We start from the raw sequence: 57,671 nt of genomic DNA, 5'->3' as shown, positions 1-57,671 counted from the left end.
TCTGATCGTAATGTACCCCATACCAGATCCCCGCTATCCCACTTTCTATCCATTCGGCTGCCTCAGCGCTCTCTAGCAATTCAATCTTAATATGACCAGTCCCTAGAAAATCACGAATTTCTTGTCGTTCCTCCAATACAAAAGACATTTTATTAATGAAGATACTCCAAGTTTCACCAGTATCAATAAAACGCTGCAACGCGCCACAAATTTCCAACAAGATCGCTCTGACCTTTGGCGATTGATTCATTTCCTTACTCATCAATTTTCACTACCTCTATTTGCCATTCATGAAGTATTAGTAATATCTGTTTTACTATTTCATCTACTTTTTCAGCTACAGTAGGCGTCATTTCTAATCCGATATCAACCGTCAATGGCTGCACTCCCAGTATCATAATTTCTTGTAGAGGTTTTTCCATTACATCCATTATCGCTAAAACATCTTGAATGCCAAGCTCATGCATGGATACTTTTTCCTTAAAATATGCTTTAACCTCATTGTCTTTAAAATGATAAAGAGATCCTGGCGGTAAGCTTCCAGCCACCGCATCTACCAAAATCAATTTGTCTGTTTCAATCAAAAACCTTAGTAACTCCATGCCAAGTGTGCCACCATCTAAGATCTGAACGTTCCGAGGAAAGGAGTATTGCTTTAAAAGTTGTTCTACAACTCTAACACCAAACCCCTCATCCTGCATTAAAATATTACCAACCCCTAAAACGGTGATCTGTTTCATTCTTTAAGATCTCCCACATCATCAGGTTCTTTATCATAAAACTTAACACCGGAGAACATGGCCGATATCTCACCATATTTTTCGCTCATGTCAGCTCTTGTTGCCATATACACATGTATAATTACAAATAAAATGATCATCCATGCTACATAATGATGAATTATATGAACAACGTATTCATCTAGAAGCAAGTGGTTAATAGGTCCAAACAACTTGGATAACCAGCTATTAGGATTAATCTGACCATACATAGCAAAGCCAGTAAAAGCTTCTAGAAATATCATACCATACACTCCACCATATCCTGCACGTGCCATTGAATTTCTAAGATAAGGGCGATGCTCAGAGCGCAAAAAGCTGTAATGTAGCCCCATATCCAACATACCAGTCCAGAATAATTTCGTCCAAGGCTTCGGAAGCATACGATCTCCTCTATGAAGAATAAAACCATAAATTCGAAATATAAACGATGCCATCAATATGTAAGCTGCAGCAAAATGAATAAAACGAATGGTTGACATTGACGCCCAGTTATTAACTGCAAAAGTTGGCTCTACCCCTTGGCTACCAATGTAAAAAGGATTCCCAATGTACAAGCCCGTGCAAAATAGAACTGCAATCGCACCTACCATTAACCAATGAAATATTCTCGTCCAAATGGTAAAAACGTAATAAACTGCTACAGTACGAACTTTCATTATACTCCCCCCTTACCTACCAATTCCTAAAGTCTCAAATAAGGATCACTATGCACAACTGTTAATTTCCGCCCAGAAGCATCATATAAATGAGTAGCACAAGCCAGACAAGGATCAAATGAGTGAATTACTTTTAAGATTTCTAATGGTTTATCGGCAATTTTCACCTTAGTATCCATCATACTTGTTTCATAGGCACCATAACCAGATTTACTATCCCTTGGGCACGCATTCCACGTAGATGGTACAACCGCTTGATAATTATCAATTTTTCCATCCTTAATAGTCACCCAATGGCTTAATGCGCCACGGGGCGCTTCTACAAGACCTACACCTTTAGCGGCTTTCGGCCAGGTGCTAGGCTCCCATTTCTCGGTATTAGTAACGGAAGTATCACCAGCTTTAATATTGTTTATTAATTTATCTAGGTAATATTTACTGATATATCCCATTACCTGTGATTCCAAACCTCTTGTTGCTGTACGTCCAACCGTGGATAACAGCCATTTTTCTGGCGATAGATTTAACATTTTCGATACTGCATCTACCTGATCAACCATCATTTTCTCCACCCAGGTAGGCTCTGTAAGAATACCTTGTTTCACTTTTGTATATACAATAATATAACGAGATAGCGGGCCGACTTCGGCCATCTTCCCTCTCCACTTAGGCGTCTTTATCCAAGAATATTTACCATTTTCATCAAGGTACTTCCAATCGGTTTTACTCCCTTCTTTAGGGGCAGTAAACTTAGGATTGGTCACACCATCCCATGGATGCAAATCCTTATTTTTATCTTTTTCAGGGTAATCATACCAAGAATGTTCAACCCCTTCTGTCAATACATCGGGATCGGAAAGATCTTTGGCTTCAAAAGGATAAAAGATCGCTTTATCTACACCTTGAGCAAAATTCTCTACCACTCCATCCGAGCGCAGCAGTAAATTTTTATGAAAATCGCCATTGGAGGTTCCTGAATATTTTTCATCAGGATAATCCCCAAAGCCAATCACTCTTTCTTTCGCCAAACCACCACCATCAACATAGCCCTGTTTAACATAGATTTCACCAATAGCAAGTACATCAGGTATGTAGAAATAATTATTTAAAGCAATGGTCATATTAATAGATGCATCAACCACTGCTAAACGTTCTGTATTAATCGGCGCATTCATATCATTCATAGAAATGGAACAAGGCATACCGCCAACTACATAGTGAGGATGAGGATTCTTACCACCAAAAACAACATGAGAAGTAACGATATCTCTTTGTCTATCGAGCATATTTAAGTAATGCGACACTGCCATCAAATGAACTTCTGGTGGCAAAACATCATAATCGGGATGGTCCCACCACTGTGCAGAAAAAATACCTAATTGGCCGCTATCCACAATTTTTTTAATTTTCTCTTGAACGCTTCGAAAATACACAGTCGTAGCCTTAGGAAATTCCTTAGGATATGCTTCTGTATCAAATTCAATAGGACCTTTCACATTTAGATTATACTTCTCTAATACTGCATTTTGCAGCGCTGCAGTTGCAGCTGGATCTGCTTTTAAAGCTGCTACCGGACTAACCCAGTCCAATGCATGCAAATGGTAAAAATGTACAATATGATCATGCACCATTTGCGTCGCTTCAATAATATTGCGAATGTAGTTGGCATTTTTAGGAATTTCGATCCCCAAAGCATCTTCCACGGCTCGCAAGCAGCTTAATGAATGGATAGTAGTGCATACACCACAAATTCGTTGAGCAAAGGCCCATGCATCTCTAGGATCTCGATCTTTAAGAATTAATTCAATACCGCGCCATGCAGTACCACTGGATAATGCTTCTTGCACTTTACCTGTAGCTTCATCAACGACTACTTCTAAGCGCAAATGCCCCTCTATTCGATTTACTGGATCAACAACAACACGTTTCATAAGGCATCCTCCTCACACATATAAACTTTATTCATTATCTTTTTCTGTATCATGGGTTTCTTTATGATGCTTTTTATGTTGAATCGTTGAAAGTGCGCCATGAATAATAACTCCAGCCGTCAGTGCTCCCGCTGCTACGATTCCCACTTGATCAGCATTCACAATTGTATTAGGAACCGGTATGTTAGGCATACGGTTATAAAAAGGATCATTATCCCAAAAATTATTAGCAGAACAACCTATACAAGGTGCACCTGATTGGATCGGATAAGAAAGCCCATTCCACCAACGCAAGTTTCCGCATGAATTGTAAGTTTCTGGTCCACGGCACCCTACCTTGTATAAGCACCAACCAGCTTTACTTGCCGCATCATCAAACTTTTCCACAAACATACCCGAATCAAAGAAAGGACGACGATAGCAAGTGTCATGAATTCGATTACCAAAAAACTGTTTAGGTCTACCTTTGCTATCAAGAGGTGGAATCTGTCCATATAATGTGTAATGCATAATCACACCCGTAATCACTTCTGGAATCGGCGGGCATCCCGGAACTTTTATAATGGTTTTCCCACTAACAACATCACTAACAGATACAGATTTAGTAGGATTTGGCTTAGCAGCCTGAATCCCTCCCCAAGCCGCACATGAACCAACTTCAATAATTGCAGCAGCTCCTTTAGCTACCTCTTTAAGATTATGTACAAAGGTTTTACCCCCAACCATACAATGGATGCCATCGTCGTTTAAAGGCACTGCGCCTTCCACTGCCAACAAATACTTACCATTATATTTCTTCATAACCTCTTGCAAATGATGCTCTAACGGCTCGCCAGCAGCAGCAGCCAAAACATCCATGTATTCCATAGAAATCATATTTAAAAGAACATCTGAAGCAAATGGACTTTGAGAGCGAATAAAGGCTTCATCACAACCCGTACACTCATGTCCATGCAACCAAATAACGGGGACTAGCGGCTGCTTCTCTGCAGCAGACACCACGTCCGAAATCAGACTTGGTGATAACCCTAAAATCCCAGTTATCGTAACACAAGTTTTTAAGAAGTTTCGTCGGCTTACATTTCTTTTTTGAAATAAATCCCATAAAGATTCCACATCTTTCACAATTATCCCCCTCTCATTTTACAAGAAGACTTGGCATCTATGCGCCAAGTCTAAATAAACGCAGATAAAAGTTTTATTTCTTCTCTTCGCGAACGCCACGATTACACCATGGCTCTTCTGCCATATAGTCGCCATCATAGTAATAATATGCTCGAGCCCTACAGCCACCGCATATACCATCATAACCACAGGTTCCACAACCACCTTTTAGCGGCTCATGTCTCAATCGATTGAACATCTCACTATCACGCCATATTACATCAAAATCAGTTTCTTTAACATTACCAATTTTGATCGGTAAATAAGGGCAAGCTTGTACATCACCATTCGGCAAGATCACACAATAAGCCGTGCCTGCCAAACAACCTCTAGTAAAACGCATTGGGATATTTCGTTCTTTTGCAATACGCATAAACTGAGGAGCACAGGTAGGTTTAAGTTCAATCGGTACCTCTTTTTGCTTTTCCAAAATCCGTGTTAATACAGCCTCATATTGCTCGGTCTTTAGTGTTGTATCTTCAATATCTTTTCCTCTACCAGTAGGAACTAAAAAGAAAATATGATGAGCCATTGCCCCTATTTCAACAGCTAAATCTGTAATATCGGTCACTTCTTTTTCATTCCAAGTTGTGATAGTTGTATGAATCTGAAAAGGAAGTCCTACTTCACGACAAGCTTTCATCGCTGCAATCGTTTTATCCCAAGCTCCTTCGGATTGGCGAAATTTATCATGCACATTTTTATCGCGGCTATCAAGGCTGATTCCAGCTGCTCCAAGTCCAGCTTCTTTTAGTTTTACAGCTACTTCCTTAGTAATTAAGATTCCATTTGTACCAAGAACTGGTCTTAATCCAATACTTTTAGCATAAGAAATTAACTCATAAATATCAGGACGCATCAAAGGCTCGCCACCACTTAAAATAATAATTTTAAAGCCAGCACGTTTCATTTCATCTAATAATTTTTTACCTGCTTCTGTACTTAATTCATCAGGTCTTTTCTTTCCTGCATCACGATAGCAGTGAAGACAGCTAATATTACAGACCTGAGTAGTATTCCATGAGATAATCATATATAACTCCTTTCGGGATAACGAATTTATAATACAGTATACTCGTTAATAATAAATTACGCACGCAATATCAATAAGAATTAGGCATACTATAAATAGGATGTTCCTATTCCTCTTCATATTATCGCAAATTAATAAGATTTAGACAATATAAATTTCTACAATATATGATATGATTGCAAAAAAAAGAGACTTCGACATTTGAAGCCTCTTTTAAAGTTTAGATAACCTTATCAATCGCATCCATTAAATCTTTACGTGGCCGATATCCTACAATGCGATTAACTTCTATACCATCTTTAAAGAGAAGCAAAGTAGGAATTCCCATAACATTGTATTCACTAGCTAGTTGCTGCTGTTCATCCACATTGACCTTGACAACAACAGCTTTGCCTTCATACTCTGATCCAACAGCTTCAAGTTCCGGAGCAACCATTTTACATGGCCCGCACCAAGACGCCCAGAAATCTACAAGTACAGGTTTACCTGGTTGAGATAATTTTTCTTTAAAATCACTTTCACTTGTAATATTTAGAACACTCATTATGTAACCTCCAATATATTTTATTTTATTATTTCACCATTATTGAATTTTCATTACTATCTTACTTATATAATAGAAAATATCGAATTAAAAGTCAATACTCATTAAATACTTTTTATTATATCGATTAAATTTTTATTTAATAATTATTATTTGTTTTTTTAATAAAAAACCTTTTCTATATTGAACATAGAAAAGGTTTCATTTTCATAAAGTTGTGAGTAATCAATAAGCCGAGTTCTGTACCGCTTACACGGTGATGATCATCTATCTAGTCTGGCAGTTACCCGACAGCTCTAGCGACGCAACCCGGAAGGTTCAGCGGGCAGCTTCATCCCTTCCCTATTTGGTCTTGCTCCAGGTGGGGTTTACCTAGCCAGTCAGTCACCTGACTGCTGGTGCGCTCTTACCGCACCGTTCCATCCTTACCAGCATAGCTGGCGGTTTACATTTCTATGGCACTTTCCCTAAGGTCACCCTCGCTGGACGTTATCCAGCACCCTGCCCTATGGAGCTCGGACTTTCCTCGTATGCTTTATGGGCATCCGCGATCATCTTTCCTACTCACAATATTATATTTAACTAACAAGAAATTTATTATATCATATATAAACAATTTCGTCAACTATCTTATACCTTCTTCAATAATTCCAAAAGACGTCTTGATTGATGTCGTCAACTTTAATCTCCACAGACCACTTTGCTTTATCAGCACATTTGCTAAGATATTCTGCTACATAAGACAACACAGGCTGCTCGGTAGCAAAATGACCAGCGTCAATCATTGCAACTCCAAGGGCAGCAGCATCTTGTCCCTCGTGATATTTTACATCTCCCGTTACTAAGACATCCGCTCCAGCAAATGCAGCTTTATGCAATAAGCCAGCGCCAGCGCCACCACATACCGCTACTTTTTTTATCAACTTATTTTGTTCTCCCACTACACTTACAGCAGATACTCCCAGCACCTGTTTGACCTGCTTAACAAACTCTGCAAGCACGATAGGACTCGCAAGCTTTCCAACACGCCCAAGTCCTAATTTTTCTCCAGAATTCATCAACGGATATACATCATAAGCAACCTCTTCATAAGGATGTACTTTTAGCATTGCTTTAACAACCACTTTGCAAATTTTCTCTGACATAATCGTTTCTAAGCGACTTTCTTGTACACGCTCCAACTTGCCAACATCTCCAAGAAATGGTTTCGAACCATTTAAAGGCAAAAATGTACCGATGCCATTAGTTGCAAAACTGCAATGACTATAATTACCAGTATGCCCTGCTCCAGCAGTCATTATCGCATCTGCAACAATTTCTCGATGAGTTTCCGGAACAAATACGACTAATTTATAAAGTTTTCCCCTAGAATTATCTGTGAGGGGGCGTACATCACACAACTGAAATAGATCTGCCAATACATCATTCACACCTCCAGAGGCAATATCAAGATTCGTATGAGCAACATATACTCCAATATTTGCTTTTATTAAAGCAGATAAAACTTGCCCTTGTGGTAAATCTGTCCTTATGGCAGAAATACTCTTAAATATAACAGGATGATGAGCAATGATTAAGTCAATATCGTCTTTTATAGCTTGCTCCACTACTTCCTTTGTTACATCTAAAGTAATTAGTATCTTATGAATTGTCTGGGCCGAACTGCCAACTAGCAGCCCTACATTATCCCAATCCTCTGCTAAACTCCTAGGGGCCATTTTATCCATTGCCTCTATAATTACCTGACACTTTACAGACATCGCCGCTTATCCTCCAATTGTTTTAATCGCGTGACATATTCATGGTATTTAAGGCTTCTTTTCGCATTGCTGCTGCATTCCATTTCGCTTACGATACGCTTAGCCTGAGAAATCAATTGGTCAATATGCAATAGTAACAGCGGGGACTTTTCATCCCATAGCTTTTGCCCAATTTCATACATGACAGGCTCATAAGAAGGAGAATCTCCTTGCTCTGCCACAATGATTTCATATAGTCTTCCCTCTTCTTGGACTAATTGCTCCTCTAGTACATACCAATCATTTGCACATAACCAACGCCGTACAGTTGCCGCTCCCACCATAGGCTGTAATATTAGGCGTTTAAGAGATCTAACAATTTCGCACTGGTTCTTTAATATCTCGATAATTGTTTGCCCCCCCATACCAGCAATAACAACCGTATCTACTTCTAATGGAGAAAGTACTGCTAATCCATCGCCTAACCGTACAGAAATTTTTCCTTCCAGCGATAAATCTTCCACATGCTCTTTAGCAGCTTTATAAGGGCCATTATGAACATCACCAGCTACAGCGAAAGCAACGATATCTTTTTTTACTAATTCAATGGGCAAATATGCGTGATCCGTACCAATATCAGCTATACGAGCTCCTTGAGGCACACATGCCGCTAAGGCCGCCAACCTTCCTACAAGTTTCAAATTGCAGTCACCTCATCATTGCTATTATAATTCTTCTTATTATACTAAAATTCCATCTTTGCAATCAAATCAAAAATAATTTAAACAACATTTTCTCTATAGTAAAAAAATGCAAAGCATATGCTTTGCATTTTATTCTTAAATGGTGGGCGATGACAGGATCGAACTGCCGACATCCTGCTTGTAAGGCAGGCGCTCTCCCAGCTGAGCTAATCGCCCATTATGGTGACCCGTGGGGGAATCGAACCCCCGTTATCGCCGTGAAAGGGCGGTGTCTTGACCGCTTGACCAACGGGCCAAAAATATTTACTATAAAGTGGTGGGCCCACCTGGGATCGAACCAGGGACCAGCCGGTTATGAGCCGGCTGCTCTACCGCTGAGCTATAGGCCCTAGAGATATTAAAACAGGTTTTCTATAGAAAGCCTGTTTGTAATCTGTATAAGATGGCTCCTCGAGTAGGACTCGAACCTACGACCGATCGGTTAACAGCCGATTGCTCTACCAACTGAGCTATCGAGGAATGTCGTCAACATTAACTATTATAATACAATACCAATGTTACGTCAACAACTTTTTTAAAGAAATAATATTAAACTTACTATTACTCTAAGAAATCTTTTAATTTCTTACTACGACTAGGGTGACGTAACTTTCTAAGAGCTTTTGCTTCAATTTGGCGAATACGTTCACGAGTAACACCGAAATGCTGCCCCACCTCTTCTAGTGTACGCGCTCGCCCATCATCAAGACCAAACCGCAATCTGAGAACTTTTTCTTCTCGCGGAGTAAGAGTTTCTAGCACTTCTTCTAATTGTTCTTTTAAGAGCATAAAGGAAGCAGCCTCAGCAGGAGCTGGTGCATCCTGATCTTCAATAAAATCGCCTAAATGAGAATCCTCTTCCTCGCCAATCGGTGTTTCTAAAGATACTGGCTCTTGAGCAATTTTCATAATTTCTCTTACACGCTCAACGCTGATATCCATCTCTTTTGCAATTTCTTCTGGCTGAGGCTCGCGTCCTAATTCTTGTAATAATTGTCTAGACACTCGTATCAATTTATTAATTGTCTCCACCATATGCACTGGAATACGGATCGTCCGAGCTTGGTCCGCAATTGCTCTTGTGATTGCTTGGCGAATCCACCACGTAGCATAGGTACTAAACTTATAACCTTTATTATAGTCAAATTTTTCAACGGCTTTAATTAAACCCAAATTGCCTTCTTGAATTAAATCCAAGAATAGCATTCCACGCCCAACATAACGTTTTGCAATACTTACAACTAAGCGCAGATTAGCTTCTGCCAATCGCCGTTTTGCTTCCTCGTCGCCTTCTTCCATACGCTGCGCTAGTTTAATTTCTTCATCAGCTGTCAATAAAGGTACTCTACCAATTTCCTTAAGATACATCCGAACCGGATCATCAATACTAATACCTTCTGGAATTGTTAAATCAATATCTACTTCTTCTGGAGTCACTTCTTCTACTTCTGCTACATCAGGTTCATCATGTCTTTCAGTATCATCAGGAAGCTCATCAACTATCTCAATCCCCTTACTAGAAAAGACTTCATAAATCTCTTCAATTTCATCAGGAGATAAATCTTCACTTTGGAGAGTATCCATGATTTCACTATAAGTTAACACGCCACCCTGCTTTTTACCTTTATTTACCAATTTAGTTACAAATTCATTTGATATCATCTTTTTCTCTGTCATTTTACTCCCCTCCTCCATTGGCCACTCCAATCAAGGCGTAGTTTCTTTTGGAATTATAAGTTGCGCAATTTATTAATTTCATCGTTTATTCGCTGACTTTCTGCTAATGCTTGCAGAAAACCACTATCCCCCAGACGTTCTAATTCATCAGCCCTTAATCGGTGCTGTTCATATAAAAACTTTAAATTTGTTAGGCGCATATTTTTTATACAATCATCAACCATTTTGATATTATCAGTATCACTATATTGTATATCAATTAGCATAATATGAGATAATTCTGCATTTGCTGCTTCACTTAGCATCATTGTCCAAGCAGTATCTGTAATATCTTTTCCCATATTATACTCTTTAAATATTAAATTAATTATTTCGCGTCTATTTTCTCCTTGTATTTCTTCAATAGACAGTTTTTCTTTAATATATGGTATAAGAGAGCTATTCCCACACATTAATCGAATAATATGGCTTTCAGCTTGTTCTAATGCGATTGAAGGTTGCTTTACAACCAACATATTAGATATATTCTTCCCTTTATTTACATTTTTATCCTTTTGTTGTTGAAACAAAAATTTACGAACTTCGCTGCGTATGGCACTTTCATCAATTGCCAGCGTCTGTGAAATAGAAGCAATATGTGCATTTACTTCTACTGCGTTATCCGCTTCTGCCAAAATAGGTACTATTTTTGATACAACAGCAACTTTACCTTCTAGACCGCTATAATCTATGCTTTGAAAAGCTTGCTTAATTTGATACTCTAAAATATCAGATGCTTCTGCGATGAGCGATTGAAAAGCCTCAGCTCCATGTTTGCGAATAAATTCGTCTGGGTCTTTCCCATCAGGGATCAAAATAACTCTCACATTTGCACCTAAATTTCGTAGAATTGCTAAAGCTCGCATTGTAGCATTTTGCCCGGCAGCATCACTATCATAAGCAAAAAATATATCTTTAGCATTACGAAGCAATAATTTAGCCTGTTCAGGAGAAAAGGCTGTTCCTAATGATGCCACAACATTTCGAATACCAAAGGCATAGGCGGTAATAGCATCCATGTAACCTTCTACTACAATAGCTTGCCCTGATTCCTTAATAAACTTTTGCGCAGCATCGAAACCAAACAAAATATATCTTTTATTAAAAACAGAGGTTTCTGGTGAATTTAAATATTTAGGTTGGCTATCATCAATCACCCTTCCCCCAAAACCAACTACCCGGCCCCGAGCATCAGCAATAGGAAATATTACACGACTGCGAAACCGGTCATAAACACCATCACCAGAATTTCTCTCTACAATTAGACCAGATCTTAGCAAAGTCTCTTGATCTATACCACGTTCTAAAAAAGCATTTACCAATTTACCCCAAGCAGGAGGAGCAAAGCCAATTTTAAAATGTTCAATGACATCATCTGTAACGCCACGGGAATTCAAATATTCTCTTGCTTTTTTGCCATAAACAGTTTTTGTCAAACAAGCATAAAAAAACTCCCTAGCCATTTCATTGACACGGTATAATTTGCTATTCTCGCGCTCCCTTGCCAGTTCTCTCGAACTTTTCTCTTTTTCGGGCAAAGGAATATTCATTTTTTGCGCCAATATTTTTACTGCATCAAAAAAACTTATGTTTTCAATTTTCATTAAAAAATTAAATACATTTCCCCCACTTTGACAACCAAAACAATAAAAAAAACCTTTGTCAGGTGTTACTGAAAATGAAGGAGTGTTCTCATGATGAAATGGACAACAGCCCCAATAATTTTTCCCTTTCTTTTTTAAAGGGACATAATCTGATAAGATGCTTACAATATCACTCTCCGAACGCAACCTATCAATAAATTCATCATAAATCCCGTCTTTCATAAACTCACCTTTTAACTTACTTATAACCATATAGCCCGTTATTTTTCAAGAATAAATATTCCTACTAAAATAACTTTCGAGCTAAGATATAAGAATATCCTGTTTTCCTGTTTTCGCGATTTTTTCCCATATTCCTGCTAATACTAGCATATCCAATATGATTAAAAGAAAAACTACTTTTGATTTGTGATTTATTTCTACACAAATTCCCATAATCCTGCTATAAGATTCATGCACCATAGTACTTATTATTTCATACTATTGAAGATATTAGAATGAGCTTCAAATTAGGATATAACTTTATCTATTTTTCTTTCATAAACAATAGTATTCAATATAACTTATAAATATCCTCTTTTCCCTCTTGACAACTAATATTTTTTTTGATAACAATTTTAAAAATCATCGGGCAATCCACTTTGCCGGAATAAATAACTCTTCAAAGAGATGAATCGCATAACTATCTGTCAGACCTGCGATGTAATCAACAATAGTTGCATCCAAACCCCAGAGACTCTCACGTTCTAAAAATTCCCGTGGTAAACTTTCAGGATGCACGGTAAAGTACTCATATAGTTTTTGAATGATATATTTTGCTTTTTTTCGATCAGGCTCCAAATCTGCTGAATGATATACTTTTCGAAACATAAACTCACGAAATTCTTCCATAGCATTTTTTACTATAGCCGAGATACATATTTCATTATGTCCCTCAGAAGACCGAATCATATCAGAAACCATTACAGTAATCATATTTGACGGGTTTGTTCCTAATGTCTTTGCAACTTGCTCTGGCAAATCAATAGTTCTGATCATGCCTGCCCGAATACCATCATCATAATCATGGCATAAATAAGCAATACGATCGCCAATTCGTACAACGTTTCCTTCTAGAGTGAAAGGCTTGTTTACACCCGTATGGTTTAATATGCCATCTTTTACTTCCAATGTTAAGTTTAATCCTCGACCACTCCGTTCGAGATGTTCTACAACTCTTAAACTTTGTTCATTATGATGATAACGGCCAATAATTTCACGCAAAGCATACTCACCAACATGACCAAAAGGAGTGTGTCCAACATCATGTCCCAAAGCAATGGCTTCAATTAAATCTTCATTTAACATTAATCCTCGTGCAATGGTCCGAGATATTTGCGAGACCTCTAGACTATGAGTCATTCTCATGCGATAATGATCGCCAGGCGAAATATAAACCTGGGTTTTATGCTTTAATCGGCGAAAAGCCTTACTATGGATAAGACGGTCACGATCGCGCTGAAAAGCTGTTCGAAACTCACATGCCTCTTCTTCTTTGTCCCGTATTGCTTCTCTACTTTTACTGGCAAAGGATGATAACATCTTATATTCTTGTTCCTCAATACGTTCACGTATATTCATAATATCCCCTCCGCATATTACTCCATTATCTTAGTCTTTTTAAGATGAAATATGTTTTACCTCATTATTAGGTTTAATAAGGAATAAATCTCATATACTCTTTCAGCATACCAAGCATTTACACCTCCATTTTCTTTCAAAATCTGATATAATATTAATAAGGATTGGTGTATGGTTTACTTACACGAGAGGAGATTATTATGAAAACTAAAACTTTCATACTTACTTTATTGTTAATGCTGTTATTTACAGCAACTACTCTTGCTGCGAAACCCACTATTACTGCTGATCAGCAATACTTTGATATTAATACCGGTTTATATGTATTAAATGGAAATGTATACATAGAAGTTAAAAACCGTGTGATTACTGCAGATCAAGCAAAAGTTAATATGGGATCATTAGAAGTATGGGGAAATGGCAATATTACAGTAAAGCAGGATGATATTTTTTTCACCGCCGATAGTGTCTATGTATATGGCGCTCAAGACCGAGCCATCGTCGAAGGAAACGTACATTTCACTCGAACAAATCTAAATGTTATAGCTAATCGCGTTGACTACAACTGGCGAGATAAAAATGCCCAATTTACTGACAATGTACAAATTCAACAAAATGGAAACTCTTGGTCTGCAGATACAGTAAAATATAACATAATAACTGACACATTCTTGTAAGAAAAGAAACCTCCGGATTTTCACCGGAGGCTTTTTTATATTTGCGAGCAATAATCCACACCAAAGATATTAGTTTGTTTTTTGCTACAGATCAATTCCATAATTTTATTGGCGGTTTCTTCAATTGCCTTATTCGATACATCAATAATAGGGCAGTTTAATTTATGCATAATACTTTTAGCATATTCTACTTCCACTTTGATTCGTGTAGAATCAGCATAACAGGATTCCGGGTCTAATCCCATAGAACGCAATCGTTCCGCTCGAATATTATTTAATTTGGCAGGATCAATAATTAAGCCGACAATTCTTTCTGTAGGAATTTCGAATAATTCTTTTGGTGGAGCCACTTCAGGTACCATCGGCACATTTGCAACCCGCAGTTCTTTATGAGCCAGATACATGCTCAAGGGTGTTTTTGAGGTACGCGATACTCCAACTAGTACAACATCGGCTTTTAGTATCCCGTCAGGGTTTTTTCCATCATCATATTTTACCGCAAATTCAATTGCTGCAACTCGCTTAAAGTAAGCTTGATCCAAGGTATGAACCAACCCTGGCTTTAATTGCGGCACAAATCCCGATACATGCTGCACAGCATCTATCATTGGCCCCATAATATCAATCGTAGGAATATTATAACGCTGTGCCTGTTCTAATAACGCTTCTCTTAATTCGCGTCCTACAATAGTATGACAAATTACACTCGTATAATTTGCTGCATCTTCTAAAATTCTTGCAATTTGGACGGTACTATTAATATAAGGAATACGAATAATTTCAAACGCACCAGCTTTAAATTGACTTGCTGTGGCTCTAGCGATCATTTCCGCTGTTTCACCAATAGAATCCGATAAAGCATAAATGACTGATGTTTTACCTATGACGCTCCCTCCTATACATAATTGTATTGCATATTTTACTTAATAAAAAAGATAATTCCAAATTACATATATAATACGTTAAAATCCTACAAAATCCTCTTCTTAAACACTCTCTTTATAACATTTTGCCAACAAACAACGATAATTATTACTTGCTAAAAGTAAAAGAGCCTGCATCCATTGTACAGGCTCTTTTACATATATTTATAAAGCTACGATTTTACTTAAGTCTGCTATATTAGCAGTAAGATCTGTAATTCCTTTGAGCAATGCCAAACGATTGTTTTTAACGGCTACATCTTCAACCATAACCATAACTGCACCAAAAAACGCATCAATTGGCCCAGTCATCCTGATCATTACATTGAGTATACCATAATAGTCTTTTCTTTTTGCCATACTTTGAATGTCTTCATATGCATCTTTATAAGCAAAATAAAGAACACGTTCCTCATCTGCTGTAAATAAGCTTGCATTAATTGCTGGAACATCTATAACATTTTTGATTAAATTGCCAACCCGAGTGAATGCTTGCACAGCTTTCTGCATTTCACTGCTGCCGCTATGATTTGACATAGCCTTAGCTCTCAGCCAAGTATCATATACATCATCTATGCTAGTGCTCATTACAGCATCAACAATATCATAACGTATATTTTCATCCGTCAAAACATTTTTAATTCGCAAGCGGAAAAACTCTTGAATTTCCATGAGCAACTTCTCTCGATTTTCAGGAACAATCTCTAGCAAATCCATAGTTTGAACCAGTATCGCATCCATAGAAACATGATAGCTGCTATCAATTAAGATGTTAACAATTCCTAATGCCTGGCGTCTTAATGCATAAGGATCTTGAGAACCAGTTGGTATTAGACCACGACTGAAAGTCGCTACGATATTGTCCAATTTGTCAGCAATACTAATCACTTTTCCTGCTACACTTTCCGGCAAGATATCACCTGCAAAGCGGGGTAAATAGTGTTCGAATATTGCTTGAGCTACCTCAGGTTGTTCTCCATTTAACAATGCATATTCTTTACCCATAGTCCCTTGCAATTCGGTAAATTCGCAAACCATCCCTGTTACCAAATCGGCTTTTGCTAGTTTGGCACTTCGTTCAATAATTCCATTTACATGTTCAGTACCTATAAATTTTGCAATTGCTAAGGCAAGCTGTTCAATACGTATGGTTTTATCATAAACAGTGCCTAATCCCTCTTGAAAAACAATCGTCTTAAGCTTATCTAATCGATCAATTAATTTTATCTTCTTATCTTCCTCAAAAAAGAACTGAGCATCGGCTAATCTTGCCTTGAGTACCCTTTCATTACCATGACGAACAATCTCAATATGGTCGGCATTGCCATTACGTATCGTAATAAATACAGGTAAAAGCTTTCCGTCTTTTGAGACCACAGGAAAATACCTCTGATGCTCGCGCATAGGCGTAATAATAGCCTCTGGAGGTAATGATAAATATTTCTCTTCAAATCTTCCACAAAGAGCTGTCGGATATTCTACAAGATATACTACTTCTTCTAATAAATCTTCATCAATTGCCGCAGTACCACCTTGGCTTAGGGCAATTTCCTGAACTTGTGCACGAATAACGCTGCGTCGCTCTTCTTGATTCACCATAACGTAATTTTCCTGCAATACAGCAAAATAATCATCCACAGAATTTACAATTAATTCACCTTTACTTAAAAAACGATGACCACGAGTCGCATTCCCTGTTGACACTTCTGTAATAGTAAAAGGAATGATCTCGCCACCAAAAAGCGCGACTATCCAACGGATAGGCCTAACAAACTTTCTATCAAATTCAGCCCATCGCATGTTCTTGGGAAAATTAAGACTATCAATAATATTGCCTAAGATCTCAGGCAATAAGGTCGTGACAGGTTTACCCAGTTCATGGACAAGAGCATATACATATCCGTCTTTTACCACCAAATCAGCTGGATCGACACCTTGCCCTCGGGCAAATCCTTGAGCAGCTTTTGTTGGCAGACGATTTGCATCAAATGCAATCTTTACAGAAGGGCCTTTATTTTCACTATTCTTATCAGCTTGTTCCTCTACTACATCTCTCGCAATTAATACTAATCGTCGAGGAGTCCCTAATACTTGAATATCCCTATAGCCTACTCTAAGTTCATCAAATTTAGTTTTAGCAATATTCTCAAGCTGACTTAAAGCTCCTGACATAAATCTTGCAGGAATTTCTTCCGTACCAATTTCAAATAATAAATCTTTTGCCATAATTATATACCCTCCTTAAGCAAGGGGAACCCTAATTTCTCTCGTTGTTCTAAATAGCCTTGTGCACATAATCGAGCCATATTACGAACTCTTCCAATAAAACCAGTACGTTCACTAACACTAATTGCACCACGAGCATCCAATAGATTAAAAGTATGAGAGCATTTTAACACATAGTCATAAGCCGGTAATACATAGCCAGCTTCTATGACTCGGACGGCTTCCTTTTCATACATATCAAACAACTGAAATAGCAAATCCGTATCAGCAATCTCAAAATTATAATGAGATTGTTCTACTTCATTACGGTGAAAAACATCGCCATAACTAACGCCAGCCACCCATTCTAGTTCATACACATTTTCTTTTCCTTGAATGTACATTGCCAAACGCTCTAAGCCATAGGTGATCTCAACCGATACGGGTTTTACATCAATACTCCCAACTTGCTGAAAATAAGTAAATTGGGTAATTTCCATACCATCTAACCAAACTTCCCAGCCAAGTCCCCATGCGCCTAATGTAGGAGATTCCCAGTTATCTTCAACAAAACGAATATCATGCTGACTGGGATCAATTCCTAAACAGACTAAGCTTTCTAAATATAATTCTTGAATATTTGCAGGTGAAGGTTTCATAATAACTTGAAATTGATGATGCTGTAACAAACGATTAGGGTTATCTCCATAACGCCCATCTGCAGGACGACGCGAAGGTTCCACATACGCAACATTCCAAGGTTCTGGCCCTAAAGCTCGTAAAAAAGTCGCAGGATTCATTGTACCTGCTCCCTTCTCCACATCATACGGTTGCATTAAAATACATTTTTGTCCAGCCCAGAAGTTTTGAAGTGTCAAAATAATCTCTTGAAAAGTCACTAATAATACGCCTCCTTAATAGTAAAAAACTTTAATCTACATCATGTCTTTGGTAAGATGCAATCCTCAACCTTGCTAATGCAAATAAAAACCTCCCTATCCACAGTAACATATCGTTACAGGGACGAGAGGTTCTCCCGCGGTTCCACCCTGATTGACCATGAGTCCATGATCCACCTTAAGTTATAGCAAGTTTTACTCTTCCACCCAAAAAACATCGAGAATTTGTGCAGAATTTCCTCTTACGGCTTAGGAATGCCTTTCACCCATTACATCGCCAAGCTTGCACCATCCCTGGCTCGCTAAAAACAATAGGATACTTTTTTCCTTCATTGCCTTAATTTAGTTAAAATCATAACAAAAGTTATTTACATTGTCAATGGTATATAGCATTGCCTAAAGTCCACTATTTTTATGAAACTCATTCTTTTCTTCATCTATGATGGTATCATCATCTGATATTCTGGTCTCTGTAGTACTGCCATCATTTCGCACAACTTCAATACTGCATCGTTTAAACATCGCTATTAATACTCCCAATGCTGCAATTTGCGGTAACACAACAGCTCCAAGAGCACCAAGTGTTACAGGTATTTCAACTAATGTACGTCCTTCACTTTTTATACTAATTTTATTTACATTGCCCTCATGGATAAGAGCTTTTATCTTGTCAATTACTTCTCCAGATCGTACAGAAAACCCCTCTGTCCACTTTGCTTCTCTTTTCTCATCTAATTCGATTAACGTATCAAGTAGTATCCCTTGATTTCGTTCTAATGCCTCTTTGGCTTCCCGATAAGAAAGACCTGTGCGTCCCCTTATAATATCAATTTTTTCTAATGTTATTTCTTCCACAATGAAATCCTCCTAAGAAATATTTTTGTTATTATTTCCAACAGTAATAATCCTTATTCAAAAATTCCAGTTTATTACATCGCACTAATTCTTAGTTCTTATTACTTTCGGGTTGCATTACTTCAGCAACTTGTTTTAGAAATTTCATCGAATTAAGAGGCCTTTCGAGACATTGCATCAAATATTCCATCAAAATCGTCTCTGTTTGCATTAAAACTGCACCACTCACAGTAAATTTAACTGGATTCTTCCAATCAATATGCAATAAACAATCGATAAAATCAACTATTTTATGATTTACTTCTGGCAGTTTTCCATGGTCACAATTTGAACAGATGCAGCCTGCATTTAAACAACAAAAATAACCAGGTAACACTAAAGCTTGTCCACAAATAACACATTGTTTAAAATTAGGATAGTATCCCATAATCAATAGCATTTGCCATGCCCAAGCTAAAGCTACCACACGTGGATTACGCATAGGAAGTATTTTTAGTACTTCTATTAACAAGTCAAATACTTGAGGTTCAGGCTGTTTTTCCGGACAAAGCTCTGCTACTAATTCTGCAATAAATGTGCCATAAGCCATGCAGTTAAAATCCTCTTGTATTTGCCGAAAAGAATTTTTCATCTCACATTGTTTTACAGAATCATAGTTTTTCCCTGATATCATTCTTACATCCATATGAGTAAAAAGTTGCATCCCTCCAGCTAAAGGACTCTTCGGCCGTCTAGCTCCATTGGCAAATGCAATAATCTTGCCATATTCACGAGAAAATAAAGTTACCATCTTATCTGCTTCACCCCAATCACGTGCTGCAACTAAGATGGCTTCTGTTTGATATTGTGCCATATTTCCCTCAATTAACCTGATGTTTAAATATAATTGAATATGTAAGAGGCGTTCACAATGCATACGCCCCCTATTTGTGTAATTCTACATAACTTTAATTCCAAGAGATTATAAGTCGATCTTAGTAACTGCTGGTATTTCAGGTATCACGTTAGATTCAGTGCATGAACGATAGATCAAATATGCTTCAATTTGTCCGGTGCTTTGGAAAACTTCCCACATTAAATCCCGTAACAACACTTGACATCATCCCTTCGCACATATTTTTTTGATACGACTTTCCAACTTCCTCGCCTTATAAACCTCCTTCCTATGGTATCTTCTTTTATAGCTAAGCTTCACCCTCATCTGTTTTAGGAAGAGGCAGGGCTTTTACCCTAACTACACGAAAGCCATTGACCTGCAGCAAGACGAAGCTATACTCACCAATTGTTACCTCATCCCCAATTTCAGGACGTCGCCCTAATACACCAAATATATATCCGCCAATGGTATCCTCTTCATGTTCTTCCAAGCGAATATTTAATAAATCTGCTACATCTTCTAATAGTACTCTTCCATCAAATTCATAAGTATTGTCCGGCATACGTTGAATTTCTGGTTGAATCAATTCATCATGCTCATCTTTAATATCGCCAACAATTTCTTCAATAATATCTTCCATAGCAACCAGTCCCGCAGTACCGCCATATTCATCAACTACTACTGCAAGATGAATTCGCTTGCGCCGCATCATCTGCAAGATTTTAGCCACTGACATTCCTTCGGGGATAACCAATATCTCCCTCATTATCGTTGTTAAATCTTTTTTTTCTGTATTACAAAGATCAAAATCCATTAAATCTCTAAGATGGATCATACCCATAATATGATCTTTATCTTCTAAACATAACGGAAAACGAGTATGATGCGTTTCACGGACTACTTTTATGTTTTCTTCGTATGAGTCATCAGCAAATAAACAAACAATATCTTGACGAGGCACCATAACCTCACGTGCTAGACGATCTGAGAAATCAAAAACATTATCTAAAAGATCACTTTCCATTTGGTCTAAGACCCCACCTCGGTGGCTGGCACTAACAATCATCCGTAACTCCTCTTCCGAATGAGCTAAGTCAGATTCACTCGTTTGCTTTACCCCCAAAAGCTTCAGGAAAAACCAAGCAGTGTGATCAAACAACGTAATGACAGGATAACCAATTTTATGGAATATATATAATGGCCATACTACCCAAAGCAGCATGCTTTCTGCCTTTTGAATAGCCAATGATTTCGGAATTAATTCACCGATTACTACATGCAACAAAGTAATAATAGTAAATCCAATAGCAACTGTTATGCTGTGCAGCACCAACTGTGATCCTGGCAAATAAGCAAATATTAAAGGTTGTAAAATAGAAGACATAGCCGGCTCCCCAATCCATCCTAAAGCCAATGAAGCAAGTGTAATCCCTAATTGAATTGCACTTAGGTACGTATCTAGCGAAGAAATAATCTTTAACGCTAATTCAGCTCGTGAGTTTCCTTGCTGTACAAGTTCTTCTATACGAGTTTTACGAATTTTCACCAAAGAAAATTCCGCAATTACAAAAAATCCATTTAGTAAGACCAATAAAAAAGCTGCCATCAAACTTAGCGAGCTATATAAAGGCGACTCGATAGCGCATCTCTCCCTCAAAATATTACGGTTCAGCAGTGAAAACTAATCTTAATGCTTCCTATGCAGCTCTTGCAATATAATTTACAAAAACAATTTATCTAACTAGAAAATCCTCAATGAATTATTCCCTTAATTTATTATAACCCAATTTGTCATAATAATATTAACCCTTCCAACATAAAGACCGATTTCACCTCTCTTTACAAATGATACCATCTTGTAGCATTTCGGTCAATAAAGAATGGCTATCACAATGTAATAGCCATAGCAAATAATTTATCCAATGAGGTTTTAGCAACCACATTTTACTCATAACCAAAGCTTCGCAGACTGCCTTCTTTATTACGCCAGTCTTTTTTCACCTTGACCCATAAATCTAAGAATATTTTTGATCCTAAAAGATTTTCAATATCAACTCGCGCCAGTTTCCCTACTTCTTTTAGCAGTTGTCCTTTCGCACCAATTACAATTCCCTTCTGAGATTCCCGTTCTACATAAACAACAGCTCGGATATATAAATCTTCATTTGCTCTAGTTGTGATTTCCTCAATATCCACAGCAATGGAATGGGGAATTTCATCTCGCGTAGCGTGAAGGACTTTCTCACGAATCATCTCGGCAATTACTAAACGTTCTGGTTGATCCGTAATCATATCTTCCGGATAATATTGAGGACCAGGCTCTAAATATTTCTTCACCTCTGCAATTAAACCATCCAAATTGGTATGTTCCATAGCAGAAATAGGTACTACACCTACAAACTCATAACAAGAAGAATACTTTTGTATGATTGGCAGCAGTTTGGTTTTGTCGATCTTATCGATTTTATTAACTACCAAAATAACTGGTGTTTCAACTAGTGATAATAAATCTAGTATGTATCGCTCGCCTCCACCAATATCCTCAGTAGCATCTACAACAAAGAAAATTACATCTACCTCACGTAGCGTATTTTCTGCTGCTTTAAGCATATACTCACCTAATTTATGCTTAGGTTTATGTATGCCAGGCGTATCAATAAATAAAATTTGTGCATCATTTAGCGTGAGAACACACATAATTTTATTACGCGTTGTTTGGGGTTTATCTGACATAATCACGACTTTTTGTCCAATAAGACTATTAATCAAAGTAGATTTACCAACATTTGGTCTGCCAATTACTGAAACAAACCCGGATTTATGATCTTTATTAACTTCCATGATTCTTTTCTCCTGACAAATGTTTTTTTTCAAACGAATAAGGTAATAACTCTTTTAATGTAACAATGTATTCTTCCTCTTGTAAATTACTCATGATCACTTTACTAATACCAAACTCAGACATTACCTGCCTGCAAGCTCCGCAGGGAGCTACGGGTTTTATCGTATCCGCCACAATAGCAATCGTTGTCAGCTCTTGATTTCCTTCAGAAACCGCCTTAAAAATAGCTGTACGTTCTGCGCAGTTAGATAAGCCATAAGAAGCATTTTCTACATTACAGCCCGTATAAATTTTCCCATCATTTGTTAATACTGCCGCACCTACTTTAAAGTTAGAATAAGGCACATAAGCAAACTCTCTTCCAGATTTGGCTGCTTGAATTAATTTTTTCATAATACGCCCCTTTACTTTTTAAAGTTTTAAAAAAAAGAGCATATACCCCACAACTAATGAAAACATAGCGCTAATCAGCACAGCTCCAGCAGCTACGTCTTTAGCTATTTTCGCCAGAGGATGAAACTCTGGCGAAATCATATTCACCAGCGTTTCCACTACCGTATTGATCATCTCTGCGACTAAAACCCCTTCTATCGTTACTAACAAGATTAATATTTCATATTTATCTAATGAAAACCACCAAGATAGAAATCCTGCAATTACCCCCGCTACAATATGAATTTTCATATTGCGTTCATGCATAGCGCAATATGAAATTCCTTCAAAAGCACTTTTAACAGAAATCAGCAAATTTTGTTTCTTCTCATTATACACGAGTAATGCCTAATAAAAGTAAAATATGTTCTTCTTCTTGGCGCATTTCTGCTTTTTCATCCTCTGTCATATGGTCATATCCCAATAAATGTAAGATGCCATGAGTTGTTAAGTAGGCCAATTCACGCTCTAAACTATGTCCATATTCCTCTGCCTGTCGCGCTGCAGTTTCAAGAGAAATAATAATATCACCCAATAGAATCTCTTCTGGACCATTAACGATTTGAGGCTCTTCTCCTTCATTTAATGCAAAAGACAATACATCCGTAGAGCAGTCTTTTCCTCGATATTGTCGATTCAATTGATGAATGTAATCATCATCAGCCAAAACAACACTCACCTCAGTATGAGGCTCGATTCCGTAGACTTCAGCAGTTTTATTTAACACCGATCTCACTATCTGTTCCATTTCCAGCGTTACTATCATCTTTTGCAGAGGACTGCCTATTGCTATTTCCATTCTTTGCTTTTCTCCTCTCCAATTCTTTCAATGTATCGGGATATTCAATTCGGGTGTGAAACATACTAGAAAGAACTCGAATAAATACATCGCCGATTACGTTCAAGTCTTTTAATGTTACATTACATTCATCTAATTGCCCATCATGCAAACGTTCTCGAATGATCTTACGAACAGTTGCTTCTATTCGATTCTTATTGGGTTTGCCAATGGATCGTACTGCCGCCTCACAAGCATCCGCTAGCATAATAAGAGCTGCCTCTTTACTCTGAGGTCGTGGACCTTCATACCGAAAATCCGCCTCAATAATGCATTCACTATGCTCGTTTTCGGTGGCCCTTTTATAAAAATAGGACACTAACATTGTACCATGATGCTGCTGCACAATATCAATAATAATCTGAGGCAATTTATACTCACGGCACAGATCAACACCATCCTTGATATGTGACGTTACAATTAAGGTACTTAATGAAGGTGCTATTTTATCATGAGGATTTTCATTACCTGCCTGATTTTCCACAAAAAAGTAAGGTCGTTTAATTTTACCTATATCATGATAATATGCTCCTACACGCACCGTCACAGGATCTGCATGGATATAACCTGCAGCTGTTTCAGCTAAATTTCCAACTAGAACACTATGATGATAGCTTCCTGGAGCATCTAAAAGCAGTCGTTGCAGCAAAGGATGATTAGGCTGCGCTAAATCCAATAACTTTAAGGGGGTAGTGATATTAAAAGAATTTTCTAAATAAGGCAGGAGCCCAGTTGTAATGACAGAAGCTGCAATACCGCTTACAATACCCTGTACTCCTTGCATGAGAATTTGCGCACTATTTAATTGCTCAATAAAACCAGTGGCACCAATCACTACAAAATTAACGCCAGCAATAATAATTCCTGTCTTTGTCAGACTATAGCCATGAGCCATTTTTGACACACTATAAACGCCAATCAAGCTTCCAATTAACACTGTTGACACTGCTCGTAAGTCATGTTCAACAATAATGCCAAATAACAGTGCTAAAGCAACACTAATCACTACTCCTAGACGAGCATCAATCAATATGGCAACAAGAAGAGCTCCAGCAGCAATTGGAGCTGAAAAATCAGAATAATAATGAGCAGCCTTCCCCAGTAATAAGGTTACCAGCGTAATTAAGCCTAATAATACCAAATGTAAATCATTTGTATAAATAGGATATGCAAACCGATACATATATCCCAAAATAATAATCATGACTGCTATAACAAAAATAGCAAGTCCAAATATGCGCATTTCATTAACATGCCCTTTTGACAAGCCCAATTCCTCTACAGCATGAATTTGTTCTGGGGTAACAATATCCCCGCGCCTTACCATTAGCTGCCCCTTTTTTACAGTCTCCCGTACAGGCTCCATACTATTAACAGCCGACTGTTTACGTTTATCCGTTTCGCGAACATTTAAAATAAAGTTGGGTTTTAATAGTGCTTGCCCAATTCCAGCTATTACAGACTCAGTCCTTTTGTCTAAACCCATTTCTTCTGCTTCAATTACAATATGCTTTCTAGCAATATCTAAATCATCATCACGTATACCTCTTTGAAAAAATTTACGTAAAATAGATTTAGACTGTTCTTCCGCATTAACCATTGATGCCGCATCAAGATGTACTAATCCGTCAAGAACATTATTAGGTAATTGCAGCGGCAGTCCCTGCTGCAATTTTTGTTTTTTCTGCTCGACTGAAGTTAGCTCTTTATTTCCAACAACCTGCCTTGCCTCGCTAAAAATCGCACCAATATTCTCTTCAGCTTTAGCGATTGCAGTAACATCTAAATCATAGACATTCGCTACACTGGCCAATACTTCATCCTCAAATTTTTTTGTCTTTATTACATCTACATATGCAACCGTCCTTGGTGCTATTACATCGCGATCACTAACTTGTCCTACTTCAAGAGAAACTTTATCTGAGACAAAATCGGATGATAAAATAATCATGAACAAAAGAAAAAAAGCTCCGCCCAATACAAGTCGCCGTGCGATTGGCTTTCCATATATACTTGTAGGTTGAGTAAAAAATTCTCGCAACTTATTATTTAATGATATCACGAACTTCAACTCCATATTTAGCAACATGATACTCTTTTTTTGGGAATAAATAACAATAAGAGTTTACCCCATTATCTAAGTTCCTATTCTTTACGTACTTATTCTCGTGATTTGAGCGTCTTTCAAACAGGTTGCTGTGATTATCGCTATAATGAACGAAACTAATAAAAGAAAGGGCTTTTCTAGGCATCTTGTAAAGTTATAGCAAAATGCAAGCCCTTCTTTATATTTTAACTCTATTATTAATTATATTGTGACGGCATACTGATCTCATTTTTTATAGTTATATTCATAAATTGACCTATATCTTCAACGGTCTCTACATTTACTTTTATGCGAACCAAATTTTTCTCAGGCATCTGCAATACTTCAATATTCCTTGATAATACATGTGCTGTTTCAGGAATCAAGGATTGTAATGATGTAAAAGCCCTAGACTTACTTTGTTCTTTCGCTTCCTCTATACCTATTTCAACGTTTCTTTCATTAAGCTCATAAAATGTACTTATAGTAGATTCGACAATTATATCGTTATTCCTCCACCAAAAAAGCTTTTTCTTAAAGGTATCTACTTCCACCAAATCGCCTGGTTTTACTGCAACTTTTTTCAGTTGAAATTCCTGCTGTCCAATTCTTAATACAACACCAATATCCTGGCGTCCTGTCCTTTCATGAATAGTTGTTAACAGTTCAGACTCTCCGTAACTTTCATACCAAACCCGTGCTTTAATAATCCCCTTGGCTCTAATTCTTTGTTGAATTGGGTTTATCGTAGTCGAATCTCCCACTCCCCCCTCATAGCTAACTCCTTTAATCAGTAAATCTCCTTTTTTCACTGTATCACCTTTTTTAGCAACACTTTGCCCAGATAAAGCAATAATTTCTGTAATAACGCCATCTTTTGCTGCCACAATATCAGCTGGCTCTTTATCTTGAGGCTTTGAAATTGTTTTTTCCACGATTTCTACGACTGCATGTATACCAGTGAAGCGAATTCCGACCCACGCGACCTCAGGTAATGTGACTGCTACTTGATTTTCAATATTTTTTACAGGAATATCACTTTTAAGCATGCCTGGTCTTAGCCCATTTTCCGCTATAATATCTCTAATTTGCTGCGCAGGTATCGCTTTAGTACCTATAATATCGATAAACCAGATGTAAGATACCAATGTATTCAATACACACAAAAAAAGGATTAGACCAATTACCATCATTTTACGTTTTTTCATTTTCTTTATAATAAATGGCAATCCATAATACTTTACCACTTTAATCTGATTCTTACTATTACGTACAATAGGTCTTATGGAGAAAAAATCGGAAAGACTCATACAAACAAAAAGCCCTTCATTTCTCTTAGCAAGACCCCATAGATAAATATTTTTCATTACACACAAATTAATAAACTTCTCAGGCATAGAGCCACTAACCTTTATTTTTACAGTACCATGAATGTAACGGGAAATATTACGTATCATACTTGACTTCCTCCACAGTACCTTCAACCAATATTTGTTCCACCTGCAAATTGCCAAGTGTTAGTTCCTTACCGCAGATGATGAGTTCACCCTGCTCTAATTTTATACGTACCAACGAAGGAGTGTACTCAATAATCCCTTTATGATTTTCTAATAACAACTGTTTGTTACCCAACATCGTAATGCGGGGCAAATCCAGCACAATATCCTGAGGAATTTCTAATATGCCAGCTAAACGTTGTAAATGCCTATTTCTACGATACTGCACAACAACCCCTCCCTCTATATAAATATATATGCTTGAAACTAACATGTAGTACAAAAGGCAAGGCAACAACAACTTCTAGCATAAGAAATAAAAAAACACTATGAATCTTGAAAACCAAAGGACACAAAGGGGTATAATCCGCCTTTGCGTCCTTTGTAATATTTGTATTGCAGCATCTCACAAAGCAATAGTTTTTATACTATAAGAACAAGCGTGGACATTTTCCACGCTTATATAATGGGTGGTACTGGTACATAACCAGCATATCGCTGTTGCAAAAAATTTTCATATTTATGAACTTTCACTGGAGCTGCAAAACGCATATAATTGGTAGCTACTATCATTTCACCACAATCTAAATTTTTTATTTCATTACGCTGCTGCAATATATCTTTACGACACATTGCTTCGATCTTGCTACGATCAGCCTTAGATGCCAATCCGAGTATAAATAGAGTATTTAACTGAGATAATACTTTATCCGCCAACAAACGAGGCTGTTGATCAACTACACACATTCCCAAATTAAACTTCCGGGCCTCGCTTACCAATCGAGAGAATACATTGCTACTGCTATTTTCTTTTTTACCTAAAAAACGATGTGCCTCTTCCAGCACAATTAACACTGGCTTTATCTGACTACGTTCTTCTTCTGTTTTACCAGCATAGTTATTTAAAAGTTTTTTAGATAATAAAGTGGATAAGGCTTGCTCTCCTACGGGTGAAATGTTCTTAAGTTCTACCAGTACAACCTTGCCTTGTTCTAATTCAGTGATAATTTGAGAAATAACTGTAGCTTCTTCCTGTTTTACATGCAGTTCCTGCTCTAAGTTCCAACAAATGCTTTTTATTTTCCCAATGGTTCGAGAGTTAAATTTTTGTCCTGTGCATCCAGCCAATTCATCGATTATATCTTTTGCATCGTATTGCAGAGCATAGCGCATCCAATCGTCTTTCCACATAGATGACAATTTATAAATTGCATCCAGCTGAGGTTCTGTGAAGGTAGCGCAAGCAGTAATATCTTCTGGACCAACTTCCGAAAAATTAACTTCTATCGTTTTTCCATACTGTTTGTCATCTGTATGATACACACATAAACGCTCTCTTGACATTGGATGAGAGGATAAGTCTTTAAAATATTCATTATGCACATCAAAAATCAGCAAGCCATAATTTCCACTATCAATTACGGAACTCGCAAGCACTTTTACTACATTACTTTTCCCTGATCCAGTAGTCCCAAAAATGCCAATATGCTCTGTTATGGATTTAGCACCATAAATTCCAACAGGCATTGTCAATACTCCACGTCCACTTTTCAAGAAACCAATTTCTAAATCACCTTTAATTTCAGAAAGCAAACTGGAATCTTGAGCATTTAATGCCCTCACTTGACAAAAAAAATCTGGACAGGTTTTCGGATTTAGCAGTTGTCCTTTATCATCAACATAGCACAATTGTTCTGCCATACCAATTTTTACAGTATGGTTACCTCCCATATAGAAATCTAATTCTTCCTGATTTACTACCTGCCCATTTTCATCTAATTTGCTCATTAAGTAACCTACTCCATTTAAACCGGACCAGCGAGACTTCACCTTAAAATCATGAGCCCTGATATAAAACCGATCATTATTATTCCCCTCTACTACTAAAATATCGCCAAAGTCAACATCTTGGTTAGGTGCGATTACAAATTCGATTGATGCACCTTTTGCATAAGTTAATCTTCCTTTATACTCTGTCTCCACAGATGCTCACGCCCCTTTCTATATTTCATATAATTTATTATTAAACTTCTCCTTATGTCTCATAAAAACAGTTACCTTTACATATGTATATGTTGCACAAAATCACAAAAAAAAATAACAGGGGTTATTTTCCCTGTTATTTTTCTGTACTTAATAAAATTCAATGAAATATATTAATTGTCCTTATTTCATCCTTCTGACAAAAGGACGATATGCACGAGGAGGCTGAAGAATCTCTGCAAAAATTACACCATTGACTACTACATTCTCTGTCAACTTACCTTGCCACGGCAATATTTCTTTTTCAATAGCATGGCTAGGCTCTATTGGAAAGGCAATTTCCAATGGTGAAATTACACTATACTCCTCGGTCCCCTCTATACTTTCTTCTGTAACAAATTCAGGAGTAATCACCTGCTCCGGCACGTACACCTTTTGTGTCTGCTGCTTTGCCATAAATCTGCGCCACACGGCTGGTACTAAGTACATGATAGCAACTAATAGTAAAGGTACTAAATCATCCATAATATCACCTATTTCCTGGTTCTTCAGGTTTATTAGAAGACGGCACTGCTGGGCCCGCTTTACCTATAGTATCCCGCATTTGCGTATCTGCCACAATATTATTCATATTATAATAATCCATGACTCCAATACGTCCTTCAGTTAATGCTACTGAAAGGGCATGAGGAACTTCTGCCTGTGCTTCTACAACCTTAGCTTGCATTTCTTGTGTATATGCCTTCATTTCCTGTTCTTGAGCAACAGCCATAGCTCTTCGTTCTTCTGCTTTTGCCTGAGCGATTCGTTTCTCCGCTTCTGCCTGATCTGTCAATAGTTCGGCGCCAATATTACGTCCCACATCCACATCTGCAATATCAATTGATAATATTTCAAATGCTGTTCCTGCATCAAGCCCTTTCGATAAAACCGTCTTAGAAATATGATCTGGATTGGCTAATACATCTTTATGGTCGTTTGAAGAACCAACGGTGGTAATGATTCCCTCACCAACCCTGGCTAATACAGTAGCTTCACCGGCACCGCCGACTAAGCGATCAATATTCGCTCTTACAGTTACACGAGCCTTTACTTTAAGCTCAATCCCATTCTTTGCTACAGCAGCTACAACTGGTGTTTCAATAACTTTGGGATTAACACTCATTTGTACGGCTTCTAAAACATTTCTACCTGCTAAATCAATAGCTGCTGCCCTGGCAAATGGCAAAGGAATTTCAGCTCGGTGGGCAGCAATTAAAGCATCTACCACACGATCCACGTTCCCTCCTGCTAAATAATGAGCTTCTAATTGATTTACAGTTACCTCAAGTCCTGCTTTATTTGCTTTAATCAAAGGTAATACAATATTAGCAGGCGGTACACGCCGAAGCCTCATGCCAACTAGCGTAAAGATACCTACGCGCACTCCAGCAGCAATGGCTGAAATCCATAAACCAAGGGGTACAAAATGCAAAAATATAGCAATCCCCACTACTACCAACAATACTAAAAACAAAGGTCCTATTACCCCAAATATTCCCATTCGATTACCTCCTACTCCATTTTAAACCCGCTTTACAACAATTCGACTACCGTTGCTGCTCACCACCTTTACTCGTACTCCTGGTTCAATATATTGTCCTTCAGATATTACATCTAGCTGTATACCTTCAAAATCAACTAAACCGGACGGTCTTAGCAACGTTACAACAACACCCTCACGTCCTACATAAGCACTATAGTCATGGCTGCTACTAAACCCTGCTTCTATTGTTTCCGAGTCCTTTAAAATTAATTTATTCCACAATCTACTTGAAGGCAGATACTTAAGTATGACTAAAAAAACAGCAATTGCTAGAAGCAAACTAATGGATAGTAAACTAAGAGCTGTTGAATTACCGCCTAAAGTAAGAAATAAGCTTACCAAAATACAACTAACGCCACTAATGCCCCAAAAACCAAAACCTGGCACAAACAATTCGATTAAAATCAGTAACACACCACTAGCAAATAAAATAAGTTCGAACCATCCTGCCAAACCCGTCAGCCATTGACTTCCAAAGAATAACATTGCTGCTAATAAACCAATAAACGCTGCTACACCCATACCAGCAGTTTTAATTTCTGTAAAAACAGCTAAGAATATAATAGAAACTAAAAATGACTTTACTGCCGGGTCAGAAAGCCATCCTGCTATTTTTTCCGTCCAGCCAATATGGTATTCAACTATCTCATGATCGATTAATCCATAATGACCTAATACATCTTTGCGATCAGCAGCGAGTATATCTGCATAGCCTACTTCTTTTGCTTGGTAATCAGTAAGAGCTAGTATCTGCCCAGGTTCAGCATATCCAGGGAAACCTACTGTTTTGTCTACCATCGCTTCCGCTACTTTGACATTACGCCCACTTTTATTTGCAGTGGCAGCGAATTCAGCTTTTAATGCAGCAATGGTCTTCTCAGTTGTCGGTATCGGCTCTGCTGCGCCAATACTGCCGCCTGGTGCAATGGCAATGTGCTTATGGGCAATGGCAATTAAGGCTCCAGCCGACCAGGCTCGATTTTTAACATAACAAATTGTTGTAATCGGTGTTTGGCTAATCACATCACGAATTTTAACAGCAGAATCAACTAACCCGCCAAAAGTATCCATTTCGATAATAATTGCAGCAGCATTGCTTTTTTCAGCCTCAGCTAATCCACGATTTACGAGTGCAACTTGGCTGCCATCAATTTCTCCCTTCACATTGATGATCATTACTTGCTGAGCATCCACTGCCGCCGGCTTAAAAATCCCTGTCAGCATACTAATAAATATACATGCAGCCATTATTTTTACGATATATCTCATCCTATTATTCCTCCTTTATTTTTATTTCTTTTTTATAATAAACCTCTTGACTTGTCGAAGCATGTATGTTAATGTCTAATTGTAAGGAATAAGTGACATAAGACATAATTTATAACCTAATTATACTATATATTTCAATTCTATGTGCTACTATTCATAACAGTCGTTTTTACTTGGATTTTTATAAGTCATTTGTAAAGTATACAACCTAATTTTTACTACTTATTATTATAACTATTTCAATACCATCATAACATTAATCACATTTATTGTTTTGTATTTATATCTATTTTTGTACTCAACGAAATAATAACCACTATATCTCACTTACAACTACATTAAAATAAGACAAGCCAAGGCTTGTCTTATTTTTTTAATTCTAACGATAAACTCGTGTTATTAATTATCGCTAAAATTAAAATCTGGTACTTATTAAAAAATAAGTACCAGATTAACTCATTGATTTAGCATCTCACGTACTATGGTATTAACCAATTTTCCATCAGCACGTCCTTTGACCTTAGGCATTAGGACAGCCATTACTTTGCCCATTTCTTTAGGACTAACCGCTTTGGATTCTGCCACAGCCTGCTCCACTAAAGTACGAACTTCGATTTCACTAAGTTGCTCCGGTAAATACTTCATCAAAATTTCAATTTCCTGTTCAAGATTTTCAACTAAATCTAAACGATTACCTCTTGTGAACTCTTCAATTGAATCGCGACGCATTTTTACCTCTTTGGAAACAACGCCTAAAACCTCATCGTCAGAAAGCTCTTGTTTACTGTCTATCTCGACATTCTTTATGTTAGCACGTACCATGCGAATAACAGAAAGGCGCAATTTGCCTGACTCTTTATCCTTCATAGCCTGCTTCATATCTTCTGTCAATCTTTCTTTTAAAGACATATAAAAACCTCCGAAACTTAGAAACTCTAATTAAAACTTGCGTTTACGCGCTGCTTCGGATTTTTTCTTGCGCTTTACGCTAGGTTTTTCATAATGTTCGCGCTTTCTTATTTCAGCAAGAGTGCCGGCTTTTTGACAAGTACGTTTAAATCTGCGGAGTGCACTATCAATTGTTTCATTTTTTCCTACTTTAACTTCTGACATCTGATATCCCTCCCTCCACTGAACCGATATGGGGAAGTGTATTTGTTCTACATACACCTAGAAATTATACACGATACAGGTAAGCATTGTCAATATCAACCTGGTGGCCAAGTCATAAATCTACCACCAAGTACATGCCAATGCAAATGATGAACCGTCTGCCCACCATTATCTTTCGTATTTACAACCAGTCGAAATCCATCTTCCGCAATTCCTAACTGAGGAGCAAGCTGCGAAATGGTAAATACGATATGACCTACTAATGATGCATCTTCAGGCGACAGTTCTAGGAGATTAGCAATATGCTTTTTGGGAATCACTAACACATGGATTGGAGCAACTGGATTGATATCAGGAAAAACGACCATATGCTCATCCTCATATAAAGCAGCTACTGGAATCTCCTTGGTTGCAATCTTACAAAAAATACATTCCTGCGGCATACTACAACACCTCCCTTCTCTTTTTACTGCCCAAATAGCTAACTATTCAGATTCAATATTGATTAATCCCTTAGTAGATACATACATTCTATCCTGAGTCTTTAAAATTATTCTGCTTTTTTCTCAGATATCCTGCTGCCAATAACTTCTTTTAAAAAATTTAATCTACTATTTTTCCCCATACACCATCACGATATGGTTTTTCCAATACAACTTGAAAAGATTGTCCTTGCATACTTTGATTGCCATTCGTATAAACACGAATATAGTTTCCAGTTAAGCCATCAATAATATGCTCATTTTTTTGGTTTTCCATTTCAAATAAAACTGTAAACTTCCGATTAAGGAAAGACTGCAGAAATTCATCAGCTTTTCTTTCTGCTAACTCCTGCATAATTTGCACTCGCCGTTTTTTTTCTTCTTCCGGTATTTGCCCAGAATACTCAGCAGCCGGGGTGCCACTACGACGCGAGTAAGGAAAAATATGCATGCGAGAAAAATTCATTTTCTCTACAAAAGTTAATGCATTATTAAACATCTCTGGTGTTTCACCGGGAAAACCGACAATAATATCTGTAGAGATAGCAATGTCTTCAACTTTATTTCTAATATTAGTAATAAGCCGTTGGTATTCATCTAAGCCATAATGTCTGTTCATAGCTTTCAAAATAGCAGTGTCACCAGCTTGCAAAGGTAAATGCAGATGACTGCATAACCTCTCATCCTGCTTTATAAGGCCGATTAATTCATCGGATATTTCAATAGACTCTAAAGAGCCTAAACGAAGGCGAACAAGTCCCTTTATATTCAGGATTGCTTTTACAACATCCGCCAACGTAATCTTCTCTTCCACATCACGACCGTATGCCCCTAAATGAATCCCTGTTAGTACAATCTCTTTAAAACCTGCAGCAATCAGTTTTTCAGTTTCTTGAATAATGCTCGACAAAGGACGGGACCTTAACGGTCCACGAGCATATGGAATAATACAATACGTACAAAAATTAGTACAACCTTCTTGTATCTTTAAAAAAGCTCGCGTACGACCAGGAGCCTCGAATAAGGGAATATCTTCAAAATGCTCTGCGTCCATAATATTAGCCACAACATTGACTGGGTTCATACAATGAGCAGCTTTCTCTACTAAATCCACAATACGCTGCCGATCTTGTGTGCCAACGATTACTTTTACCCCTTCTATCGCTTCAATCTCTTTCGGTGATACTTGGGCGTAACACCCAGCGACAGCTACAATAGCTTTTGGATTGAGACGTATCGCCCGCCGAATAATCTGCCTAGATTTTTTTTCGCCCAAATGAGTAACAGAGCAAGTATTAATCACATAAACATCAGCAACTTGATCAAAAGGAACTATTTCATAACCTCGCTGTTTAAATAAGCCTTCCATGATCTCAGTTTCAAACTGATTCACTTTACATCCTAATGTAGTAAACGCAACTTGCGGCACACTTAGCCCCCCATATCACCATATTCATACATAATCATAGCCATAGCAGCTAAGGATGCCGTTTCTGTACGTAAAATGCGCGGTCCCATAGTAACAACCAAAGCTCCATGCTTTTGAGAAAGAATAAGTTCCTGATCACTAAAACCACCCTCAGGTCCAACTAACAAAAGATAGGCCTTTGCCATTTTTTTCGCTAGAGCTTTCTTTAATCCATTTTCAGTTTGTCCTTCATATAACATAATAATAACTACCTCATCCGGAAGGTAGGAAAAGAGTTCTGTCAAGCTTTGAATGGGTTCCACAGAAGGTACAAAGCTACGCCCACACTGTTTTGCTGCTTCTACAGAAATTTTCTGCCAACGCTCTGCGCGTGATTTTTTTTTAGCATTATCATACTGCACTACCGAATGGTCCATTTGTATAGGATATACGGCTGTTACCCCTAATTCAACAGCTTTTTGGATAATAAAGTCCATCTTATCGCTTTTTGGCAATCCTTGAGCTAAAAAAACTTGTATAGGTGCTTCTTTCTCTTCTTCTACAATCCCCTGTAGAAGCAGCCTCACTCTATCGACAGCAATCTCTTTTATTTGGGCTATGCCCGCTTCTTGTCCATCAGGAGGTATCACTATAATCGTATCGCCAGCTTGCAGTCTAAGCACTTTACTAATATGATGCGCATCTTGTCCATCAATAAACATTTCTTCAGATAAAGATGTCTTAATAAAAAAACGCCTCAAATCACTGGCCTCCTTTGCGTGCTATAATAGCAACCCAGCCACCTTCTTCAATCACTTTTTCTACTAGTAGATTATGCTCTAACATGGCAGCAGCAACATCACTAAGTCGTTCCGAAATAATACCGCTGGCAATAAAAATTCCTTCGGCTTTTAAACGTTGTGGTATGTCTATCAATAGCTTAATCACTACATCAGCAATAATATTTGCAATCACAATATCAGCTTGACCAGTAACACCTGTTAATAAATCACCTTGATTTACCTGTACTACATTCTCTACCTGATTGATAATAACATTTTCTTTGGCAACTCGAACTGCACCATGATCTAAATCTACTGCCTGTATACTAGCAGCACCGAGCTTAGCTGCTGCTATGGATAATATGCCCGACCCTGTACCAACATCGAAAATAAGATCACCGGCTTTTACAGTCTCTTCCAATGCCCGGCAGCACATAGCTGTTGTTTGATGAGTACCAGTACCAAAAGCCATACCAGGATCAAGCTCAATCACTAGATCATTAGCAGTTGCTATATATTCTTCCCAAGAAGGTTTTATTACTATATATTGTCCTACTTTTATCGGGTGGAAAAAAGCTTTCCATGAGGATGCCCAATCTTCCTCATGCACTTCACGACACTGCATTTCTCCTCTTCCTTTATCCATTCCACGAGAAGAAATCTGCTGAAACTCTTCTTCAAAATTCCGCAGCTTATCATCTAATTGATCGTCAACAGGTAAATACGCCTTAACGGTTACCACTTCTGTATTACTTTCCTGAACAATATCCGAATAATCCCATGCACCAGAAGCAAGGTATGAATTCACCAGCTCAGGGTCTTCAATAACCACACCACTCGATCCCAATTCATGAAAAATATTAGCCACAGTTTCAGCAGCCTCATGCGTCGTCAGAATGCTTATTTCAGTCCACTTCATACCAAATCGCCCCTTCTCTTTCTAAAACTGATACTTATGAATGTTCGCCAAGGGTATTTTAAACCACCAATGCACAATCACCGTTATGCATTGGTGGTCTATAAAATCCACTTATACCCCAAACACATCCTTTACTTTCTTGAAAAAATTCTTTTGTTCAGGATTAATATTTTCACCACTCGCTTTTGCAAATTCTTGTAAAAGCTCACGCTGTTTTTCATTTAATTTTTGCGGTGTCAGCACTTTTACTCTTACATGCTGATCACCACGTCCATTACCTCTTAAGTGAGGAATGCCTTTTTCTCGAAGCCGGAAAATCGTTCCAGATTGCGTTCCTTCTGTAACCTTTAATTTAACTTTGCCGTCCAAAGTAGGAACCTCAATTTCATCTCCTAGTGTAGCTTGAACAAAACTGATTGGTACTTCACATATAACCTCACTGCCTTCACGAGTAAACAGTTTATGAGATTTCACAAAGATATAAACATATAAATCCCCCGGAGGACCACCACGCATACCCGCTTCTCCTTCATGGCTGACACGAAGTCTTGACCCATTATCAACACCTGCAGGTATCTTTACTTTGATCTTACGCTTTACGCGGGTTTTACCTTGTCCGTGGCATTCTTTACAAGGTGTTTGTACAATTTTTCCTTCTCCACGGCAGCGATCACAAGTCCGCGTATTAACCATTCGGCCAAAAGGCGTATTCTGCGCCACTTGAATCTGACCTGTCCCTTTACACTGACTGCAAGTCTCAGCATGAGTTCCTGGTGCCGCTCCTGATCCACTGCATTTTTGACAATCCTCTGTTCTTGGGATTTGGATCTCCATTTCTACACCAAATGCAGCTTGTTCAAAAGTAATTTCCATATCGTAACGCAAATCTGATCCTTTTTCAGGTCCTGGCTGTCTTCCGCCAAAACCAGATTGCCCACCAAAAAACATGTCAAATATATCATTAAAGCCACCGCTGCTACCGCCGCCAAATCCACCAAAACCACCGCCGCCATTTCCATCAAAAGCAGCATGACCAAATTGATCGTATTGCGCCCGACGTTCACTATTTGACAAGACTTCATATGCTTCATTTACTTCTTTAAATTGCTCTTCGGCTTCTTTTGTCTTATCACGATTTACGTCAGGATGGTACTTACGGGCCATTTTACGAAATGCTTTTTTTATTTCATCATCAGACGCACCTTTATTGACGCCCAATACTTCATAGTAGTCGCGTTTACTCACATTACACCATCCTAAAACTTATATTTAATAGAAAAACAGTTGAACCACCAAAACACAATGCCATAAAAGCCCCATGTGTTTTAGCGGCTATTTCCTGTTACCAATTATATAGTATTTGGCAGGGAAAGCAAATATCCCTGCCAAACATAAGTCCACTTACTTGATTCAATGACTAACTTAGAACAGTGCTCTTATTTTTTGTCTTCATCTACTACTTTATACTCAGCATCAACCACTTTTTCCTCAGTACCTGCACCAGGCGCTTGTTCAGCTGTAGCCTCTTGCTCTTTATTATAAACTGAAGATGTCATTTCATACAGTGGCTTTGTTAATTCTTCTGTATCTGCTTTAATTTTTTCGATATCAGTACCTTTAAGACTTTCTTTTAATGCATCAGCAGCTTTTTGTACTTTTTCAAGCAGCTCCTTATCTTCGACTTTATCTCCCATTTCTTTAATTGTCTTTTCGGCTTGATAGACCAAGGAATCAGCATTATTACGAACTTCTACTTCATCTTTACGAGCCTTATCTTCTGCTGCATGCGCCTCTGCTTCCTTTACCATACGATCAATATCATCTTTGCTCATACCGCCAGAAGAAGTGATTGTAATTTTTTGTTCTTTACCTGTACCCAAATCTTTAGCTGATACATGAACAATGCCGTTAGCGTCAATGTCAAATGAAACTTCAATACGAGGTACGCCACGTTGTGCAGGTGGGATATCTTTTAGTTCAAAACGTCCTAATGTTTTATTATAAGCAGCCATTTCTCTTTCACCTTGCAGAACATGAATATCTACAGATGGTTGATTATCTGCCGCAGTAGAAAATACTTGGCTTTTTGATGTTGGGATAGTGGTATTACGTTCAATAATTTTAGTGCATACCCCACCTAATGTTTCAATTCCCAATGATAGCGGAGTTACATCAAGTAAAAGAACATCTTTAACTTCTCCCACTAACACACCAGCCTGAATCGCTGCACCCACTGCTACACATTCATCAGGATTTACACCACGATGCGGCTCTTTGCCCAGGAAATTTTTAATTGCTTCTTGCACTGCAGGAATACGAGTAGAACCACCCACCAATATTACTTTTTCAATATCTTTAGGTGACAAGCCTGCATCATTCATTGCCTGACGAGTTGGTCCCATAGTAGATTCAACCAAATCAGCAGTTAATTCATCAAATTTAGCTCTTGTTAAGTTTACTTCTAAATGCTTAGGACCAGTTTGATCAGCAGTAATAAAAGGTAAATTAATATTAGTTGTCAATACACCAGAAAGTTCAATTTTTGCTTTTTCAGCAGCTTCACGCAGGCGTTGTTCTGCCATACGATCTTTGGATAAATCAATACCATTTTCTTTTTTAAACTCTGCAACTAACCATTTCATAACACGCTCATCGAAATCATCTCCGCCTAAACGGTTATTACCATTGGTAGCCTTTACCTCAAATACACCTTCACCAAGCTCTAAGATAGATACGTCAAAAGTACCACCACCTAAGTCAAAAACCAATACCGTATGGTCGTTACCTTTATCAATACCATAAGCTAACGCTGCAGCTGTTGGTTCATTGATAATACGAAGTACTTCTAAACCTGCAATGGTTCCAGCATCTTTTGTTGCTTGACGTTGGCTATCATTATAGTAAGCAGGTACAGTAATAACAGCTTGCGTAACAGTTTGACCCAAATAAGCTTCTGCATCTGTTTTTAATTTTTGTAAAATCATTGCAGAAATCTCTTGAGGAGTATAAGACTTATCATCAATTTTCACTTTATGATCAGTACCCATATGTCTTTTTATGGAACTAATCGTACGTTCAGGATTGGACACAGCTTGGCGCTTTGCCAATTGTCCAACCAAGCGCTCATCAGTTTTTGAAAAACCTACTACGGAAGGAGTAATTCTGTTTCCTTCAGCATTTGCAATAACGACTGGCTCTCCACCTTCCATTACTGCTACACATGAATTTGTAGTACCAAGATCTATACCAATTACTTTTGCCATTGTTTTATTCCTCCTTGAAATATGTAAACTTTTATTTTTAAAATGAAGTTTTTTAAGTAACTTCTAATTACTTACAACCTTGACCATACTAGGTCTAATAACCTTACCTTTTACGGAATATCCCTTTTGCAGTTCTTCTACAATTATACCATCTGGCTGGTCAGCATCTTCCACTCTCATTACAGCTTCATGCTCTTGAGGGTTAAATATTTTACCTATTGCCTCCACAGTCACCATTCCATTTTTTTCCACAACCTGTATTAATTGGCGATAAATCATTTCTACTCCTGATAGCGTTTTATTTGTATCCTGAGTAGCACCACTGCATAAGGCTCTCTCGAAATTATCAATAACAGGCAGCAATTCTAAAATAAGACTTTGTGCTACGATATTTGATAACTCTTCTTTTTCTTGACGAGTACGTCTACGAAAATTATCAAAATCAGCCTGTAATCGCTTATAGCGGTCAGTACTCTCTTCTAGCAGGCGCTCTTTATCCGCAAGTTCTGTCTGCATTTTCGTATTTTCTATTTCATCTAAAACTTCTACAGTTTCATCAGGTGCAGAACATCGGTCCTCAATTATTTCTTCTACTTCTTCTTTTGTTTCGTTCAAATAAATCACCCCATCTTAAAATATACGAATTTCTGCTACTAAATTAGCGATCTTATGCTATTCTTCTTTTTTCTTAATAATCGTATCAATACGCAAGATAGCAATAGCCACTTCTCCTGCTGCCTTCACGGCATGTAATTTCACCGTTGTAGGATCCACTACACCAAGAGTCATCATATCAACCACCTCACCAGTATCGCAATCAATGCCTAAAGAATCTTTATTTTGATTAGCATGAGCTGCAATGACATCCTCTACCTTTTCCAGAGGATTATAGCCAGCATTTTCTACAATTTGTGCTAAAGGTCTGCGTAATGCATGTATTACACAATCTACCCCATAAGCCGCCATACCTTTAACCGCATCCCTAGTCTTAGCAATGTCACGGCTAATGGCAATTTCAATGGACCCGCCACCAGGAACATAGCCCCCCTTAACAGCAGCTTGCACACTAGAGGCTGCATCTTTGGCAATACGCTGCCGTTCACCAACCACTTCCTTGGTAGCAGCCCCCACTAAAATGGTAGCCATAGGTTTGCCAGCACCGCCTAACATTCGAATATGCTTCAATTTTTCATCTTCATATACTTTTACCGCCAAACCTAAAGAGCTGGCAATGTTCGCAATATCTTTTTTAAGACCTGTGCGTTTAATCATACGTGCTCCTACATGATCTGCAGCACGACGCAATTCCTCCGACACCACGCGCTGAATTACCATAATACCAGCATCTGTCAGTATCTCTTCTGCACTATCATGAACACCCCGATCTACCAATACTACCTTAACACCAAGTTCCACAATCTTACATACATTGGTCTTGAACTCATTTTGCAATTCCAAATACCGTTTAAAACCAGCTTCTGTACTTAGCGCTTCATCACCAATTTCTTCAGGCTCTAAGGCATCATCAATAACCAATACTTTTACTTGACTGCCCTCTACAGGCATATCTTGATTTAATCGTTGTTTATCAACGATAACACCCATAAATACCTCGTTCGCAGCGCCTTCCTGAGAAAAAATAATCTCTGATAGTTTAAAACCGGGCTCACGTAATTTATCAATCCCAATAAGCCCTGCAGCCTTAATAACCAATTGAGCAATATCACTATATTCACGGCCAGCAATCATAGCAATACGGTGTAGGATAGGATCTTGTATATCAACAATATGTTTTGCACGATCCTTAATCTGTTCTAATGCCAGCGTCACCCCATGTCTAATTCCCTCGATGATACGAGCAATGGGCACACCTCTTATCACTTGATTTACACCTTCTCCTACCAAGCCACCAGCCATAATAGTTGCAGTTGTTGTGCCATCTCCAATTTCAGCTTGCTGGGCCCTGGCAACATTAATCAGCATTCTAGCTGCTGGATGATCCACATCCATTTTATCTAAAATAGTAACGCCATCATTTGTAATGATGACTTCACCAGAAGAACCCAATAGCATGGTATCCAACCCTTTAGGACCAATAGTGCCTTCAACAGCTGATGTAACCACTCTAATAGCATTCCCATTTGTCATTAGCGCCGCTAACCGTTCATCTACTTCAGAACCATTATTAGCTTGCTTTAGCTTCATCCTTGGTTCCTCCTAAATTACAGTTCTATTATATGTATAATAGAGCCAGTAATACTCTTTACTATAAAAGCAAGAATACTGCCACTCTATATTTTATACTTCCTAAGCACTTCACCTAAATGATTATGCATAAATTCCAAAACTGACATGACCTTGCCATAATCCATCCTGGTCGGACCTAATACAGCTACCGTTCCCACTACTTGACCATCAATACGATAAGTAGCCTGCACCATACTACAGTCTTGAATTCCACTATATTTATTTTCATCGCCAATTGTAACAATAACACCATCATTTTTTTGATTTTGCAAAATATTTGCCAGCAAATGTTCTTCTTCTAGCATATCTAAAAAAGATTTTACTTTTTCGATATTTTTAAACTCTGGCTGACTTAATAACTGTGTTGTGCCACCAAGATATAATCGTTCATTTTTCTCTACAACCAATGCCTGTTTTAATATCCCTAGTGCAGTTTCAAATAAATTCACATCAATTAGCATTTCATTTTGAATTTCCCTCAGAATAGATAATTCGATATTCTCAAAGGATAATCCTGATAAGCGTTTATTAATGTGTTCTGCAATACGCTGTAAATCATTAAATGAAAGCCCTGTCGGTATATCAATCACCTTGTTTTCTACAAATCCAGTGTCTGTGACGACAACTAAAATTGTACGGCAGTCATCAAAAGGTAGAAATTTTAGATACTTAAAGGCACATTGGGTTACTTGCGGCACTAAGACTAATGAAATATTACTTGTTATTTTGGATAAGATCTTTGCAGTTTCCTGAAATACCTCTTCAACATGACGAGTTTTTTCCTGATACCAATTTTTAATTAACGCAATTTCCCTTTCAGACATTTGCGTTGGTGATAATAAAGAATCTACATAAAAGCGATATCCTTTTGCAGAAGGAATTCTCCCTGATGAAGTGTGAAGCTGCTCAATATAGCCCAACAGTTCAAGATCAGCCATTTCATTACGAATGGTTGCAGGACTAACTCCCAAATCATGTTTGCGGGCAATAGTTCGTGAGCCAATAGGCTCTGCGGTGGAAATATAATCATCAACAATCGCTTGAAGAATACTACGTTTTCTCTTATCTAACATACGAGTTCCACCTCCTATTGTTAGCACTCGACCTTGTAGAGTGCTAACACCTACTAAAAAAATACCACTCCTACGCCCGAATGTCAAGATATAATAATTGATTTATCCAGGTAAAAATGCACGAAATACAACATTTCCATACTTCATGCCTAAAACTGTAAGATTTATCCGATCCTCTTTAACAGCAATCAGTTTTTTTTGAAGAAGCTCTGACACAATTACTCCATACTCTAAATAAAAATCACGGTTGAAATATTCCTGAAATTCTAAGATTGATAACCCCCATACCATCCGCAAGGCTAAAAAAATATATTCTGCCATAGCTATCGCAATGCTAGGATTTTCTCGAAATTCAATTGGCAGGTTACCTTTTTCTACACAATCTATATATTGAGATACATCTGTTATGTTACTAAGCCGCTCTTTCTGGAAAAAGGAATGAGCGGCTACTCCCACCCCTATATAAGGATGATATTTCCAATACTTAAAATTATGACGACATTCATATCCTACTTTAGAAAAATTGGATATTTCATAGCGCCTAAAACCATGCTGAGGTAAATATTCTGTTGTAAAGGTATACATTTCTTCATCAACAGCTTCTTCTGGTAATATAAGTGTTCCTAACTGATCCATAGCAGCAAAAGGCGTGCCTTCTTCTACTTTCAATCCATAAACCGAAATATGGGTAATGTCAAGTTTAATTGCCTCTTGGATACTAACCTTTAAATCCTTGCAGGATTGACCTGGCAATCCATACATCAAGTCCAGATTAATATTGCTGAAACCTGCGTCTTGCGCTTCCTTTACTGCTCTTACAGCCTGCTCAGCGCTATGTATCCTACCAATTGACTTTAATAATGTATTGGAAAAAGTTTGCACACCAAAGCTAATCCGGTTGACCCCTCCTGATGTTAAGGCTAATAATTTATCTTGATTCGTTGTGCCGGGATTGGCTTCTACGCTAATTTCTGCAGATTCGTCAATGGAAAAGCTTTCATGTACTTTAGTTAAGATGGCTTTTAAAGCATCTGCGGATAAAAGACTCGGTGTTCCGCCGCCAATATAGATTGTATCTATCAAGGTGCCCGATAAAACACCGCCCCAGCCAGAAATTTCCTGGCATAAGGCGGCAACATAAGGTTGATATAAATGGGTAAGATTATCATAGGAAGGAAAATCGCAATATAAACATTTTTGCTGACAAAAAGGAATATGAATATATAAACCCGTCTTCATTTTATCACCTTAATCAATCTTTAATATAGCCATAAATGCTTCTTGCGGTACTTCTACATTACCTACCTGCTTCATGCGTTTTTTACCTTCTTTTTGTTTTTCTAAAAGTTTACGTTTACGGCTAATATCACCGCCGTAACATTTCGCTAAAACATCTTTACGCATGGCTCTTACTGTTTCTCGGGCAATTACTTTATTGCCAATCGCAGCTTGAATGGGAATTTCAAACATTTGTCGGGGAATAATTCCTCTTAACTTTTCAACCAAAATTCGACCTCGATAGGTTGCTTTATCACGATGTACTATAATTGACAAAGCATCTACAGGTTCTGAATTCAGTAAAATATCTAATTTAACAAGCTTAGACTCTCGGTAGCCCAACAATTCATAATCTAAAGATGCATAGCCTCTTGTTGCCGATTTTAGACGGTCAAAATAATCATAAATGATTTCACTCAAAGGCAATTCATATGTCAGCATTACTCTAGTCACATCTAAGTACTTCATATCTTTAAATTCGCCACGTTTTTCTTGTGATAATTCCATAACGACACCTACATAGTCATTAGGCACAATGACCATTGCCTTAACATATGGTTCTTCAATATGTTCAATTTCCTGAGGCGTTGGTAATTTAGAAGGGTTTTCAATTTCAAATATTTCTCCATCGGTCTTAAACACTCTATAAATAACACTTGGAGCGGTTGTAATTAAAGTAATATTATACTCTCGTTCTAATCGTTCTTGTATTACTTCCATATGTAATAGTCCTAAAAATCCGCAACGAAAACCAAAACCTAAGGCGCTAGAGGTTTCTGGTTCAAAGACTAAGGATGCATCATTCAGCTTTAATTTTTCCAAAGCATCTCGTAAAAGATCATATTCAGAACTATCTACTGGATATAAACCACAATATACCATAGGCGTAACTTTACGATAACCTGGCAGTGCCTCTGCAACAGGACGATCGGCGTCTGTAATCGTATCGCCAACACGAACATCTTTTACATTTTTAATACTCCCAGCTACAAACCCCACATGGCCGGGTGCAAGTTCACTTACATTCGTCATAGCAGGTCTAAAGACGCCTACCTCAGTTACTTCTACAATTTTATTTGTAGCCATCATCTTCATTTTCATACCTGGTTTAATAATACCATTAATTACTCTTACATAGGCAATAACACCTTTATAGGCATCAAAGTGGGAATCAAAAATAAGTGCACATAATGGTTCTTCAACGTTACCTTTAGGAGGTGGAATTTTCTTCACAATTGATTCCAATACCTCTTCAATGCCAATACCTGATTTAGCACTAGTTAGCACAGCCTCTGAAGTATCTAGGCCAATTACATCTTCTACCTCTTGCTTTACTCTTTCAGGATCAGCACTTGGCAGGTCTATTTTATTAATAACTGTAATGATTTCTAAATCATTGTCTAAAGCTAAGTACACATTTGCCAACGTTTGGGCTTCGATCCCCTGTGCAGCATCTACAATCAAGAGAGCTCCTTCACAAGCTGCCAAACTGCGTGATACCTCATAGGTAAAGTCAACGTGTCCTGGTGTATCAATGAGATTTAACATGTAAGTCTCACCATCTTTAGCCGTATATTCCAGCCTTACAGATTGCGCTTTAATTGTAATACCACGTTCTCGCTCCAAATCCATATTATCCAAAACCTGAGCTTCCATCTGACGGGAAGATAAGGTGCCTGTATACTCAATCAGGCGATCAGCAAGGGTAGATTTTCCATGATCTATATGAGCAATTATCGAGAAATTGCGGATATTATTCGTCTTCATATAGGCCTCCTCTCGAAATCAATAGCATAATTACTGCTATTGATTATATCACCTGGAACCTAACACCTGCAAGCATTACCTAATTTGCCGTAAATAAACATTTGCGATTTCCCATGCTTGCTTTATATACTTTTCCAAATATTTCATCTTCAAAGTTAACCAAGCTAGCTCCTTGCGGCAATCGATATATAAATACTTAGGAATTGTCCAGGTAACCAAAGGAGTCTTGATATTTATATTAGCGTCTTGATTCTTAATTTCAGCGATAGTATACATTGCACTGATACTACAGTCAGAACCGAAGACTTCCATGGTATAAACACCCTCATGATTACGGCTTACATCAATAATACGCATCCTCTCCTGGCGCTGTGTCAACGTATTTAATTGTTGTTCTGCTACAGATAACCCTAGGGCTATAACTACAACTAAAATCATTAAACCACGAACAATCATTAAAACATCCCTATAAGCTAAGGAGCAAAACACGTCCTCACCTCTTAATATAAAAAATGCCTTTACATTCTTTACTGTATATTATTTTCATTAATAATCTCAGCTAATACATCACCAAACATTTCCATGGCGCGCTGCGCTTCTTCTTTTGTATTCTCCTGACACCCTACTTCAAGCAATAAAGCACGTGGATGAAGATGCTGATTATATCGCCAATTTTCCATTTGAATTCCAAAAGAAAGACCTGGAAAACGCTGATTTAATTTAGCATCAATTAACTTAGCAAAAGCATGATTCTGCTGCCAATGAGGCTGAACTAAATCCTGCTGCCCTATGCAAACCAATATCTTAATTTTTGCAACTTCTATACCATTTACCATGGCAGTATGACTTTCTTTTTTGCCAGCGTCGCGATGTATGTCAAAATACATTTGAATCGATGGGTTCTCAGCTATCATTTTTCTTACTGTAACCTCTGAAGCGTCATAAGCCTTCATAAAGCTTGGATAATCATTAACAGTAGTATTTTGCAAAGTAGAAATACCATAAGTACCTAATTGCTTGGCGAGTGCTCCTCCTACATCTACAATATCACCTAACTGCCCTCCAGGTTTATGAGTAGCACCTGTATTAGGAACATAAGATTCTGCTGTATGTGTATAATAAAGACCAACCAGCGGTTTGCCACTTGGTATCGTTTCTTTTTTTTCAAATTTAGGAAAATTCGGCAAGGTCATAGCACTCACTGTTTGCGGTACAGATTTAACCTTTGTCAGCAAAGGCAACTCAACCTGTAATATAGAACGTATATCGGCAATATCCACGCCAATTAAAAGCCGTACTGTCTCTCTAAGCAGTTGCTGCACATTCTGCTCATTTTTAACAATTACGACTGGCTTAGGATCTGTAGTACGAATCAAACCAGGAATGCCTGAAAATAATATATCACGCCATTGAGGCAATCCAAATTCTCCTTGTTTCAAAGAACTATTTGCACTTACGGGGATAGCATCTTGAGATTTATTTAAACCTTGCCACATTACTACGCCTAAGAAAAGCATAGCAAGTATTGCAAATCCTATTTTTTTATGCCATAGATTTCTTGCCTGGTGTCGCGCACGCCTTGTTAACATCCTTTCCTCCCTTGACATCTGCACTAAGAAATAAAGCACAGGTTGTCACACTTTTTTGTTTACATACAATGTATATGCTTGGGAGGACAGGGATAGTACTGAAATACGTTAGAGATCAATAAGAGGAATAAAGCTTTTTTCCAGCAATGTTATATTTTATCAATGCAAATAAGCATGTATATTTTCATAATCAATATGGGGATGCATGGCTTGATTAATTCCTCCAGCGACGGCCACCGCAATATCGTCAATAAAACGATCTATCTCTTTGGGAGTTACCATCAAGTCACCTAATACCTCTGGCAACACTTGACGTACTATCGTTTGACGATCAGCATCAGATAAATTTTCCATGCTTTTAAAGTAGCGAGCAAATGGCGCATGTTCTTGCAAAGTATTAATCGTATCCATGGCAATGGTAGAAGCATGAACAACAGTCGGCACACCAATAGCAATTACAGGCACTCCTAAGGATTCTTGAGTTAAACCAAATCGTTTATTCCCTACACCAGAACCAGGACTAATACCTGTGTTGGCTAATTGTACGGTAGCAATCACTCTACGGCTGGAAGCTGCCGCTAGGGCATCAATAGCAATAACCAGATCTGGTTTTATTTTACTTACCAAACCCTGTACAATCTCTACAGTCTCCATACCAGTAATCCCTAAAACACCTGGTGCGATGGCACAAATTGACCGTACTCCTCCCTTGAGCTCAGGAGATAAGATTTCCTGCAAATGTCGTGTTACTACAATTTTGTCAATCGCCCGCGGACCTAAAGCATCAGGAGTAATATTACGATTTCCTAAACCAATTACTAAGACTGTTGCTTTTTTGGATAATTCCGCCATCCCTACCAACTCATCTGCTAATAGTTTCATTATTTTTTCTTGCAAAGGAGTATTCTTGTAACGGAGTCCCTGTGCTTCGATCGTGACATAAGTTCCTTGCTTCTTTCCCATGATCTTTTCCGCATCTGGTGTAGTAATGTCAACTTTAGTAAGAGTAACCTCCTCATCTTCTGACGTCTCCACTAAAACTCCTGGAATGTCTTCACTCACTTGTTTGGTCAATAATTCTCTTGCTTCTAATGCTAAATCAGTACGAGAAGTACCTGTAAATTGCTCCACTTTTATCCACTCCTTAATTCTAAAATCACATTTATTTTGCCCTAAAATGTTACTAGCTATGCAATTAACCCCCCCTTCAATAAAAGTATCTTCCTATAAATATGCAAACCATTGAAAAATTCCCAACTTATAGTTATAAAATATTATTTGTTACTTGCATTTTCCATAATCACATGCTAAGATACTATAGGTAACATGCTCTTTAAGGAGGTGAATCACTTGCCAAACATTAAGTCATCTGAACGTAGCGTAAAAACTGATGCTGAGCGACGTGCTAGAAACTTTGCGGTGAGATCAACCATTAGAACTGTATCTCGCAAAGTAGTTGAGTCTGTAAATGCTGGTAACACTGATGAAGCGAAAGCTCTTCTAATTAATGCTAGCAAAACTATTGACAAGGCAGCCAGCAAAGGTGTTGTTCATAAAAATGCCGCAGCTCGTAAAAAATCGAGATTAGCTCGTAAACTTAACGCTTTAGCTAATTAATTAAGATTAAAGCCTCTGTTCATTTTGCTATGTTCAGAGGCTTTTTACGTTATTATTTTGATAAAAGCAAAGGGCGAGGAATCTGGTGGTACACCAGATTCCTCGCCCTTTGCTTTTATCTGCACATTGTAATAATGATCTGCTCTAAAGCCAATTTATTAGCCCTACCAGATTTTAAATCATAGTCAGCGGCAGCTAAAGCCAACATAACTTCCTTTAATATCTCTGATGTAAAATTCTTACTTTGCTTCACCATTTTTTCACCAATAAAAGGTACCAAGCTAAGTCTTTCAGAGATTTCTCTAATGCCATATCCATCCTTTGACATCTCTTTAGCCTGCCACATCAAACGTACTTGCCTAGCTAATAAAGATACCAATTTAAGAGGATGTTCCCCTGACTTTAGCTGCTCTCCCATTAACTGCAACGCTCTACCCATTTGCTTTTGACTAACCGCATCAATCATTGAGAATATCGAAATTTCAGGTATACTCGACATTATCATAGTAAGATCTGATTGACTAATTTTAACTTTTCCATCTGTAAATAAAGCAGTTTTTTCTAATTCATTATGCAAAAAGCTCAAGGATATTTGAGGCATAATACTAACTACTCCTAGAAAATACTCCATAGCATCGCTATCCATTCTTTTGTTCAGTTCAGCCAATTTAGCCATAAGCCAGCCTCTTACATCCCTTGCCTTGATATTGGCTAGTTCTACAGTCTCTCCATGCTTCTCGATTAGTTTAAACAATTTACGCCGTTTATCTACCTTATCCGTAGTTGAAAGAATCAAATGCGTATAATCCGGCATATCGCTTATGACCTTAAATAAGCGTTCCTCCTCCTTATCACTGACTTCCACTTGCTCATTTCCACCATTTTTTCGTGGCCGGAGCAAAGCAGTGCCTCGGATATGAATCACATTTTTCCCCCCCATAAATGGAACTGTTTCAATTATGGCAATTAATTCATTTATAGCAGGGTCCTTATCTAAAGTAAGAAGATTCATGTCTATTTCCTCAGGTGCTAATACAGTAGTTATTACTGCCTGCTCCAGCTGCTTTATAAAATAAGTTTCTTCGCCGTATAATAGGTAAACAGATTTCACCTGTCCCTTTTTTAACTCTTGAATAACCTCTGCATACCCCATAAATACCTCCTGTTATCCTTCAATCGTTTAAAAACGTATCAACTGTTATTGTATCGCCGTCAGTTTGAAATACGATCGCACCCTGTTCATCTGTACGATACACTTTGCTTCCTTGGAATAATAAGCGATCGATGACCTCTTCATGAGGATGCCCAAAAGAATTATTTCTCCCTACAGAAATAACCGCATATTCCGGATTAACAGCTTGCAAGAATTTTACAGTAGAAGATGTTTTTGAACCGTGATGACCTACTTTTAAGACCGTACTCGAAAAAGCTCTACCACTGTGTATCATCTCATCTTCTCCTTGAGCTGGAAGATCTCCTGTAAATAAAAAACTATGTTTCCCATAACGCAACTGTATGACACTGGATACCTCATTGCTTGGTTGTTTTTGGCTCAGTCCTGTATCAGCATGCAGTACGTTAACAACTGCACCATCAATCTCTACTTTTTGTCCTTCATAAACCGCAATACGAACACTGTTAGGTGCTGCCTTTAATAGATTAAGCACGGCCCGGGTGTAGTTCTCACGAGACAACATAATATTTTTTATAGGTATCTCTCCAGCAACTCCTGCCGCTCCTCCAGCATGATCTTGATGACCATGAGTTAGAAAAAGATAATCAATTTTCAGTACGCCATAATGTTTTAAATACGGCATTAGAACTCTATAGCCAATATCAAAATCTGTACTTTCCCCGAGAGTACCTCCTGTATCCACTAAAATTGCCCGTCCATGGGGTGTTATGATGAGAGCCGCATCTCCCTGCCCTACATCAATAAAATGAACAGAAAGTGGCGCAGGATAAGCACAATATACTATAATGCAAAAAACAAGCATCAACACTGCTACAGCACTTCTTTGAGGCCATTTTTCCAGCGTATCCTTTAAGGATAACATATTTTTCGGTTTATACCCATATATCCAGCCTACTAAAATATAATATACTATGCTGCCAGCCAGTCCAATCGAAGGCACATACAACTTTGCCGCAGGCATGTCTGCAAGCCATTCTGCCAATTGTAAAACCAGGCTAATCATTAAACTACAAGTCACTAAACACGCTGCTCCTACAACACTAATGATCATGCTGCTAAAGGCACCAAGCAAGCCCAATATGACAATCCCTTCAATAATAGGTACAATGAATAGGTTTGCTATGAAGGAACTAAGAGAAAAGCTATTAAAATGCCATGCAAGAAAAGGTAACACACCTAATTGAGCAGCTATAGTAACAGCCAAAGGCCGAGCTAGGTAAAGAGGAATCGTGCTTTCCAAAATTTTCACAGTTTGAGCATTTAGAAACACTAAGCCTGCTGTTGCAGTAAAAGATAATTGAAAGCTTAAATCATAAATTAATGCTGGCTGATAAATAAGCATCCCTAACACCGATAAACATAATGCAACTGCAGCATCTTTTTCTCGATTAAAACATACCGCACCTAACCCAATCAACCCCATTATAAGAGAACGCAACACTGGGGGTGTTAATCCGCAAAACACGGCATATAGCGTAATAAAAATAGCTGCAAATAAAGGGATTAGCTGATCGGCAAAGGCGAAACGTCTAAATATTCCTTTACCTAATACAGTTATGAGCCCTACCACCAAAGCAATATGTGATCCGGATACGGACAAGATATGTACAATTCCTGTTGTAGCAAAATCAACCACCACATCACGAGGAATTCCGCCATAACCGCCAAACAGCATCCCTACAAGAATCGCCTTATGGCTCGGTGGCATTACACGTTCAATATTGCTTATTATCGCTATCCGCCATTTCTCCATAATTTCTTTCCAGAATGAGTGATTCTCACTAACTAAGTGTATCGCATTACCTGAAACAGACATGCGCCCTCTAATCCCCTGCAGATTTGCAGAGGCGACACTATCATATTGTCCTGGATTATTATAGCCATGTAAAGCAATAACTTCAGCAGTTACTCTAATCTTGTCTCCCGCTTTAAAAACCCGTTCCTGATTTGCTTGTCTAGCATACAGATACAATTTTCCAGATGCAGCTTCTTTTTTAGTATTTTTCGATTGTACTTCATCAATTGATAGAACATAGCTAACTCTACTTTTTTCTTGGGCTAAAGACGTCACATGGGCTGGTTCTTCAATCGTAGCATATACAGTTATCTTTTCCCCTGCATGACGACTGATATCGTTTATAGCCAAAGCATCTGCATGAATAAAGCGCAGCATACCAATTATAAAAAATAATACAGCCAGCAGCCAAGTCACTGACTGCTGTTTGTGAATTTTCCAAATCAAAATAACAGTAATAATAAAACCGCCAATATATAAAAAAGGTAACAAACACATAAAATAACTAGCACACCAAATACCAGCAGTAAAGGCTGCTGTAATCAAAATAATAATATTGGGCATATGACAATTACCCCTTCAATGATTACTTTACCTCTTAATAATCAAGACACCTTTATTCGTTATAAGCATATAGGTTTTTCACTAAAATACAAAAATCCTGCATGTATTGCAGGATTTTTGTATTGTTTCTTTTGTCGCGTCTTATATTTTTTTATAATTCAATAACGCTTTTTCAATTCTCGTTAATGCTTCAAGCAAGACACTTCTCTGCGTGGCTATATTAATACGGGCAAACCCTTCACCTTGCGTTCCGAAATTTCTGCCTGCATTTAATCCAACCTTCGCTGTGTGTATGAGAAACTTCTGCAGTTCTTTATCATTTGTAAAATATGCACGGAAATCTAACCATACTAAATAAGTACCTTCTGGTTTACTTACTTTCACTTCTGGCAATCTGGTTTGAATAAAATCAACTAATGTATCTGCATTTTTTTCAAGGTATATCAGCAATGCATCCAACCAATCTTCACCATCTCTGTAAGCAGCTTCAGTACCAATACCACCAAAAATATTATTACGGCTAATATGCAATTTGGTAATCCAATTTTGAATTAGACCACGTCTACGCTTACACGGAACAATGATAAAAGAAAAATTGAGTCCAGCCACATTGAAAGTCTTGCTAGCAGCCATAAAGGTAATACTTTGTTTACATACAGGTGTCCCTAATGAGGCAAACACAGTATGCTTGTGACCTTGAAATACTAAATCATTGTGTATCTCATCTGCCAATACGTCGACCCCATATTTTTGGCAAAGTTCATACACCTTTTCCAGTTCTTCCCGTTTCCACACACGACCAACTGGATTATGAGGACTGCATAATAAAAGCAATTTATTATTTGGATCTGCTAGTTTTTTCTCTAGGTCCTCAAAGTCGATTTCATAATGTCCATTCTTTAAAAGAAGGGGATTCTCAACTACCTTACGTTCATTATCTTTTATGGAAGCAAAAAATGGCGGGTACACAGGAGGCTGAATAATAATGCCATCCCCTGGTTCTGAAAGTGCAAAAATTGACAAACTTATCGATGGGACTACACCAGGAGCAAGTAGAATCCATTCTTCTTCAATTTCCCAGCCATGTCGTTTTTTCGCCCACTCGATTAAGGACTGATAAAGAGATTTCTCCTGGGTATTATACGCATAAATTGGATGGCTGGCACGATCTATTATCGCAGTGGATACTGCCTTGGGTGAAGAAAAATCCATATCGGCAATCCAAAGAGGCAGCACATCATTACTGCCAAATACATTCTCCAAAGCATCCCATTTTCGGCTGCCAGTTCCTTGGCGAGGTATTATTTTATCAAAATCAAATTGTATGCTACGATTTGTCATATTACCACATCCTCACTGAAAATTATGTTGTTCATCCACATATTTAAACAGCAATGATCACTGTCTTTTATTATATGGAATAATCCGAAGCAGGTAAAATTCGTTTTAAAAATTGCTTCGTTCGTCTTCTTTTGGATATTATTCTTTTGCCTGCAGTAATCTTTTATAGTACGATTGAGCCGTATATAAAGCGGCAACTGGGTTATGACCTGTAATCCGATCCTTTGTTACCAAAGTAGTAACCAGTGCATCTGAGTATTTTATAAATAAAGAATCATGTCCCACACACAAACCAACTACAACATTTAAATCCGTTTTATGATAATTTAAAATGCGAGCTTGCAATATAGGATTGCACATTGCTTCATGGCCACCAGGTCGTATTTTATGCTCTTCTAATATGCCAATTTCTGTTTTGTCGACAGAACCTACCTTGCAAATAGCACTATAGTAGTCAAAACCTTTGGCTGTAAGAATATTAGTAAAGATTTTTGATTCTTCTATCAAACCAGCACAAGTCGCAATACCAATTTTCTTAGCTCCGATGCGGTTGGCAAATTCAATAATTTCCTCTACCCTTGTTAATTTACCATAAAAAAGTCCTTCTACTTGAGCTGATGCTCTAGCAACAACTGCATCCTGTTCATCTCCCTGCAGGTAATTTTTAATTTCTTCAATATCATCTGCAATGGAATGCCCATCATTATCTTTAGTAGTTAAACAGAACCCCGGAAATTTCTTGTCCTGGCTTCTACAATTGTAAATACTGCAATCTGTACAACTCAAATTCTCTATATCTTTTTTTCTACTCATCTTTCTTCCCCCATTTTTACTTTTATCACAATAAAAAAGACTGAAGATGTCTCAAAGAGCCTCTCCAGTCTTCAGTGTGTCTGATCAACCAAGATAATAATGCATCTATCAAATTATCAACAACAATAACCTTTTCATCTTATTATACGCTTATAAATGTTGTTGTCAACCATAGTATTAAAAAATTATTACGGAAAAATACCTTCATTATTATAGCTACTAACTCATAAAAGACTTTTCAGATTTCATATGCCATCACCATACAGTCCTTCTAGCTCGTCAATACGCCTTTTTTCAGTCTTTTCAATTTGTCCCACTTGCCCATTATTCACATGAATGACCAATTGTCCGTATCGTATACTTTGTAAATCAGATAAAATTTTCATTTGCATAGGATGTTTTTTCGTTGTTTTTTCCTTTATTAAAAAACTGCTCTCTCTACTTTTAGCTGAGATCATAAACTTTTCAATTTTATCTATTTTAACAACAAATCCATCTTGTATCATTAAAATTAAGTGACCATATTGAACGTTTAATAAAAAATGCTCAATAATATCAAACACTTGAGACGGCAATGGTTTAATTGCCCCTCTTAAATTTGCCACATTATTCTTCGCATCGGAACAGGACTGCACTACAAAGACCTCCTTTCTTAATAAAAAACATAGTATAATTACCCTATTTCTTTTAAATTGAAATCGATTAATTTATCTTGTAATGAACTCCAAGAACGATTTGCGAACACGAGGGGAACCCCTTGGGATTTTGCCAGCTGTTTAATATTTTTTGCTGTAGTATGATTAATATAATCAATAAAAATAACAATTAAAGTTGTTGATAACGGAAACTTAAAGCGTTTTCGATCAGAAACATTTCTACCTGTAACATGATCAATTGCATGGATTCCTAACGTCTGCAATTTTTTCTCGATACTTCCTAAATGATCTGCGCCAACTAGCATAATTGACATTCTCTCACCTCCTTAAAATTAAAAAGGCTGGTTTCTTCGCTTTTACGAAAGAAGCCAGCCTCTGGTTATCCAGTCAGCTTAGTATATAAAAAAAGCTAAAAGAATCTCCGTTATAGAGATACTTTTAGCCTTCAGTTATCCTGATCAGCAATTATTATGTTTAAAACAGCATACCACAAGAATTAAACTACGTCAACATATTTTCAACCTATCCAGCATTAAAAGAATTATTACGTCTGGTATATAAACGATGTTCAATATGAAGGTATCTGTTTTATACTCATTATTGTTTTCAATATGCAGATAGACCTGACCACTAAAATTAGAGGTCAGAGGTTCTATCAAAAAAGATCTCTGACCTTTAATTTATTCGATCGCTTAGCAAATACAATCTTCTTTACGATCAATGCGTACTTAGGTTAGCTATTGAACCACATCTGGCACATCTTTGAGTTTAATAAAGCTTTTCTTTTGCAAGGCATCAGTATCGACGCCTTTATCTAGCATACCAACTTCTTGTAATTGTTTTGCAGTAATACCAAAAGCATCGTATGCTCCACTAACGGATGGAATGAAATTATATGTTTTTAATACGCTTGCATTAAATGCAGCATCACCCGCAACCCATTTCTTATCAACTTGAATTTTTGCAGCTTCATCTGGATTCTTTTGTATCCATGCACTTGCTTTTTGCATAGCACGAGTATATTTTGCAGCAATCTCAGGATGCTCGCTTGCTATATTGTCACGAACATAAGCGGAGCAGCAATATTGATCTTTATATGGCGCATCAACTGCAGAATCAACGATACTTTTTAAATCATACTCTTTTTGCGTAATAGAAGCCGTCGGATCATTCATTGCAAGTGCATCAACTGCTCCATTTTTCAAAGCAAGTGGTAAATCAGTAGCACTGAATACAATGAATTCCACTTCCATATTCTTTTCACTGACAC

The 57,671-nt window shown here is 37.7% G+C and carries 55 protein-coding genes, 4 tRNA genes, 1 other RNA gene and 1 other annotated feature (2 of these 61 running past the window's edge); of the genes, 2 read left to right on the top strand and 58 right to left on the bottom strand.

The window, feature by feature from the left end:
- The 17 genes from BMZ99_RS00830 to BMZ99_RS00750 form a co-directional block, all read right to left on the bottom strand.
- On the bottom strand, positions 1 to 262 hold the 5' portion of the coding sequence (locus BMZ99_RS00830; RefSeq protein WP_090931994.1) for a hydrogenase expression/formation C-terminal domain-containing protein. It extends 113 nt beyond the left edge of the window; 262 of the gene's 375 nt are visible here — the first part of the coding sequence; its start codon is at positions 260 to 262; its stop codon lies beyond the left edge, outside the window.
- Positions 255 to 740, bottom strand: a complete 486-nt coding sequence (locus BMZ99_RS00825; protein WP_090931992.1) for a HyaD/HybD family hydrogenase maturation endopeptidase — start codon at positions 738 to 740, stop codon at positions 255 to 257. Before BMZ99_RS00825 ends, BMZ99_RS00830 begins: the two co-directional genes overlap by 8 nt.
- Positions 737 to 1,438, bottom strand: coding sequence for a Ni/Fe-hydrogenase, b-type cytochrome subunit (gene cybH, locus BMZ99_RS00820; RefSeq protein ID WP_090931990.1), 702 nt, complete (start codon positions 1,436 to 1,438; stop codon positions 737 to 739). The genes BMZ99_RS00825 and cybH overlap by 4 nt, the downstream gene beginning before the upstream one ends.
- Before the next feature lie 26 nt (positions 1,439 to 1,464).
- Positions 1,465 to 3,369, bottom strand: coding sequence for a nickel-dependent hydrogenase large subunit (locus tag BMZ99_RS00815; RefSeq protein ID WP_090931988.1), 1,905 nt, complete (start codon positions 3,367 to 3,369; stop codon positions 1,465 to 1,467).
- Between the two features lie 27 nt (positions 3,370 to 3,396).
- Positions 3,397 to 4,494, bottom strand: a complete 1,098-nt coding sequence (locus tag BMZ99_RS00810; RefSeq protein ID WP_090931986.1) for a hydrogenase small subunit — start codon at positions 4,492 to 4,494, stop codon at positions 3,397 to 3,399.
- Positions 4,495 to 4,567: 73 nt separating this feature from the next.
- Positions 4,568 to 5,566, bottom strand: a complete 999-nt coding sequence (gene nirJ2 / locus BMZ99_RS00805) for a putative heme d1 biosynthesis radical SAM protein NirJ2 (protein ID WP_090931984.1) — start codon at positions 5,564 to 5,566, stop codon at positions 4,568 to 4,570.
- Positions 5,567 to 5,786: 220 nt separating this feature from the next.
- Positions 5,787 to 6,110: a thioredoxin gene (trxA, locus tag BMZ99_RS00800; RefSeq protein WP_090931982.1), complete on the bottom strand. Its 324-nt coding sequence runs from the start codon at positions 6,108 to 6,110 to the stop codon at positions 5,787 to 5,789.
- Positions 6,111 to 6,324: 214 nt separating this feature from the next.
- Positions 6,325 to 6,677, bottom strand: an RNA gene (rnpB, locus tag BMZ99_RS00795) — RNase P RNA component class A.
- Positions 6,678 to 6,751: 74 nt separating this feature from the next.
- Positions 6,752 to 7,870 (bottom strand): Nif3-like dinuclear metal center hexameric protein, encoded by a 1,119-nt coding sequence (locus BMZ99_RS00790; RefSeq protein WP_090931980.1) that lies wholly within the window; start codon positions 7,868 to 7,870, stop codon positions 6,752 to 6,754.
- Complete coding sequence (locus BMZ99_RS00785) at positions 7,861 to 8,550, bottom strand: tRNA (adenine(22)-N(1))-methyltransferase (protein WP_090931978.1); 690 nt, start codon at positions 8,548 to 8,550, stop codon at positions 7,861 to 7,863. Before BMZ99_RS00785 ends, BMZ99_RS00790 begins: the two co-directional genes overlap by 10 nt.
- Positions 8,551 to 8,693: 143 nt before the next feature.
- A tRNA-Val gene (locus tag BMZ99_RS00780) sits at positions 8,694 to 8,769 on the bottom strand.
- A 4-nt stretch (positions 8,770 to 8,773) separates the two neighbouring features.
- Positions 8,774 to 8,848: transfer RNA gene (locus BMZ99_RS00775), tRNA-Glu, on the bottom strand.
- A 19-nt stretch (positions 8,849 to 8,867) separates the two neighbouring features.
- Positions 8,868 to 8,942: transfer RNA gene (locus tag BMZ99_RS00770), tRNA-Ile, on the bottom strand.
- 54 nt (positions 8,943 to 8,996) lie between these two features.
- A tRNA-Asn gene (locus BMZ99_RS00765) sits at positions 8,997 to 9,072 on the bottom strand.
- Positions 9,073 to 9,153: 81 nt separating this feature from the next.
- Positions 9,154 to 10,269, bottom strand: coding sequence for an RNA polymerase sigma factor RpoD (gene rpoD / locus BMZ99_RS00760; protein WP_007936591.1), 1,116 nt, complete (start codon positions 10,267 to 10,269; stop codon positions 9,154 to 9,156).
- A 53-nt stretch (positions 10,270 to 10,322) separates the two neighbouring features.
- Positions 10,323 to 12,134 carry a DNA primase gene (gene dnaG / locus BMZ99_RS00755; protein WP_090931976.1) on the bottom strand — a complete coding sequence of 604 codons (1,812 nt, stop codon included), beginning with the start codon at positions 12,132 to 12,134 and terminating at the stop codon, positions 10,323 to 10,325.
- Positions 12,135 to 12,536: 402 nt separating this feature from the next.
- On the bottom strand, positions 12,537 to 13,532 hold the full coding sequence (locus tag BMZ99_RS00750) for a deoxyguanosinetriphosphate triphosphohydrolase (protein WP_090931974.1): 996 nt from the start codon (positions 13,530 to 13,532) through the stop codon (positions 12,537 to 12,539).
- Between the two features lie 200 nt (positions 13,533 to 13,732).
- On the opposite strand from BMZ99_RS00750, the gene BMZ99_RS00745 reads away from it, so the two are divergent.
- A complete protein-coding gene (locus BMZ99_RS00745) occupies positions 13,733 to 14,209 on the top strand; it encodes an LptA/OstA family protein (RefSeq protein ID WP_090931972.1) in 477 nt (158 codons plus the stop codon).
- Between the two features lie 35 nt (positions 14,210 to 14,244).
- Here the strand turns inward: BMZ99_RS00745 and BMZ99_RS00740 are convergent, their stop codons facing one another.
- From BMZ99_RS00740 to gpr, 34 genes are all read right to left on the bottom strand, one after another.
- A complete protein-coding gene (locus tag BMZ99_RS00740; protein WP_281246727.1) occupies positions 14,245 to 15,075 on the bottom strand; it encodes a pyruvate, water dikinase regulatory protein in 831 nt (276 codons plus the stop codon).
- A gap of 222 nt (positions 15,076 to 15,297) precedes the next feature.
- Complete coding sequence (glyS, locus tag BMZ99_RS00735) at positions 15,298 to 17,358, bottom strand: glycine--tRNA ligase subunit beta (RefSeq protein ID WP_090931968.1); 2,061 nt, start codon at positions 17,356 to 17,358, stop codon at positions 15,298 to 15,300.
- Positions 17,359 to 17,360: 2 nt separating this feature from the next.
- The gene (gene glyQ, locus BMZ99_RS00730; protein ID WP_090931966.1) at positions 17,361 to 18,236 is read right to left on the bottom strand and encodes a glycine--tRNA ligase subunit alpha; all 876 of its coding nucleotides are present in this window, start codon (positions 18,234 to 18,236) and stop codon (positions 17,361 to 17,363) included.
- Between the two features lie 117 nt (positions 18,237 to 18,353).
- Positions 18,354 to 18,578 (bottom strand) — a binding site (T-box leader).
- A 54-nt stretch (positions 18,579 to 18,632) separates the two neighbouring features.
- A complete protein-coding gene (locus BMZ99_RS00725) occupies positions 18,633 to 19,091 on the bottom strand; it encodes a DUF4342 domain-containing protein (RefSeq protein ID WP_090931964.1) in 459 nt (152 codons plus the stop codon).
- 91 nt (positions 19,092 to 19,182) lie between these two features.
- Positions 19,183 to 20,007: a DNA repair protein RecO gene (gene recO / locus BMZ99_RS00720; protein ID WP_245754750.1), complete on the bottom strand. Its 825-nt coding sequence runs from the start codon at positions 20,005 to 20,007 to the stop codon at positions 19,183 to 19,185.
- Between the two features lie 45 nt (positions 20,008 to 20,052).
- Positions 20,053 to 20,166, bottom strand: a complete 114-nt coding sequence (locus BMZ99_RS27535) for a YqzL family protein (protein ID WP_139214730.1) — start codon at positions 20,164 to 20,166, stop codon at positions 20,053 to 20,055.
- Positions 20,167 to 20,275: 109 nt separating this feature from the next.
- On the bottom strand, positions 20,276 to 21,574 hold the full coding sequence (locus BMZ99_RS00715; protein ID WP_090931962.1) for a hemolysin family protein: 1,299 nt from the start codon (positions 21,572 to 21,574) through the stop codon (positions 20,276 to 20,278).
- Between the two features lie 338 nt (positions 21,575 to 21,912).
- A complete protein-coding gene (gene era, locus BMZ99_RS00710; RefSeq protein WP_090931960.1) occupies positions 21,913 to 22,809 on the bottom strand; it encodes a GTPase Era in 897 nt (298 codons plus the stop codon).
- Positions 22,799 to 23,203, bottom strand: a complete 405-nt coding sequence (locus BMZ99_RS00705; RefSeq protein ID WP_090931958.1) for a cytidine deaminase — start codon at positions 23,201 to 23,203, stop codon at positions 22,799 to 22,801. Before BMZ99_RS00705 ends, era begins: the two co-directional genes overlap by 11 nt.
- An 18-nt stretch (positions 23,204 to 23,221) precedes the next feature.
- Complete coding sequence (locus BMZ99_RS00700) at positions 23,222 to 23,581, bottom strand: diacylglycerol kinase family protein (RefSeq protein ID WP_281246725.1); 360 nt, start codon at positions 23,579 to 23,581, stop codon at positions 23,222 to 23,224.
- Positions 23,574 to 24,008: an rRNA maturation RNase YbeY gene (gene ybeY / locus BMZ99_RS00695; RefSeq protein ID WP_090932062.1), complete on the bottom strand. Its 435-nt coding sequence runs from the start codon at positions 24,006 to 24,008 to the stop codon at positions 23,574 to 23,576. The genes BMZ99_RS00700 and ybeY overlap by 8 nt, the downstream gene beginning before the upstream one ends.
- On the bottom strand, positions 23,959 to 26,142 hold the full coding sequence (locus BMZ99_RS00690) for an HD family phosphohydrolase (RefSeq protein ID WP_090931956.1): 2,184 nt from the start codon (positions 26,140 to 26,142) through the stop codon (positions 23,959 to 23,961). Before BMZ99_RS00690 ends, ybeY begins: the two co-directional genes overlap by 50 nt.
- Positions 26,143 to 26,384: 242 nt before the next feature.
- Positions 26,385 to 27,623: a sporulation protein YqfD gene (gene yqfD, locus BMZ99_RS00685; protein WP_090931954.1), complete on the bottom strand. Its 1,239-nt coding sequence runs from the start codon at positions 27,621 to 27,623 to the stop codon at positions 26,385 to 26,387.
- On the bottom strand, positions 27,613 to 27,891 hold the full coding sequence (gene yqfC, locus BMZ99_RS00680; protein WP_007936567.1) for a sporulation protein YqfC: 279 nt from the start codon (positions 27,889 to 27,891) through the stop codon (positions 27,613 to 27,615). Before yqfC ends, yqfD begins: the two co-directional genes overlap by 11 nt.
- 230 nt (positions 27,892 to 28,121) lie before the next feature.
- Positions 28,122 to 29,645, bottom strand: coding sequence for an ATP-binding protein (locus tag BMZ99_RS00675; RefSeq protein ID WP_090931951.1), 1,524 nt, complete (start codon positions 29,643 to 29,645; stop codon positions 28,122 to 28,124).
- A 183-nt stretch (positions 29,646 to 29,828) separates the two neighbouring features.
- Positions 29,829 to 30,170, bottom strand: a complete 342-nt coding sequence (locus BMZ99_RS00670) for a hypothetical protein (RefSeq protein ID WP_090931949.1) — start codon at positions 30,168 to 30,170, stop codon at positions 29,829 to 29,831.
- A gap of 4 nt (positions 30,171 to 30,174) precedes the next feature.
- Positions 30,175 to 31,188, bottom strand: coding sequence for a flotillin-like protein FloA (gene floA / locus BMZ99_RS00665; protein ID WP_090931947.1), 1,014 nt, complete (start codon positions 31,186 to 31,188; stop codon positions 30,175 to 30,177).
- Positions 31,189 to 31,209: 21 nt separating this feature from the next.
- Positions 31,210 to 32,499 carry an NfeD family protein gene (locus tag BMZ99_RS00660; RefSeq protein WP_090931945.1) on the bottom strand — a complete coding sequence of 430 codons (1,290 nt, stop codon included), beginning with the start codon at positions 32,497 to 32,499 and terminating at the stop codon, positions 31,210 to 31,212.
- A 456-nt stretch (positions 32,500 to 32,955) separates the two neighbouring features.
- The gene (locus BMZ99_RS00655; protein WP_090931943.1) at positions 32,956 to 33,408 is read right to left on the bottom strand and encodes a GatB/YqeY domain-containing protein; all 453 of its coding nucleotides are present in this window, start codon (positions 33,406 to 33,408) and stop codon (positions 32,956 to 32,958) included.
- Positions 33,409 to 33,438: 30 nt separating this feature from the next.
- Positions 33,439 to 33,612: a 30S ribosomal protein S21 gene (gene rpsU, locus BMZ99_RS00650; protein WP_007936555.1), complete on the bottom strand. Its 174-nt coding sequence runs from the start codon at positions 33,610 to 33,612 to the stop codon at positions 33,439 to 33,441.
- Between the two features lie 95 nt (positions 33,613 to 33,707).
- Positions 33,708 to 34,055: a histidine triad nucleotide-binding protein gene (locus BMZ99_RS00645; RefSeq protein WP_090931941.1), complete on the bottom strand. Its 348-nt coding sequence runs from the start codon at positions 34,053 to 34,055 to the stop codon at positions 33,708 to 33,710.
- A 160-nt stretch (positions 34,056 to 34,215) separates the two neighbouring features.
- Positions 34,216 to 35,523, bottom strand: coding sequence for a tRNA (N(6)-L-threonylcarbamoyladenosine(37)-C(2))-methylthiotransferase MtaB (mtaB, locus tag BMZ99_RS00640; protein ID WP_090931939.1), 1,308 nt, complete (start codon positions 35,521 to 35,523; stop codon positions 34,216 to 34,218).
- Positions 35,524 to 35,525: 2 nt separating this feature from the next.
- Positions 35,526 to 36,263 (bottom strand): 16S rRNA (uracil(1498)-N(3))-methyltransferase, encoded by a 738-nt coding sequence (locus BMZ99_RS00635; protein ID WP_090931936.1) that lies wholly within the window; start codon positions 36,261 to 36,263, stop codon positions 35,526 to 35,528.
- A gap of 1 nt (position 36,264) precedes the next feature.
- Positions 36,265 to 37,203 (bottom strand): 50S ribosomal protein L11 methyltransferase, encoded by a 939-nt coding sequence (gene prmA / locus BMZ99_RS00630; protein WP_090931933.1) that lies wholly within the window; start codon positions 37,201 to 37,203, stop codon positions 36,265 to 36,267.
- 111 nt (positions 37,204 to 37,314) lie between these two features.
- A complete protein-coding gene (gene dnaJ, locus BMZ99_RS00625; RefSeq protein WP_090931931.1) occupies positions 37,315 to 38,448 on the bottom strand; it encodes a molecular chaperone DnaJ in 1,134 nt (377 codons plus the stop codon).
- A 191-nt stretch (positions 38,449 to 38,639) separates the two neighbouring features.
- Complete coding sequence (dnaK, locus tag BMZ99_RS00620) at positions 38,640 to 40,466, bottom strand: molecular chaperone DnaK (RefSeq protein WP_090931929.1); 1,827 nt, start codon at positions 40,464 to 40,466, stop codon at positions 38,640 to 38,642.
- 63 nt (positions 40,467 to 40,529) lie between these two features.
- Positions 40,530 to 41,090: a nucleotide exchange factor GrpE gene (grpE, locus tag BMZ99_RS00615; RefSeq protein WP_090931927.1), complete on the bottom strand. Its 561-nt coding sequence runs from the start codon at positions 41,088 to 41,090 to the stop codon at positions 40,530 to 40,532.
- A gap of 48 nt (positions 41,091 to 41,138) precedes the next feature.
- On the bottom strand, positions 41,139 to 42,671 hold the full coding sequence (locus BMZ99_RS00610) for a TCP-1/cpn60 chaperonin family protein (protein ID WP_090931925.1): 1,533 nt from the start codon (positions 42,669 to 42,671) through the stop codon (positions 41,139 to 41,141).
- Between the two features lie 86 nt (positions 42,672 to 42,757).
- Entirely contained in the window at positions 42,758 to 43,786 is a 1,029-nt protein-coding gene (gene hrcA / locus BMZ99_RS00605; protein ID WP_090931923.1) for a heat-inducible transcriptional repressor HrcA, read from the bottom strand.
- Between the two features lie 102 nt (positions 43,787 to 43,888).
- Positions 43,889 to 45,025 carry a radical SAM family heme chaperone HemW gene (hemW, locus tag BMZ99_RS00600; RefSeq protein ID WP_090931921.1) on the bottom strand — a complete coding sequence of 379 codons (1,137 nt, stop codon included), beginning with the start codon at positions 45,023 to 45,025 and terminating at the stop codon, positions 43,889 to 43,891.
- A gap of 9 nt (positions 45,026 to 45,034) precedes the next feature.
- On the bottom strand, positions 45,035 to 46,831 hold the full coding sequence (gene lepA, locus BMZ99_RS00595; RefSeq protein WP_090931919.1) for a translation elongation factor 4: 1,797 nt from the start codon (positions 46,829 to 46,831) through the stop codon (positions 45,035 to 45,037).
- Positions 46,832 to 46,906: 75 nt separating this feature from the next.
- A complete protein-coding gene (locus BMZ99_RS00590) occupies positions 46,907 to 47,320 on the bottom strand; it encodes a hypothetical protein (RefSeq protein WP_090931918.1) in 414 nt (137 codons plus the stop codon).
- Between the two features lie 38 nt (positions 47,321 to 47,358).
- Complete coding sequence (spoIIP, locus tag BMZ99_RS00585) at positions 47,359 to 48,420, bottom strand: stage II sporulation protein P (RefSeq protein ID WP_090931916.1); 1,062 nt, start codon at positions 48,418 to 48,420, stop codon at positions 47,359 to 47,361.
- A gap of 159 nt (positions 48,421 to 48,579) precedes the next feature.
- Complete coding sequence (gene gpr / locus BMZ99_RS00580) at positions 48,580 to 49,551, bottom strand: GPR endopeptidase (RefSeq protein ID WP_090931914.1); 972 nt, start codon at positions 49,549 to 49,551, stop codon at positions 48,580 to 48,582.
- Positions 49,552 to 49,770: 219 nt separating this feature from the next.
- Between gpr and rpsT the strand changes: the two genes are divergently transcribed.
- Complete coding sequence (gene rpsT / locus BMZ99_RS00575; protein WP_090931912.1) at positions 49,771 to 50,037, top strand: 30S ribosomal protein S20; 267 nt, start codon at positions 49,771 to 49,773, stop codon at positions 50,035 to 50,037.
- 115 nt (positions 50,038 to 50,152) lie between these two features.
- Here the strand turns inward: rpsT and holA are convergent, their stop codons facing one another.
- From holA to BMZ99_RS00540, 7 genes are all read right to left on the bottom strand, one after another.
- A complete protein-coding gene (gene holA, locus BMZ99_RS00570; RefSeq protein ID WP_090931910.1) occupies positions 50,153 to 51,190 on the bottom strand; it encodes a DNA polymerase III subunit delta in 1,038 nt (345 codons plus the stop codon).
- Between the two features lie 19 nt (positions 51,191 to 51,209).
- Positions 51,210 to 53,591 carry a DNA internalization-related competence protein ComEC/Rec2 gene (locus BMZ99_RS00565; RefSeq protein WP_090931908.1) on the bottom strand — a complete coding sequence of 794 codons (2,382 nt, stop codon included), beginning with the start codon at positions 53,589 to 53,591 and terminating at the stop codon, positions 51,210 to 51,212.
- A gap of 141 nt (positions 53,592 to 53,732) precedes the next feature.
- Complete coding sequence (locus BMZ99_RS00560) at positions 53,733 to 54,932, bottom strand: MalY/PatB family protein (RefSeq protein WP_090931906.1); 1,200 nt, start codon at positions 54,930 to 54,932, stop codon at positions 53,733 to 53,735.
- A gap of 138 nt (positions 54,933 to 55,070) precedes the next feature.
- Positions 55,071 to 55,745 (bottom strand): DUF1847 domain-containing protein, encoded by a 675-nt coding sequence (locus BMZ99_RS00555; protein ID WP_090931904.1) that lies wholly within the window; start codon positions 55,743 to 55,745, stop codon positions 55,071 to 55,073.
- 245 nt (positions 55,746 to 55,990) lie between these two features.
- Entirely contained in the window at positions 55,991 to 56,380 is a 390-nt protein-coding gene (locus tag BMZ99_RS00550; protein ID WP_090931902.1) for a YezD family protein, read from the bottom strand.
- Positions 56,381 to 56,418: 38 nt separating this feature from the next.
- Positions 56,419 to 56,715 (bottom strand): DUF2325 domain-containing protein, encoded by a 297-nt coding sequence (locus BMZ99_RS00545; RefSeq protein ID WP_090931900.1) that lies wholly within the window; start codon positions 56,713 to 56,715, stop codon positions 56,419 to 56,421.
- Positions 56,716 to 57,138: 423 nt separating this feature from the next.
- Positions 57,139 to 57,671, bottom strand: the 3' portion of a protein-coding gene (locus BMZ99_RS00540; protein ID WP_090931898.1) for an ABC transporter substrate-binding protein. The gene runs 475 nt beyond the window's last position; 533 of the gene's 1,008 nt are visible here — the last part of the coding sequence; the start codon falls outside the window, past its right edge — the gene reads right to left on this strand; it ends in the stop codon at positions 57,139 to 57,141.

It is taken from the genome of Pelosinus propionicus DSM 13327 (genome assembly GCF_900114615.1).
In the GTDB taxonomy this organism is placed as follows: domain Bacteria; phylum Bacillota; class Negativicutes; order DSM-13327; family DSM-13327; genus Pelosinus; species Pelosinus propionicus.
This window is presented reverse-complemented; position numbering and strand designations above follow the sequence as displayed.

What these genes read in the sequence shown, in the direction of transcription:
- hrcA (WP_090931923.1), bottom strand. Translation starts at nt 43,786, where the DNA reads ATGTTAGATAAGAGAAAACGTAGTATTCTTCAAGCGATTGTTGATGAT.
- cybH (WP_090931990.1), bottom strand. Translation starts at nt 1,438, where the DNA reads ATGAAAGTTCGTACTGTAGCAGTTTATTACGTTTTTACCATTTGGACG.
- BMZ99_RS00715 (WP_090931962.1), bottom strand. Translation starts at nt 21,574, where the DNA reads ATGGCAGCTTTTTTATTGGTCTTACTAAATGGATTTTTTGTAATTGCG.
- BMZ99_RS00670 (WP_090931949.1), bottom strand. Translation starts at nt 30,170, where the DNA reads ATGGATGATTTAGTACCTTTACTATTAGTTGCTATCATGTACTTAGTA.
- BMZ99_RS00645 (WP_090931941.1), bottom strand. Translation starts at nt 34,055, where the DNA reads ATGCCGCAGGAATGTATTTTTTGTAAGATTGCAACCAAGGAGATTCCA.
- BMZ99_RS00750 (WP_090931974.1), bottom strand. Translation starts at nt 13,532, where the DNA reads ATGAATATACGTGAACGTATTGAGGAACAAGAATATAAGATGTTATCA.
- hemW (WP_090931921.1), bottom strand. Translation starts at nt 45,025, where the DNA reads ATGAAGACGGGTTTATATATTCATATTCCTTTTTGTCAGCAAAAATGT.
- dnaK (WP_090931929.1), bottom strand. Translation starts at nt 40,466, where the DNA reads ATGGCAAAAGTAATTGGTATAGATCTTGGTACTACAAATTCATGTGTA.
- floA (WP_090931947.1), bottom strand. Translation starts at nt 31,188, where the DNA reads ATGGGAATATTTGGGGTAATAGGACCTTTGTTTTTAGTATTGTTGGTA.
- spoIIP (WP_090931916.1), bottom strand. Translation starts at nt 48,420, where the DNA reads ATGTTAACAAGGCGTGCGCGACACCAGGCAAGAAATCTATGGCATAAA.
- BMZ99_RS00815 (WP_090931988.1), bottom strand. Translation starts at nt 3,369, where the DNA reads ATGAAACGTGTTGTTGTTGATCCAGTAAATCGAATAGAGGGGCATTTG.
- BMZ99_RS00655 (WP_090931943.1), bottom strand. Translation starts at nt 33,408, where the DNA reads ATGTCTTTAAAAGAAAGATTGACAGAAGATATGAAGCAGGCTATGAAG.
- recO (WP_245754750.1), bottom strand. Translation starts at nt 20,007, where the DNA reads ATGCATTGTGAACGCCTCTTACATATTCAATTATATTTAAACATCAGG.
- BMZ99_RS27535 (WP_139214730.1), bottom strand. Translation starts at nt 20,166, where the DNA reads ATGTGGGAAGTTTTCCAAAGCACCGGACAAATTGAAGCATATTTGATC.
- BMZ99_RS00705 (WP_090931958.1), bottom strand. Translation starts at nt 23,203, where the DNA reads ATGAAAAAATTAATTCAAGCAGCCAAATCTGGAAGAGAGTTTGCTTAT.
- era (WP_090931960.1), bottom strand. Translation starts at nt 22,809, where the DNA reads ATGGAAGTTAATAAAGATCATAAATCCGGGTTTGTTTCAGTAATTGGC.
- BMZ99_RS00565 (WP_090931908.1), bottom strand. Translation starts at nt 53,591, where the DNA reads ATGCCCAATATTATTATTTTGATTACAGCAGCCTTTACTGCTGGTATT.
- holA (WP_090931910.1), bottom strand. Translation starts at nt 51,190, where the DNA reads ATGGGGTATGCAGAGGTTATTCAAGAGTTAAAAAAGGGACAGGTGAAA.
- trxA (WP_090931982.1), bottom strand. Translation starts at nt 6,110, where the DNA reads ATGAGTGTTCTAAATATTACAAGTGAAAGTGATTTTAAAGAAAAATTA.
- BMZ99_RS00790 (WP_090931980.1), bottom strand. Translation starts at nt 7,870, where the DNA reads ATGTCTGTAAAGTGTCAGGTAATTATAGAGGCAATGGATAAAATGGCC.
- BMZ99_RS00610 (WP_090931925.1), bottom strand. Translation starts at nt 42,671, where the DNA reads ATGAAGCTAAAGCAAGCTAATAATGGTTCTGAAGTAGATGAACGGTTA.
- glyS (WP_090931968.1), bottom strand. Translation starts at nt 17,358, where the DNA reads ATGGCAAAAGATTTATTATTTGAAATTGGTACGGAAGAAATTCCTGCA.
- BMZ99_RS00825 (WP_090931992.1), bottom strand. Translation starts at nt 740, where the DNA reads ATGAAACAGATCACCGTTTTAGGGGTTGGTAATATTTTAATGCAGGAT.
- yqfD (WP_090931954.1), bottom strand. Translation starts at nt 27,623, where the DNA reads ATGATACGTAATATTTCCCGTTACATTCATGGTACTGTAAAAATAAAG.
- BMZ99_RS00555 (WP_090931904.1), bottom strand. Translation starts at nt 55,745, where the DNA reads ATGAGTAGAAAAAAAGATATAGAGAATTTGAGTTGTACAGATTGCAGT.
- BMZ99_RS00560 (WP_090931906.1), bottom strand. Translation starts at nt 54,932, where the DNA reads ATGACAAATCGTAGCATACAATTTGATTTTGATAAAATAATACCTCGC.
- dnaG (WP_090931976.1), bottom strand. Translation starts at nt 12,134, where the DNA reads ATGAAAGACGGGATTTATGATGAATTTATTGATAGGTTGCGTTCGGAG.
- lepA (WP_090931919.1), bottom strand. Translation starts at nt 46,831, where the DNA reads ATGAAGACGAATAATATCCGCAATTTCTCGATAATTGCTCATATAGAT.
- BMZ99_RS00660 (WP_090931945.1), bottom strand. Translation starts at nt 32,499, where the DNA reads ATGAGATATATCGTAAAAATAATGGCTGCATGTATATTTATTAGTATG.
- BMZ99_RS00545 (WP_090931900.1), bottom strand. Translation starts at nt 56,715, where the DNA reads ATGTCAATTATGCTAGTTGGCGCAGATCATTTAGGAAGTATCGAGAAA.
- rpsU (WP_007936555.1), bottom strand. Translation starts at nt 33,612, where the DNA reads ATGTCAGAAGTTAAAGTAGGAAAAAATGAAACAATTGATAGTGCACTC.
- rpoD (WP_007936591.1), bottom strand. Translation starts at nt 10,269, where the DNA reads ATGACAGAGAAAAAGATGATATCAAATGAATTTGTAACTAAATTGGTA.
- ybeY (WP_090932062.1), bottom strand. Translation starts at nt 24,008, where the DNA reads ATGATAGTAACGCTGGAAATGGAACAGATAGTGAGATCGGTGTTAAAT.
- prmA (WP_090931933.1), bottom strand. Translation starts at nt 37,203, where the DNA reads ATGAAGTGGACTGAAATAAGCATTCTGACGACGCATGAGGCTGCTGAA.
- nirJ2 (WP_090931984.1), bottom strand. Translation starts at nt 5,566, where the DNA reads ATGATTATCTCATGGAATACTACTCAGGTCTGTAATATTAGCTGTCTT.
- BMZ99_RS00745 (WP_090931972.1), top strand. Translation starts at nt 13,733, where the DNA reads ATGAAAACTAAAACTTTCATACTTACTTTATTGTTAATGCTGTTATTT.